This window comes from Streptomyces sp. CA2R106 (genome assembly GCF_037034245.1).
In the GTDB taxonomy this organism is placed as follows: Bacteria; Actinomycetota; Actinomycetes; order Streptomycetales; family Streptomycetaceae; genus Actinacidiphila.
Genome location: NZ_JBAGKC010000016.1, coordinates 112,130 through 157,299, shown reverse-complemented (window position 1 = coordinate 157,299; position 45,170 = coordinate 112,130). Strand labels below are relative to the sequence as shown.

Annotated in this window: 44 protein-coding genes and 2 pseudogenes (1 of these 46 cut by a window edge); 18 read left to right on the top strand and 28 right to left on the bottom strand. The window is 74.5% G+C overall.

What is annotated here, in order from left to right:
* Nucleotides 1-65 precede the first annotated feature (65 nt).
* From WA788_RS22605 to WA788_RS22590, 4 genes are all read right to left on the bottom strand, one after another.
* Complete coding sequence (locus tag WA788_RS22605; protein WP_335980145.1) at nt 66-851, bottom strand: (Fe-S)-binding protein; 786 nt, start codon at nt 849-851, stop codon at nt 66-68.
* A gap of 197 nt (nt 852-1,048) precedes the next feature.
* Nucleotides 1,049-2,188, bottom strand: a complete 1,140-nt coding sequence (locus WA788_RS22600) for an NAD(P)-binding domain-containing protein (protein WP_335980126.1) — start codon at nt 2,186-2,188, stop codon at nt 1,049-1,051.
* Nucleotides 2,189-2,348: 160 nt separating this feature from the next.
* Nucleotides 2,349-3,200: a patatin-like phospholipase family protein gene (locus WA788_RS22595; protein ID WP_335980123.1), complete on the bottom strand. Its 852-nt coding sequence runs from the start codon at nt 3,198-3,200 to the stop codon at nt 2,349-2,351.
* A 121-nt stretch (nt 3,201-3,321) separates the two neighbouring features.
* Entirely contained in the window at nt 3,322-4,095 is a 774-nt protein-coding gene (locus tag WA788_RS22590) for a glycoside hydrolase family 3 N-terminal domain-containing protein (protein WP_335980121.1), read from the bottom strand.
* Nucleotides 4,096-4,225: 130 nt separating this feature from the next.
* Between WA788_RS22590 and WA788_RS22585 the strand changes: the two genes are divergently transcribed.
* Nucleotides 4,226-4,648: a secondary thiamine-phosphate synthase enzyme YjbQ gene (locus tag WA788_RS22585; protein WP_335980119.1), complete on the top strand. Its 423-nt coding sequence runs from the start codon at nt 4,226-4,228 to the stop codon at nt 4,646-4,648.
* A 170-nt stretch (nt 4,649-4,818) separates the two neighbouring features.
* Here the strand turns inward: WA788_RS22585 and WA788_RS22580 are convergent, their stop codons facing one another.
* Nucleotides 4,819-5,889 carry an ATP-dependent DNA ligase gene (locus WA788_RS22580; RefSeq protein WP_335980117.1) on the bottom strand — a complete coding sequence of 357 codons (1,071 nt, stop codon included), beginning with the start codon at nt 5,887-5,889 and terminating at the stop codon, nt 4,819-4,821.
* Between the two features lie 74 nt (nt 5,890-5,963).
* Between WA788_RS22580 and ligD the strand changes: the two genes are divergently transcribed.
* A complete protein-coding gene (ligD, locus tag WA788_RS22575) occupies nt 5,964-6,977 on the top strand; it encodes a non-homologous end-joining DNA ligase (protein ID WP_335980115.1) in 1,014 nt (337 codons plus the stop codon).
* A 37-nt stretch (nt 6,978-7,014) separates the two neighbouring features.
* Here the strand turns inward: ligD and WA788_RS22570 are convergent, their stop codons facing one another.
* Entirely contained in the window at nt 7,015-8,925 is a 1,911-nt protein-coding gene (locus tag WA788_RS22570) for a glycoside hydrolase family 35 protein (RefSeq protein ID WP_335980114.1), read from the bottom strand.
* A gap of 255 nt (nt 8,926-9,180) precedes the next feature.
* On the opposite strand from WA788_RS22570, the gene WA788_RS22565 reads away from it, so the two are divergent.
* Complete coding sequence (locus tag WA788_RS22565; RefSeq protein WP_335980111.1) at nt 9,181-10,170, top strand: LacI family DNA-binding transcriptional regulator; 990 nt, start codon at nt 9,181-9,183, stop codon at nt 10,168-10,170.
* 116 nt (nt 10,171-10,286) lie between these two features.
* On the opposite strand, the gene WA788_RS22560 is transcribed toward WA788_RS22565, so the two are convergent.
* From WA788_RS22560 to WA788_RS22550, 3 genes are read right to left on the bottom strand one after another with little or no spacing between them, the layout of a single operon-like run.
* Complete coding sequence (locus WA788_RS22560) at nt 10,287-11,171, bottom strand: MauE/DoxX family redox-associated membrane protein (protein WP_335980109.1); 885 nt, start codon at nt 11,169-11,171, stop codon at nt 10,287-10,289.
* A gap of 11 nt (nt 11,172-11,182) precedes the next feature.
* Nucleotides 11,183-11,815, bottom strand: coding sequence for a cell wall protein (locus WA788_RS22555; protein ID WP_335980107.1), 633 nt, complete (start codon nt 11,813-11,815; stop codon nt 11,183-11,185).
* Between the two features lie 26 nt (nt 11,816-11,841).
* A complete protein-coding gene (locus WA788_RS22550; RefSeq protein ID WP_335980105.1) occupies nt 11,842-12,264 on the bottom strand; it encodes a hypothetical protein in 423 nt (140 codons plus the stop codon).
* Nucleotides 12,265-12,671: 407 nt separating this feature from the next.
* Here WA788_RS22550 and WA788_RS22545 point away from each other — a divergent pair, with 407 nt between their 5' ends.
* Both WA788_RS22545 and WA788_RS22540 read left to right on the top strand, forming a co-directional pair.
* The gene (locus WA788_RS22545) at nt 12,672-13,748 is read left to right on the top strand and encodes a GlxA family transcriptional regulator (RefSeq protein ID WP_335980103.1); all 1,077 of its coding nucleotides are present in this window, start codon (nt 12,672-12,674) and stop codon (nt 13,746-13,748) included.
* A 70-nt stretch (nt 13,749-13,818) separates the two neighbouring features.
* Nucleotides 13,819-14,439: a DJ-1/PfpI family protein gene (locus WA788_RS22540; protein ID WP_335980100.1), complete on the top strand. Its 621-nt coding sequence runs from the start codon at nt 13,819-13,821 to the stop codon at nt 14,437-14,439.
* Between the two features lie 173 nt (nt 14,440-14,612).
* On the opposite strand, the pseudogene WA788_RS22535 reads toward WA788_RS22540, so the two are convergent.
* Nucleotides 14,613-15,089 (bottom strand): annotated as a pseudogene (locus tag WA788_RS22535) (Lrp/AsnC family transcriptional regulator); the annotation flags it as partial.
* A gap of 254 nt (nt 15,090-15,343) precedes the next feature.
* Between WA788_RS22535 and WA788_RS22530 the strand changes: the two are divergent.
* Nucleotides 15,344-17,191, top strand: a complete 1,848-nt coding sequence (locus WA788_RS22530; RefSeq protein ID WP_335980098.1) for a hypothetical protein — start codon at nt 15,344-15,346, stop codon at nt 17,189-17,191.
* A gap of 154 nt (nt 17,192-17,345) precedes the next feature.
* A complete protein-coding gene (locus WA788_RS22525) occupies nt 17,346-18,386 on the top strand; it encodes a lactonase family protein (RefSeq protein WP_335980096.1) in 1,041 nt (346 codons plus the stop codon).
* A gap of 154 nt (nt 18,387-18,540) precedes the next feature.
* Here WA788_RS22525 and WA788_RS22520 read toward each other — a convergent pair whose 3' ends face one another.
* From WA788_RS22520 to WA788_RS22485, 8 genes are all read right to left on the bottom strand, one after another.
* On the bottom strand, nt 18,541-19,434 hold the full coding sequence (locus WA788_RS22520) for a sirohydrochlorin chelatase (RefSeq protein ID WP_335980094.1): 894 nt from the start codon (nt 19,432-19,434) through the stop codon (nt 18,541-18,543).
* A gap of 150 nt (nt 19,435-19,584) precedes the next feature.
* Nucleotides 19,585-20,631: an N-acetylglucosamine kinase gene (locus WA788_RS22515; protein WP_335980092.1), complete on the bottom strand. Its 1,047-nt coding sequence runs from the start codon at nt 20,629-20,631 to the stop codon at nt 19,585-19,587.
* A gap of 3 nt (nt 20,632-20,634) precedes the next feature.
* A complete protein-coding gene (locus WA788_RS22510; RefSeq protein ID WP_335980089.1) occupies nt 20,635-21,483 on the bottom strand; it encodes a phospholipid scramblase-related protein in 849 nt (282 codons plus the stop codon).
* 26 nt (nt 21,484-21,509) lie between these two features.
* Complete coding sequence (locus WA788_RS22505) at nt 21,510-22,187, bottom strand: uracil-DNA glycosylase (RefSeq protein WP_335980087.1); 678 nt, start codon at nt 22,185-22,187, stop codon at nt 21,510-21,512.
* Between the two features lie 134 nt (nt 22,188-22,321).
* Nucleotides 22,322-22,975: a TetR/AcrR family transcriptional regulator gene (locus WA788_RS22500; RefSeq protein WP_335980085.1), complete on the bottom strand. Its 654-nt coding sequence runs from the start codon at nt 22,973-22,975 to the stop codon at nt 22,322-22,324.
* Between the two features lie 140 nt (nt 22,976-23,115).
* On the bottom strand, nt 23,116-23,859 hold the full coding sequence (locus tag WA788_RS22495) for an HAD family hydrolase (RefSeq protein ID WP_335980082.1): 744 nt from the start codon (nt 23,857-23,859) through the stop codon (nt 23,116-23,118).
* Between the two features lie 144 nt (nt 23,860-24,003).
* Nucleotides 24,004-24,942, bottom strand: a complete 939-nt coding sequence (locus WA788_RS22490; protein WP_335980080.1) for a M56 family metallopeptidase — start codon at nt 24,940-24,942, stop codon at nt 24,004-24,006.
* Between the two features lie 128 nt (nt 24,943-25,070).
* Nucleotides 25,071-25,655, bottom strand: a complete 585-nt coding sequence (locus tag WA788_RS22485) for a DUF5134 domain-containing protein (protein WP_335980078.1) — start codon at nt 25,653-25,655, stop codon at nt 25,071-25,073.
* 248 nt (nt 25,656-25,903) lie between these two features.
* On the opposite strand from WA788_RS22485, the gene WA788_RS22480 reads away from it, so the two are divergent.
* On the top strand, nt 25,904-26,437 hold the full coding sequence (locus tag WA788_RS22480; RefSeq protein WP_335980075.1) for a GNAT family N-acetyltransferase: 534 nt from the start codon (nt 25,904-25,906) through the stop codon (nt 26,435-26,437).
* Nucleotides 26,438-26,554: 117 nt separating this feature from the next.
* On the opposite strand, the gene WA788_RS22475 is transcribed toward WA788_RS22480, so the two are convergent.
* The 4 genes from WA788_RS22475 to WA788_RS22460 all read right to left on the bottom strand — a co-directional run bounded on the left by WA788_RS22475 (nt 26,555) and on the right by WA788_RS22460 (nt 30,084).
* Nucleotides 26,555-27,373 (bottom strand): amino acid ABC transporter ATP-binding protein, encoded by an 819-nt coding sequence (locus tag WA788_RS22475; RefSeq protein WP_335980073.1) that lies wholly within the window; start codon nt 27,371-27,373, stop codon nt 26,555-26,557.
* Nucleotides 27,370-28,278 (bottom strand): amino acid ABC transporter permease, encoded by a 909-nt coding sequence (locus tag WA788_RS22470; protein WP_335980071.1) that lies wholly within the window; start codon nt 28,276-28,278, stop codon nt 27,370-27,372. The genes WA788_RS22475 and WA788_RS22470 overlap by 4 nt, the downstream gene beginning before the upstream one ends.
* Complete coding sequence (locus tag WA788_RS22465; RefSeq protein WP_335980069.1) at nt 28,275-29,183, bottom strand: ABC transporter substrate-binding protein; 909 nt, start codon at nt 29,181-29,183, stop codon at nt 28,275-28,277. The genes WA788_RS22470 and WA788_RS22465 overlap by 4 nt, the downstream gene beginning before the upstream one ends.
* Nucleotides 29,184-29,385: 202 nt before the next feature.
* Complete coding sequence (locus tag WA788_RS22460; protein WP_335980067.1) at nt 29,386-30,084, bottom strand: glycerophosphodiester phosphodiesterase; 699 nt, start codon at nt 30,082-30,084, stop codon at nt 29,386-29,388.
* A gap of 236 nt (nt 30,085-30,320) precedes the next feature.
* Between WA788_RS22460 and WA788_RS22455 the strand changes: the two genes are divergently transcribed.
* The 4 genes from WA788_RS22455 to WA788_RS22440 all read left to right on the top strand — a co-directional run bounded on the left by WA788_RS22455 (nt 30,321) and on the right by WA788_RS22440 (nt 34,297).
* On the top strand, nt 30,321-31,718 hold the full coding sequence (locus WA788_RS22455; protein WP_335980065.1) for a DUF6421 family protein: 1,398 nt from the start codon (nt 30,321-30,323) through the stop codon (nt 31,716-31,718).
* Between the two features lie 23 nt (nt 31,719-31,741).
* A complete protein-coding gene (locus tag WA788_RS22450) occupies nt 31,742-32,497 on the top strand; it encodes an SDR family oxidoreductase (protein ID WP_335980143.1) in 756 nt (251 codons plus the stop codon).
* Complete coding sequence (locus tag WA788_RS22445) at nt 32,476-33,582, top strand: threonine aldolase family protein (RefSeq protein WP_443034081.1); 1,107 nt, start codon at nt 32,476-32,478, stop codon at nt 33,580-33,582. Before WA788_RS22450 ends, WA788_RS22445 begins: the two co-directional genes overlap by 22 nt.
* Nucleotides 33,583-33,697: 115 nt before the next feature.
* A complete protein-coding gene (locus WA788_RS22440; protein WP_335980061.1) occupies nt 33,698-34,297 on the top strand; it encodes a transglutaminase-like domain-containing protein in 600 nt (199 codons plus the stop codon).
* Between the two features lie 14 nt (nt 34,298-34,311).
* Here the strand turns inward: WA788_RS22440 and WA788_RS22435 are convergent, their stop codons facing one another.
* Complete coding sequence (locus WA788_RS22435) at nt 34,312-34,722, bottom strand: DUF4395 domain-containing protein (RefSeq protein WP_335980059.1); 411 nt, start codon at nt 34,720-34,722, stop codon at nt 34,312-34,314.
* Nucleotides 34,723-34,892: 170 nt separating this feature from the next.
* Here WA788_RS22435 and WA788_RS22430 point away from each other — a divergent pair, with 170 nt between their 5' ends.
* From WA788_RS22430 to WA788_RS22415, 4 genes are all read left to right on the top strand, one after another.
* A complete protein-coding gene (locus tag WA788_RS22430) occupies nt 34,893-35,306 on the top strand; it encodes a thioredoxin family protein (RefSeq protein ID WP_335980056.1) in 414 nt (137 codons plus the stop codon).
* Between the two features lie 227 nt (nt 35,307-35,533).
* Nucleotides 35,534-36,319, top strand: coding sequence for an electron transfer flavoprotein subunit beta/FixA family protein (locus tag WA788_RS22425; RefSeq protein WP_335980054.1), 786 nt, complete (start codon nt 35,534-35,536; stop codon nt 36,317-36,319).
* A 71-nt stretch (nt 36,320-36,390) separates the two neighbouring features.
* Entirely contained in the window at nt 36,391-37,353 is a 963-nt protein-coding gene (locus WA788_RS22420; RefSeq protein ID WP_335980052.1) for an electron transfer flavoprotein subunit alpha/FixB family protein, read from the top strand.
* Nucleotides 37,354-37,496: 143 nt separating this feature from the next.
* Entirely contained in the window at nt 37,497-38,762 is a 1,266-nt protein-coding gene (locus WA788_RS22415) for a DUF6986 family protein (protein WP_335980050.1), read from the top strand.
* Between the two features lie 9 nt (nt 38,763-38,771).
* Here WA788_RS22415 and WA788_RS22410 read toward each other — a convergent pair.
* Nucleotides 38,772-39,493, bottom strand: a pseudogene (locus WA788_RS22410) (helix-turn-helix domain-containing protein).
* A 133-nt stretch (nt 39,494-39,626) separates the two neighbouring features.
* A complete protein-coding gene (locus tag WA788_RS22405; protein ID WP_335980049.1) occupies nt 39,627-40,838 on the bottom strand; it encodes a helix-turn-helix domain-containing protein in 1,212 nt (403 codons plus the stop codon).
* Between the two features lie 152 nt (nt 40,839-40,990).
* Between WA788_RS22405 and WA788_RS22400 the strand changes: the two genes are divergently transcribed.
* Nucleotides 40,991-41,806 carry a nucleotidyltransferase domain-containing protein gene (locus WA788_RS22400; protein ID WP_335980048.1) on the top strand — a complete coding sequence of 272 codons (816 nt, stop codon included), beginning with the start codon at nt 40,991-40,993 and terminating at the stop codon, nt 41,804-41,806.
* 41 nt (nt 41,807-41,847) lie between these two features.
* Here the strand turns inward: WA788_RS22400 and WA788_RS22395 are convergent, their stop codons facing one another.
* The gene (locus tag WA788_RS22395; protein ID WP_335980047.1) at nt 41,848-42,837 is read right to left on the bottom strand and encodes a LacI family DNA-binding transcriptional regulator; all 990 of its coding nucleotides are present in this window, start codon (nt 42,835-42,837) and stop codon (nt 41,848-41,850) included.
* A 449-nt stretch (nt 42,838-43,286) separates the two neighbouring features.
* On the opposite strand from WA788_RS22395, the gene WA788_RS22390 reads away from it, so the two are divergent.
* Entirely contained in the window at nt 43,287-44,252 is a 966-nt protein-coding gene (locus tag WA788_RS22390; RefSeq protein WP_335980045.1) for an ROK family protein, read from the top strand.
* A gap of 59 nt (nt 44,253-44,311) precedes the next feature.
* On the opposite strand, the gene WA788_RS22385 is transcribed toward WA788_RS22390, so the two are convergent.
* Nucleotides 44,312-44,725 (bottom strand): arsenate reductase ArsC, encoded by a 414-nt coding sequence (locus tag WA788_RS22385; protein WP_335980043.1) that lies wholly within the window; start codon nt 44,723-44,725, stop codon nt 44,312-44,314.
* On the bottom strand, nt 44,718-45,170 hold the end of the coding sequence (gene arsB, locus WA788_RS22380) for an ACR3 family arsenite efflux transporter (RefSeq protein WP_335980040.1). Its footprint extends 645 nt past the window's final position; only the last 453 of its 1,098 coding nucleotides appear in the window; the start codon falls outside the window, past its right edge — the gene reads right to left on this strand; its stop codon occupies nt 44,718-44,720. The genes WA788_RS22385 and arsB overlap by 8 nt, the downstream gene beginning before the upstream one ends.

Sequence of the window (45,170 nt, the reverse complement as noted above, 5' to 3'; positions counted from 1 at the left end):
CTGGGTGTCCTTCGTCGACACCCGCGCGGCGTCGGGGAAGGACGGGAGCCCCAGATAAGTGCCGTTCATCGGACGATTCCTGTCTCTGCGCGCCAGTAGGGGTGTTCCTCGGTGGACGCGAGGATCTCCGCGATGTGGACGGTCCGCAGCGGCGAGCGGTCCCGGCGGAGGATGCCGTCGAGGTGCATCAGGCAGGAGTTGTCCGCCCCGCACAGCACCCCGGCGCCGGTGTCGAGCGCGTGCCGGACCTTGTCCTGGCCCATCGCGACGGACACGTCCGGGTTCTTGACCGCGAAGGTGCCGCCGAAGCCGCAGCACTCCTCGGCGCCCTCCAACTCCCGCAGCTGGAGGCCCTTGACGGCCTGGAGCAGCCTGCGCGGGCGTTCGCCCAGCCCGAGCATGCGCAGGCCGTGGCAGGACGGGTGATAGGCGACGGTGTGCGGGAAGTACGCGCCCACGTCCGTCACCTGGAGCACGTCCACCAGGAACTCGGTCAGTTCGTACGTCTTGGGCACGGCATGGGCCGCCGCCGCGGCGAGGCTGCCGTCGCCGTCCCGCCCCTCGGCGGCCGCGCGCTCCGCGATCCGGGGGTAGTTGTCGCGCACCATGGCCGCGCACGAGCCGGACGGCGTGACCACGTAGTCGTAACCGTCGAAGACCTCGGCGTAGTGGCGGGCCAGCGGCTCGGTCTCGTGCCGGTAGCCGGTGTTGAACTGCGGCTGGCCGCAGCAGGTCTGGGCCTCGGGGAAGTCCACTTCCACGCCCAGCCGCTCCAGCAGTCGCACCACGGCCCGGCAGGTGTCCGGATACAGGAGGTCGTTGACACAGGTCACGAAGAGGGCGACCCGCAAGGTGCCTTCGTGCCGCACCTCGCCGCCGCTCGGCTGTCGATCAGGCATGCGCTCATACTGCCCCAAGCGCACACAGCGGGGGAAGCATACATCCGATGTTTCCTGCCCTGCGCGTCGGCGCCGGTGAGACGTCAGGTGTCCCGGTGAGACGTCAGGTGTCCCGGCGGGGCGTCAGGTGCCCCCGGCGGGCCGCGGGCTCACCCGGCGGGCACAGGCAGCGGCGCACCGTCCCCGGCCGCGAGCAGCGCGCGTATCTCGCGGACGGCGCTGCGTCCGGCCCGGTTGGCGCCGATGGTGCTCGCCGACGGTCCGTAGCCGAGCAGGTGCACCCGGGGGTCCTTCACCACGCGGGTGCCGTCGAGCCGGACGCCGCCGCCCGCCTCGCGCAGCCGCAGCGGGGCGAGGTGGTCCAGCGCCGCCCGGAAACCGGTGGCCCACAGGATGACGTCGGCGTCTAGCGTCCGGCCGTCGGCCCATGCCACGCCGTGCGGGGTGATCCGGTCGAAAACCGGCTCCCGGCGCAGCACCCCGCGGGCCCGGGCCTCGCGTACGGCCTCGGTCGCGGCCAGGCCGGTCACGCTCACCACGCTCTGCGGCGGCAGGCCCTGGCGCACCCGGTCGTCCACCCGGGCCACCACCGAGCGGCCCCACTCCTCGTCGAACGGGGTGTCGCGGAAGACCGGGGGCCGCCGGGTCACCCAGGTGGTGCGGGCCGCGCCGCCCGGTTCGTTCAGCTCCATCAGCAACTGCACCGCCGAGGTGCCGCCGCCCACCACCACGACGTGCAGCCCGGCGAACTCCGCCGCGCCCCGGTAGCCGGCGGTGTGCAGCTGCCGCCCGAGGAAGCTCTCCTGGCCCGGGTAGTACGGCAGGAACGGCCGGTCCCAGGTGCCCGTCGCGTTCAGCAGCGCCCGCACCGACCAGGTGCCGCGGTCGGTCTCCACCCGCAGCCGCCCGCCGGCCCCCTCCCGTACCGCCGCCACGTCCACCGGGCGTAGCACCCGCAGGTCGAACTCCTCCTCGTACCGCCGGAAGTAGGCGCCGACGACCTGCGAGGACGGCAGGTCCGGGTCGCCGCCGACCAGCTCCATCCCGGGCAGCGAGTGCACCCCGTGCGCCTTCGCGTACGTCAGCGACGGCCACCTGAACTGCCAGGCGCCGCCGGGCCGCGGGGCGTGGTCGAACACCACGAAGTCGCTGCCGGCCCGCAGGCCCGCCCGGTGCAGGAAGTACGCCGCCGACAGGCCCGCCTGGCCCGCGCCCACCACCGCGACGTCCGCGTCCGCGACCGCCGCCCCGTCCGCCCCCGGCATCCGGCCCGCCTGTACCTCGTCCATGCCGGTGCCAACCACGCCCGCCCCGCATTGCTTCCCCCCGGCCGCGCCAGGCGAGCCCTGGGCCGGCCCGGGCTTTCAGAAGCCGGTCCCGTTCCCCGCCCCACACCGTGACGACCCCGGTGCGGGGCGGGGGATCTTTCCGACGATCAGGGGTGCCCGCTCACCACAGCGTGGCGATCTTGTCGGCCAGGGCATCGGCCTGGGCCCGCCCGGCTTGTGCTGCGGCCTTCCGGCGCTGGGGATCGTACGGGTTGGGGCCGATGGCCTCGACGCTCTGTTCGTCCGGCACGATGAGACATACCTCGGCCTGCTCGGCCAAGGCTTCCGCATCCGCGGCCGCGCCGGGAATCTGCCCGTAGCCGTCAGGCATCGGCGCCAGGATGACGATCCTGTCGTGCCCGGCGGCCAGGCGTGCGTTGGCGGTGGAGACCATGCCGCCGTCCACCCAGGAACGGCCCTGGAAGTGTTCGAGAGGCCAGACGCCGGGGACCGCACCGCTCGCGGAGACAGCGTCGGTCAGCGACACGCCCGCGTGCTCGTCGAACAGATGCAGCTCGCCCGTGTCGGCGTCGATCGCGGTGACTTTCAAGCCGGCGGGCCAGTCCGCGGTGACCAGACGAGAGGTGACGACGTGCCGTCGGGTGGCTGCGGGCACGGGCTCGGGGTCTGCTTTGGAGATGCGTCCCATCGCCGCGCCGACCTTGCGCGGGTCGTCGCCGCCCTCGGCGAGGGCCGCCCACCAGGCGGCCATGGTGGCCTCGGACGCCTTGCCCGCCACCTCGTTGTCGTCCGGGCCGAGCTGGGAGGCGAAGAGCCGCTCCAGGTCGTAGCCGCTGGCGACGGCGGTTCCGACGAACGATCCCGCCGAGGTTCCGATCACGGAGGTGGCCTTGCTCCAGTCGACTCCCTGGGAGCTGAGCCCTGCCAGGACGCCGACTTCCCAAGCGATGCCTGTCACACCGCCTCCGCCGAGGACGAGAGCGCGCGAGAGGGGCTGGGTCGGACGTGCCATGGGACGACTCCTCGCTGTACGAACCACCCGGAACCCGACCATGATCCGCTCTTCAGGAGTTCACCGCACGATGAGGGCGGCGGCGCATTGCGCATGCGACGAGCTCCATCCGGGACACCGCCTAGACCAGGGGGCCGGAGGCCCAGCGGCGCAGGCGGGCGACGCGGTCGGCGGCCTCTTCGAGGCGGGCGATCGGGAGGTCGCCGTCGGAGACGGCGCGGGCGGCGGCCGCGTGGATCGCCTCGCGGACGCCCGGGCCGCTGCCGGGCCCGAGCCGGACCAGGTCCACCCCGGCGATCCAGGCGAGGACGGCGGCACCGGGCACGCCCCAGCCGTCGACCACGGACGGCGCGTCCAGCGCTTCGCTCACCACCACCCCGGTGTAGCCCAGTTCGCCGCGCAGCACTCCGGTGACCACGTGGGCGCTCAGGGCCGCGGGGGCGGCCGCCGAGATGGCCCGTACGCCCGCGGCGGCGCCCTCCGCGAACGGCCGGAGGCTGCCGGTGCCGGTGAAGGGCCCCAACGCCGCGGCCACGCCGTGCGCCTGAAGGTCCGTCACGAAGGTGCGGGTGGCGTCGGGGCGGTCGCTCGGTGGTACCGCCAGGTGCAGGTTGGCGCCCGCGGCGAGCAGTTCGGCGGCGGTCGCGGCGCCGGGCGGTCCGGCGGGGCCGGGCGGTCCCGCGGGGCCCAGGTGGCCGGTGAGGGCGTCCGGCAGGGCCGCCCGTACGGCGTCCGACGCGGCCCTGGCGGCGGGGCCGTACGCGTGTACGGCGGCGCCCGGCGTGCCCCGCTCCAGGCCGCGCAGTATCCACTCCGGCAGGTGGGGGCCGGTGCCGCGCACGGAGGGCAGCACGCAGGAGTCGACCAGCACGGCGAGCCGGTGCAGCGTCTTCACGGCGGGGTCCCCCTTCGGGGCGCGGCAGGCGGCGAACTCCCGAATGGTACAGACCAATCCTCGGCCGGGGCAACGCCCCCGCGACCTGGCGCCGAGGCGGCCGCCGGGCCGGTGCGCCACCATGGAGGGCATGACCGACAGCTTCGGAACCCGCGTCCTCGACATCCGTACCGGCGACCGTGAGACGGTCCACGACCTGACCGGCGCGTGCGCCGGCTTCCTGCGGGAGGTGGCGCAGGAGCGGGACGGGCTGCTCAACGTCTTCGTGCCGCACGCCACCGCGGGGATCGCCGTCATCGAGACCGGCGCGGGCAGCGACGACGACCTGCTCGCCCTGCTCGGCGACCTGCTGCCGGCCGACGACCGCTGGCAGCACCGGCACGGCCCGCGCGGCCACGGCCGCGACCACGTGCTGCCCGCGCTGGTGCCGCCGCACGCCACGCTCCCGGTGATCGGCGGCCGGCTGGACCTGGGCACCTGGCAGTCCGTCGTCCTGGTGGACACCAACGTCTCCAACACCGACCGCCAGGTACGCCTGAGCTTCCTCGGCTGAGCCGCCCGGCCCCCGCACCGAGCCCGCTCCCCGCACCGAGCCCGCTCCCCGCACCGAGCCCGCTCCCCGCACCGAGCCCGCTCCCCGCAGCGTGCGGCTGCCTGTCGGCGACCCGCAAGGAGACGCACCGGGGTGACGTACGCACCGGGCTTCCGCCGCGCGCGCCGGCCTCAGCCCGCGCCGCCGCCCAGCACCTGCGCCAGCTCGTACGACACCGGCTCCTCCAGCTGCGCGTACGTGCAGCTGTCCGGGCTGCGGTCCGGGCGCCAGCGGCGGAACTGCGCGGTGTGCCGGAAGCGGCCGCCCTGCATGTGGTCGTAGGCGACCTCCAGCACGCGCTCGGGGCGCAGCGGCACCCACGACAGGTTCTTGCCGCCGGTCCAGCGGCTCGGGCCGCCCGGCAACCGGCCGGCGGCCTGCGCCTCCTGACTGGCCCACTCCTGCCACGGGTGGCCCGCGACGGAATCCATCCGCAGCGGCGCCAGCTCCTCCATCAGGGCTCGGCGCCGCGCCATCGGGAAGGACGCGCAGACCCCGACGTGCTGGAGCTGCCCGCCGGCGTCGTACAGGCCCAGCAGCAGCGAGCCGACCACCGGGCCGCTCTTGTGCGGCCGCAGCCCGGCGACCACGCAGTCCGCGGTCCGCTCGTGCTTGACCTTGACCATCGCCCGCACCCCGGGCCGGTACGGCAGGTCGTACGGCTTGGCGACCACGCCGTCCAGGCCGGCGCCCTCGAACTGCTCGAACCACTCCTGCGCGCGGGCCAGCTCACCCGTGGCGGGCGTGACGTGCACGGGCGCGTCCGCCTTTCGCAGGGCGTCGAGCAGCGCCTCCCGCCGCTCCCGCTGGGGCGTGTCCATCAGCGACGTGCCGCCCAGCGCCAGCAGGTCGAAGGCGACGAAGCTCGCCGGTGTGGCCTCCGCCAGGTGGCGCACCCGGGAGTCGGCCGGGTGGATGCGCTCCAGCAGCGCGTCGAAGTCCAGCCGGCCGCCCGCGGCGACGACGATCTCCCCGTCCAGCACGCAGCGCGCCGGCAACCGGGTGCGCAGCGCCTGCACCAGCTCGGGGAAGTAGCGGGTCAGCGGCTTGCCGGAGCGGCTGCCGAGCTCCACCTCGTCGCCGTCGCGGAAGACGATCGCCCGGAAGCCGTCCCACTTCGGCTCGTACAGCATCCCCGGGGGCAGGGCCGCGGCCGTCTTCGCCAGCATCGGCCGCACCGGCGGCAGCACGGGAAGGTCCATGCCCGGATTGTCCGCCGCCCGGCCGCCGGGCGCCCGCCGAGCGGGCCGCGGGGATGCGGCTTAGCGTGAAGGGCATGGCAGAGGCGCTGGAGCTCACGGTCGGCGAGCGCACGGTGCGCGTGACCAACCCGGACAAGGTGTACTTCCCGGCGCGCGGGTTCACCAAGGCCGACGTCGTCCGCTACTACCTGAGCGTGGGCGACGGCATCCTGCGCGTGCTGCGGGACCGGCCCACCACGCTGGAGCGGTACCCCGACGGCGTCGAAGGCGAGTCCTTCTTCCAGAAGCGCGCCCCGAAGAACCTCCCCGAGTGGATTCCGACCGGCCGCATCTCCTTCCCCAGCGGCCGCCACGCCGACGAGATCTGCCCCACCGAGCCCGCCGCCGTGGCCTGGGCGGCGAACCTCGGCTGCCTCACCTTCCACCCCTGGCCGGTGCGCCGCACGGACACCGAGCACCCCGACGAGCTGCGCATCGACCTCGACCCGCAGCCCGGCACCGACTACGCCGACGCGGTGCGCGCCGCCCACCTGCTGCGCGAGGTGCTCGACGGCCTGGGCCTGACCGGCTGGCCGAAGACCTCCGGCGGCCGGGGCCTGCACGTGTTCGTGCCGATCGCCCCCGAGTGGACCTTCGTCCAGGTCCGCCGCTCCGCGATCGCGGTCGCCCGTGAGCTGGAGCGGCGCGACCCGCGGCACATCACCACCGCCTGGTGGAAGGAGGAGCGCGGCGCGAAGATCTTCGTCGACTACAACCAGACCGCCCGCGACCGCACCATCGCCAGCGCCTACTCGGTCCGCCCGCGCCCGCAGGCGCCCGTCTCCGCGCCGCTGCGCTGGGAGGAGCTGGACAGTGCGGTGCCCGACGACTTCGACCTCGCTACGATGCCCGGCCGGTACGCCGAGGTCGGCGACCTGCACGCGGACATGGACGAGCACGCCTTCCGGCTCGACGAGGCCCTGGAGCTGGCCGCGCGCGACGAGGCCGAACACGGCCTGGGCGACCTGCCCTACCCGCCGGACCACCCGAAGATGGCCGGGGAGCCGAAGCGGGTCCAGCCCAGCCGGGCGAAGAAGCAGGCCGGGTAGCACGCCCGGCGCCCGTGCGCAGGGCCGCGGCGGCGCCTCAGTCGAAGGTCTCGACGTACTCCTCCGGCGGGCCCAGCTCCGGGCGGTCGCGCAGCTCGATCCGCGGCCCGAAGCGCTCCAGTTCCAGCACGGTGACGGTGTTGCCGCCCGCGGCCAGCAGCGGCGCGGGGACGTACAGCGTCTGCTGCGGGCCGATCTCCCAGTAGCGGCCCAGCAGAGTGCCGTTGACCCAGGCGAAGCCCTTGCCGAACCCGGGGAGGGCCAGGAAGGTGTCGGCAGGCTCCGGCAGGTCGAACGACGCGTCGGCGAAGCCCGCGCCACCCCCGGGCGGCGCGGCGTCCGGCGCGCTGCGCACGTCCGACGCCGGCCACTCGTCCAGCGGGAGCGGGTACATCTCCCAGCCGTGCACGTACCGCCGCTCGATCCGCACCCCGCCGAGGATGCCCTTGCCCTGGCCCAGCAGCGGGCCGTAGTTGATCCGGCCCTGGTTCTCCACCAGCAGGTCCAGCCGCACCCGCCGGCCGGCGCCCTCGACCGCCAGCGAACCGGTCTCCTGGCCCAGCACGCCGCAGGGCGCGCCGTCGACGAAGACCTGCGCCCGGTCGTGCAGCCCGCTGACCGTCAACTCCTGGGTGCCGTGCGGCAGTCGCGGCCACGCCCGGTACAGCACCAGGCCGGAGGGCTGCGCCAGCTCCTCGAAGCTCATCGGGTACGGCGACCGGACGGCCGCCGACAGCGCGGTGAGCCCGTCGAGCAGGCCCGCGCCGCGCCGGACGGGCACGGTGCGCGGGGCGAGCAGCCGGGGCTCCGGCGGCAGCGGGCGCTCCTCCGCTCCGGCGCCGTCCGCCGCGGCATCGGTCCCGGATGCGCCGGCCACCCGGGCGAGTTGCTCGCGCAGGGCGAAGAACTTCGGGCCGAGCGCGCCGTGTTCGGCGATCGGCGCGTCGGAGTCGTAGCTGGTGGCGGTGGGCAGGAAGCGGGTGCCGTCGTGGTTGGCGCCCGCCCACAGGCCGAAGTTGGTGCCGCCGTGCGCCATGTAGAGGCTCACCGAGCCGCCCTCGTCGAGGATCTCGCCGAGCGTGGCGGCGGCGCCGGCGGCCGAGCGCACATGGTGCGGGTCGCCCCAGTGGTCGAACCAGCCGTTCCAGAACTCGGCGCACACGAACGGCTCGTCCGTACGGCGCTCGCGCAGCAGCCGCGCCGCCTGGCCGGGCCGCGAGCCGAGCGTCGCGGCGGCGAGCACGCCCGGCACGCAACCGCCGTCCTGCATCAGCTCGGTGGGCCCGTCCGCGGTGTACAGCAGTTCGCTGATGCCGCGCGCCACCAGCGCGTCGCGCATCCACTCCAGGTAGTCGGCGTCGTCGCCGTAGCTGCCGTACTCGTTCTCCACCTGCACCGCGACGACCGGCCCGTCGTACGCCGCCTGGGCCGCCGCGATCCTGGGCACCAGCACGTCGAACCAGCGCGCCACCTCCTCCAGGAACAGCCGCTGCGAGGTGCGCGGCCGTATCCCGGGCAGCCCGGTCAGCCAGGACGGCAGCCCGCCGTTGTCCCACTCGGCGCAGATGTACGGGCCTGGGCGGACCACCACGTCCAGGCCGGCGTCCTGCGCGAGGGCGAGGAAGCGCCCCAGGTCGCGCGGGCCGTCGAAGCGGGGGGCGGTGCGGCGCGGCTGGTGGAAGTTCCACGGCACGTAGGTGTCCACGGTGTTGAGGCCCAGCGCCGCCAACCGGGCCAGCCGGTCCGCCCATTGCGCCGGGTGCACCCGGAAGTAGTGCAGCGAGCCGGAGAGCATCCGGTGCGGCTCGCCGTCCCGCAGGAGCGTGCCCCGCCGGTGGGTGAGGATCGGCGCGGGCGGCCCGGCCGATCCGCCCGCGGCGGGTACGGCGCTCCCGTCCGCGGGCCACCGCGGGTCCACTGCCACGCCGGCTGCCACGCCCACCGCCATGCCGCGAAATGATACCGATACCGTCCGGTCCGGCGCCGGGTCCGTCATGCCTGCTCCCTGGTGACGTGCTCACGGATGGAGCAGTCTCGGGTGGAACTGTCGCACAGGATGTTATCGATGCCAAGACGGGTCCCGGGGTCGTACGGGCACGGTGGCGCGGCCCGCGCACCCGGGAGCGGGCCGTTATCATCGGGCCAGGAGCGGAAGGGGCCCATGGACAAGCGAAGCGGGCGCGGGACCGCACGGCCGCCGGGAATGACGGATGTCGCGCGGGTCGCCGGGGTGTCCGCGCAGACGGTCTCCCGCGCCCTGGCCGGGCATCCGAACGTGCAGGCGGCGACCCGCGCGAAGGTGCTCGCGGCGGTGGAGCAGCTGGGCTACCGGCGCAACAACGCCGCCCGGATGCTCTCCTCCGGCCGCAGCCGCACCATCGGCGTGGTCACCCTCCAGACGAGCTTCTACTCACGCACCGCGCTCACCTCGGGCATCGAGCACGCCGCCCAGACCGCCGGCTACGCGGTGAGCACCGCCACCACCGCCTCGCTGGACACCTCCGCGATCGAGGGCGCGCTCCAGCGGCTGGCCGACCAGCACGTGGAGGGCGTGATCCTCGCGGTGCCGCTGATCCATGTCTCGCGGCAGATCGAGCAGTTGACCGGCGCGGTGCCCACCATCACCATCGACGGCTCGCGCACCTCGGCCACCGAGGTGGTCGCCGTCGACCAGTCGCTGGCCGCCCGGCTGGCCACCCGCCACCTGCTCGACCTCGGCCACGAGACCGTCTGGCACGTCGCCGGGCCGCAGCAGTGGCTCGACGCGGCGAGCCGCGCGGCCGGCTGGCGGGCCGAACTGGAGGCCGCCGGCCGTACGGTGCCGCCGGAGCTGGCCGGCGACTGGTCGCCCGCCTCCGGCTACCGCAACGGCCTGGTCCTGGGGCGGATTCCGGACGTCACCGCGGTGTTCGTGGCGAGCGACGAGATGGCGTTCGGCGTGATCAGGGCGCTGCACGAACTCGGGCGCAGGGTGCCGGAGGACATCTCGGTGGTCGGGGTCGACGACATCGCGCTGGCCGAGTACTGCTCGCCGTCGCTGACCACGGTCGCGCAACCCTTTGCGCGGATGGGGGAGTTGGCGGTGGCGCACCTGGTGCGGGCGATCGCCGAGCCCGGCGCGGCGCCCGAACCCGCCTCTGTGGAACCGGCGCTGGTGGTGCGCGCGAGCACTGCTGCGGCCCGGCCGCGCTGACCTGCCGGGAAGCCCCGGGGCGACCCCGGGCACCCCGGGGTGATCGCTCCCCGCCGGAAGCGGCCACCCCGGGGGCCTTGGGTGTCTCGGGTGTCCCGGGGCGCCCCCGGGCCGGGTCAGACCATCCGCAGCGGCCTGTGCAGCCCGGACAGCGCCAGCAGGTCGACCGGTACGACCTCCTGGGTGCGGTCGTCGACCACCGAGACCCGCACCGCCGGGCTCGGGTTGGCGTCGGTGGTCGCCCGGTCGTCCAGCGCGAACAGCACGTTGACCGGGCGGGCGCCCCCGGCGGCGGCGTGTACCCCGGCGTACCGCAGCACCCGCCAGCCGCCCTCGTCCCAGGAGTCCAGCAGCCCGGACCGTACGATCGGCGAGGACGCCTGCCAGGCGAGCGAGCGCTCCAGCAACTCCACCGACGCCTCGACGGGCACCCGCCCGCCTGGGCCGGACGGCAGCGGGGTGCCGAACACCCGCACCCGCAGCCGCCGCAGCGGCATCCACACCCGGTCCAGGTCCCGGGACAGCGCCAGCAGCGCCGCCGCGGCCGCCGCGAGCACCAGCACCGACCAGCCCGGGTCCCGGGCCAGCCGCGACCACCAGGCGGTGCCCGCGAAGGCCGCGGCCAGCCCGGCGGCCAGCACCGCGCCCGCCCGCAGGAACGCGCGCGCCCCGATCGGGCCCTCGTCGCGGGCGCTGCACCCGCACGAGGACTGCGGCGCGGTCGCCTTCGCGTAGCCGAGATAGCCGGTGAAGCCCGCCCCGAGCAGCGCGGTCGCCGCGCCGGGCAGCACCGTGCCCGGGACGGCCAGCAGGCCCGCGGCGGCGGCGAGTTCGGCGGCGCCGACCGCGCGCAGCGCGAACGCCGCCCGGTGGCCGTTGCCGAGCACCCGCACCAGCACGGTGTTCGCCGCGACCTGCGCGGTGCGCCGGCCGAACAGCTTGGCCGCCCCGGTCGCCGCGAGCAGTACACCGCACACCAGGGGAGCGAGGTCGAGGATCATCGCGCCGCCCCTCAATGCCCGACCGTGACGCGGGCGATGTCCACCGAGTCGTCCGCGGGCCGCCACGCGCCGAGCACCTGCGCGGTCTGCCCGATCCGCACCCGGGTCAGGTCCGGCGTGAGCGAACCGCCGAGGTAGGACGCGGTGGTCGTCTCGGGCACGATCCGGCCCACCACGGCGTGGTTGCCGTCGCCGTGGGTGAGGTGCAGGCGGTCCTTGGCGATGCCGCGCACCGTGCAGAACAGGTTGACGATGTTCACCCACACCGCGTCAGCGGCGATGGTGCCGTCGGGCATGTCCACACCCCGCGCGTACAGCCCGTCGCCGACCTCGATCGCCTCGGCGGTGGTGGTGCGCAGCTTCCAGACGCTGGTGGCGTTGGTGAGCTGGATCAGGTGCCGCTCGCCGGTCGAGCCGGCCACTTCCAGCACGGAGCCGTTGATGGCGGTGATCCGGCCCTCGGCGAAGGTCGATCTGGTGATCGCCGGGTCGAGCGACGGGCCGGGTGCGGCGAACGCGGCGTCGGCGTCGAGCCCGCCGAGCGCCGAGGCGCCCACGATGGTGGCCCCGCCGAGCGCGGCGGTGGTCAGGAAGCGCCTGCGGTCGAAGCCGGAACGGCCCCTGGGGTCCTGGTGGTTGCTCATGTCGGTGCTCCTCCTTCCGGGCCGGGTCACTCGTAGATGTAGACCGGCAGCATGCCGGAGCTGAGGCTGCCGATCGCGGAGAAGGCCGCGGGGGTCAGGTCGATCACGCGGTTGGTGCGGCAGCTGCCGTTGCAGCAGGTGGCCTCGCCGCAGAAGCTCTGGGTGCGCGGGCCGCAGTCGGCGACGGTGACGCACACCTGCGCGCCGGAGCACTGGTGCTTGACGTTCATCACCGAGCCGCAGCCGCGCCGCGGGATGCCCTCGCCGCACACGTCGGGCCGGGTGATCGCGTAGCAGGCGGCGGTGGTGTTGGGCCAGGCGGCCATGTGGGAGCTGGACTGGCAGGTGCCGCAGGCGCCGGTGCCGGCGCTGCCGCAGGGGCCCCAGGAGCTGCCGCAGCAGAACCAGGTGCTCTCGCCTGCCCAGAGGCTGGTCGATCCGCAAGCCATGTCGGGTTCCTCTCGACTTCGGGTGGGTTGGGGAGGGGGAGAAAAAATGTCGCGTGCATGACAATTACCTGTACGGCGGTGTCCCGGCGTACGGCCGGAACCGGGTGCGGCGTGCTGGGTGCGGTGTGCCCTGTGCGACGTGCGGTCTGCGACGTGCCCGTGGTGCCTCGTGGAGCCGCGCGCGGCGCCGCGAACAGGCGGCGGCCCGGGAACGGGCGGGCGCCTGCGGCCGTGCCGGGTGGGGACAGTGGGGCGGCAGTGCGGTGGGGCACGGCCATGATGCGCGTTTCTACGCGCGTCCGCCAGAGGGCGGACGCGCGTAGATGACTCCACCGCCCGGTGCGGTGGCCGGAATCGTCATAGCCGTGTCCTTGCCGCCAATCCCCGCCCGCGCCCACCATGGCCGGGTGACCAGCAGCCGGACCGTCTTCGCCGTCTACCCGGACTTCCAGATCCTCGACCTGACCGGGCCGCACGAGGTGTTCACGAACGCCGGCCGGCTGGCGGCCGCCCGCGCCGACGGACCGCGGGCCCGCGCGCCCGGGCGGAGCGTGATCGAGGTGGTCGCGCCCGGGCCCGGCCCGGTCACGTCCAGCAGCGGGCTCGTGGTGACGCCGACCCGGGCCGCCGCCCAGGACGACCGCCCGGTGGACACGCTGGTCGCCGTCGGCGGCCCGGGCGTCCACCGGGTCTGCGGCGACCGGGAGTTCGTCGGATGGTTCGCGGCGACCGCGCGCCGCGCCCGCCGGGTCGCGTCGGTGTGCACCGGCGCGTTCCTGCTCGCCGAGACCGGGCTGCTCGACGGGCGGCGCGCCGTCACGCACTGGACGAAGTGCGCCGCCCTCGCTGAGCGCTACCCGGCCGTCACCGTGGACCCCGACCCGATCTTCGTCCGCGACGGCGAGGTGTGGACCTCCGCCGGGGTCACCGCGGGCATCGACCTCGCGCTGGCCATGGTCGAGGCGGACCACGGCCCCGAGACGGCCCGCACCATCGCGCGCCACCTGGTGATGTTCGTGCAGCGCCCCGGCGGCCAGGCCCAGTTCAGCACCCAGCTCGCCGCGCAGCGCCCGGAGCGCTCCACGCTGCGGGAGGTCCTCGACTGGATCGCCGACCACCTCGGCGAGGACCTCGCGGTGCCGGTGCTCGCCGCCCGCGCCGGGATGAGCGAGCGCCACTTCACCCGCGTCTTCCGCGCCGAGACCGGCCGTACCCCGGCGGCGTACGTCGAACAGGCCCGGATCGAGGCCGCGCGGCGGCTGCTGGAGTCGACCGGCACCACGATCGACGCGGTCGCCCGCAGCTGCGGGTTCGGCACGGTCGAGACGCTGCACCGCAGCTTCAAGCGCCGGGTCCAGGTCACCCCGGGCGAGTACCGACGGCACTTCGCGGCACCCGCGCCCATGTCCGCGGACCGGCCGGCCGACGGGACCGCGCCCGTATCCCGGGACCTGCCGGCGGACGCGGTCGTACCGCCGTTCTGACAGCGGGCGGCCCGGGCGGAGGACCGCACCGGACGCGCCCGAAAATGATCATTACCGAAAGGTATCGCCCGTGCGTATCGTCGTCCCCGTCTTCGACGGCTTCACCTCGCTCGACGCCGTCGGCCCCTACGAGGTGCTGCGGCTGCTGTCCGGCGCCGAGCTGGTCTTCGCCGCGCGGTCCGCCGCGCCGGTCACCGACGACGCCGGCTGGCTGACCGTCGTCCCCACCGCGACCTTCGACGACATCGTGTCCGCCGATGTGCTGCTGGTGCCGGGAGGGCCCGGCGCGCGGCGGAACCTGGACAACGCGGCGCTGCTGGACTGGATGCGCCGCGTGCACGCCACCACCACCTGGACCACGTCCGTGTGCACCGGCTCGCTGCTGCTGGGCGCCGCCGGGCTGCTGGACGGACTCGCCGCCACCACCCACTGGAGCGAGGTCGCGCGGCTGGAGTCCTTCGGCGCCGCCTACACCGAGCAGCGCGTGGTGGAGCAGCCCGGCGGCATCATCACCGCCGCGGGCGTCTCCGCCGGCATCGACATGGCGCTGCGGCTGGCCGAGCTCATCGAAGGCCCGGTGGCCGCCCAGGCGTTCCAACTCGCCATCGAGTACGACCCGCAGCCGCCGTTCGACGCCGGGTCCCCGGCCAAGGCGCCCCAGGAGGCGAAGGACTACCTGGCGGCGCGCTGAGCCGACGGCCCGTGGGAGGGCGCCTGGTGCCGCTGCGCCTGGGACGGCACCGCGGGGATGTCCGGGGCGGGTGAGGGCACCGGTGCGGTGGTGTCCTCACCCGCCCCGCCATTCCCTCCGCCGCTCTCCCCTCCGCCGCCCTCGGCGGCGGTGTCCGGCTCCCCGGTGCGCGGCGGCTGCTCCGCCGCCTGCTCCACCGACTCCACCAGCGGCAGCACCCGTTCGGCGACGCGCTCCCGCAGTGCGATCTCGGTGCGCGTCCTGACCACGCCCGGCAGCCGTATGAGCTGCTGGATGACGTCCTCCAGGTGCGCGTTGTCGCGGGCCACGACCCGGGCGAGCAGGTCGCCGCCGCCGGTGATCGAGAACGCCTCGATGACCTCGGGCACCGCCGCCAACTCCGCGCCGGCCCCGTCGAGCTGGCCCTGCGTCACCTCGATCCGCACGAACGCCAGCACCGGGTGGCCGAGCGCGGCGGGGGAGACCCGCGGGCCCGCGGTGGTGATCACACCGTCGCGCTCCATGCGGTCCAGCCGCGCCTGGAGGGTGCCGCGGGCGACGCCGAGGATGCGGGCGTACTCGCGGACGCTGGTGCGCGGCTGCTTCAGGAGCAGCCGCAGGATACGGGCGTCCAGGGCGTCGACGGGCATGGGCCGGTGGTCCCCTCACGGCTGTGTTCTTGGCATATTCACCGTACCGACGGGCGTGCGGCCGACGATCATTTCGAGCCACCGCCTGGCCGGACGGAAAAGTCCGTCCCGGCGGGAACCGGCGGTCTGTTGACGGAATCTTTATATTCACGGGCAGGAAGCGGCCGGTACGCATAGGCTCCGCCCACGTGCGGGCGTGATCACGCGTGCCCGCGGACGGCGACGACGGTGACCGAGGGTGGGGGGAGTTCGCGGTGTCTTGGGACGGGCAGAACGAGGCCGGGGGCGGCGGGACGCAGGACGCGCGGCCGCCCGGTGACGCGGGCGGTTCAGGGGGCGCGGCGACCCCGGGCGCCCCGCAGACAGGCGGCTACGGTGCCCCCGGCGGGGCCGGCTACGGCGCCCCGGGCGGCTACGGCACCCCCCCGCCGGTCCCGCCCGTGCCGCCGGCGCCCCCCGCGGCGCCCCCGGGACCGCCCACCGCGGGCGGCTACGGCGGCTACGGCGCGTACGGCGCCCCCGCCGGCGGCTTCGGCCCGCCCGGCAGCGGCGCCGGCTTCCCCCTGCCGCCGCCCGCCCCGCCCGCAGCGCCCCGCCCGCCCGCCGACGCGCTGCGGGCCGTCGCGGTCGGCCTGCTCAACCTCAGCGGCCTCGGCCTCGGTTACGCCGCCATGCGCCGCTGGCTGGGCCTCGCGGTCTGCCTGATCGCCACCGCCGTCCTGCTGGTGGTCGCGCTCCCCGCCAAACCGGACGGCGTCGCCGGCGGCGTCCGCTACGGATACCTGGCCTTCCTCCTGCTGGCCGCCGCGCACGGCGCGTGGCGCGGCCTGCGCACCCGCCTGTCCTGGCCGCCGCTGGCCCCGGTCGCCGCCGTCATCGGCCTGGTGCTGCTGGCCGTACCGGCCGGCGGCGTCGTCCTCTACGACCACGCGCGCGACAACGCCATGCAGAAGATGCTGCTGGACCGCCTCGCCGCCGCCGACAGCAAGGTGACCGCCGCCAAGGGCAAGGACTTCGCCACCGCCCAGCCCAACTACACCTCGGCCCTGGACTCCTACCGCGACCTGAAGAAGCACCACTCCGGCTCCAAGGCCGCGAAGCTCGTGCCGGACCGGATGCGGACCTTCTACCGGACCGTCGCCGCCCCCTACGACCAGCAGCAGTACTGCGACGCCATACCGCCGCTGAAGTACCTGCGCAGCGTGCCCGGCACGTTCGGCAAGGACGGCCTCGGCTCGCTCGCCACCTGGCCCGACGACCGCCTGGCGACGTCGCTGTACGAATGCGGCGTGCTCGACCTGGAGAACACCTCGAAGACCACCGCGTCCGGCGGCGACGAGGACGACCTCGCCGACCTGCTCACCACCTTCCCGCAGTCGGCGCAGGCCGCGAAGGTCGAGCCGGCCGTCAGCGGCACGATCGACAAGGCCGTCAAGGCGATCGGCGGCAGCGACCCCTGCGGCGCGACCAGCCGTGTCACCGGCCTCGGCTCCTTCGCCACCACCCTTGCCGACAAGGCGCAGGGCAGCTCCAAGGACGCCCTGACCAAGGACTCCTCGCGCGCCGACAGCCATGTGGAGTCCGGCACCTACGCCTGCGGCGTGCACCAGTACAAGTCCGGCGACTTCGACTCCGCGCTCACCACGATGAACGACTTCACCGACAAGTACCCGCACGACACGCACCACGCGCTGGCCAAGAAGTTCGCCATCGCCGCCGAGATCGCCAAGGAGGAGTCCGCCGCGGGCAAGCACGTGCCCACGATGGCCTCCGGCGGCAGCATCAAACTGATCGTCAGCAACGACAGCCCCGACCCGGTCGAGATCCTCTACACCGGCAAGGTCACCGGCAGCTTCACCCTGCCGGCGTGCAGCAGTTGCTCGGACTACTCCAGCGAGATCAGCGCGCAGGGCAGCGCCTGCCAGGCCAGCGGCAAGCACTACCCGCAGAAGACCATCTACCTGCCGACCGGCACCATCTACTTCCTGCACAAACCGTCGGGTGACTCCTCCGCGACCTCCCACGCGGACTCCGAGACGCTGCGTTCGGGCAGTTACTACACCGACTGCGCCTACACCGTGTCGTCCTACGGCGGTTTCTGACCGTCCGGCCGCGCAAACCGGACCCCCGGCCGCGACCGCGCGCGTCGCGCCGGGGGTCCGCCATGCCCCCACCGGGTGACCCGGGGGCGACGTGGACCGCCGCAGGTACTACTCTCAGCCGCCGTAAAGGCGTCAGTCGGAAGAGGTACGGCAAGTGGCCGGACATGCGTACATCGGGTCGTTCACGTCGGCGGGCGGGCGCGGGCTCACCGCCGCCGAGGTCGACCCGGGCACGGGCGCGCTGACCGCGCTCGGCCACACCGCGGAAGTGGCGAACCCGTCCTTCCTGGCCCTGTCCGCCGACGGCGGCACCCTCTACACGGTCGGCGAGAGCGAACCGGAGGGCACCGCGGCCGCCTTCTCGCTCGCCGACCCGGCCGCCCCCAAGCTGCTCGGCGCGCCCGTACCGGTGCGCGGGGGCTCCCCGACGCACCTGGCGCTGCACCGCGGCCACCTGGCCACCGCCAACTACGCGGCGCCCGGCAGCGTCAGCGTGCTCGCCGTCGAGGAGGGCGGCGCGCTCGGCGCGGTGCGCTGCGTCCTGGAGCACGAGGGCGACGGCCCGAACCGGCAGCGCCAGGAGGCCCCGCACGCCCACGCGGTGGTGCCCGACCCCAGCGGCCGCTGGCTGCTCACCGTCGACCTGGGCACCGACTCGGTCCGGGTCTGCGAACTGGAGCCGTCCGCCGGCGAGCTGGAGGTGGAACGCGAACTCGGCCTGCGCTCCGGCATCGGCCCGCGCCACCTGACCTTCCACCCCCGCGGCGGCCACGCCTACGTGCTGAACGAACTGGACTCCGTCGTCACCGTCTGCCGCTTCGACGCGGACAAGGGCAGCCTGCGGCCGCTCGCCGAGACGCGGGTGCTGCCCGAGGGCGCCACGGGCGACAACTACCCCTCGGAGCTGGTGGTCTCGCCCGACGGCCGCTTCGCCTGGGCCGCCAACCGCGGCCACGACAGCATCGCGGTGCTCCGCCTGGACGACAGCGGCGAGCAGCTCGAACTCCTCGACACCGTGGACTGCGGCGGCTCCTGGCCGCGCCACCTCACCCTCGACCCGTCCGGCACCCGCCTGTACGCCGCCAACGAGCGCTCCGGCGACGTGACCTGGTTCGACGTCGACGAGGCCACCGGGATGCCCGCGCGGTCCGGTGCGCTCCAGCTGCCCGCGGTGTCCTGCGTGCTGTTCGCCTGAGCCGCGCGGCCGTCCGCCCGTCGGCCGCCCGTCAGGCCGCCGGCTCGCCCCTCGGGCCGCGGCACCGTACGTCCTGCGCACGGCGCGGGCGCCCCCTCGGCAACCCGGGGAGGCGCCCGCGCCGTTCGCGTCCTGGCGGCCCTGTGACGGGCCGCTACTGCTGCTGCGCGCCGCCCGGCTGGGCGGGCTGGAGCGCGATGCCCAGCGCCGTGGCGTACTGCGTCACCACGAGCTTGCCGACGGCCGGGTACGGCCCCAGCGCGTCGGCGCCCGAGCAGCCCGCCTCCTCCGCCGCGGTGTGCAGCAGCTGCGGGGCGATCTCCGGGCCGATCAGGCACGGCGCCAGCGCCAGCGTGGAGGAGCCCGAGGCCCGCAGCTGCTCGGCGGTGGTCGCGATCGCGCCGTCCACGTCCAGCGCCGCGGCCAGCACCGGCACCGCGAGCCGCGCGGCCAGCAGCAGCCCGGTCACGCCGGCCGCCTGCGCCGCCTCCTCGCCGCCCACCGTGGCCAGGATGATGCCGTCGGCCGCCGTGGCGACCGTGAACAGCCGGGCGCGGTCGGCGCGCGCGAGCCCCGCCTCCGACAGCCGCACGTGCAGCGCCTCGGCGAGCAGCGGGTGCGGGCCGAGCACGTCGGTCAGCTCCACCTGGGCCTTGCTGTCGACCACGGCCTGCCTGATCCGGCGCAGCGCCGCCGCCTCGGGGCCGGCCAGCAGGGGCACCACGACCGCCGAGGTGTCCTCTCCGGGCCGTTCGACCGCCAGCTGGTCGAGAACGCCGCGCAGCGACGGGAAGTCGCCCAGTTCGCCGTCCTCGCCGTCCACGAAGGCGATCCGGGGGTCGAGCCCGGACAGCTCCGAGCGGGCGATGCTCACGACCTCCTCGGCCAGGCTGAGCGCCGCTGCGGTCGGGGTGCCCGGCACGGCGAGGACCAGCGCCGGGGAACCCTCGGGCGCGCTGAGCGCCTCCGGGCGGCGGTGTCGTCCCGGCTGGCGCGGACGCGGCATTCGAACGGGGAGGCCGGAGGCGGGCCCTGTGGCATTGCTCATGGCGACGCATGCTAACGCGTTGCGCCGCCTCCTTGTTCGCCCGGGTGCGAAGGAGGTCGGACCTGCCCGGAAGTGTCCGTTTCGACGGCGGGGTGTGACGGGCGGTACGCCTGGGGTGCCCCGAACGGCGGCTGCCCCGCGGCCGGGGCCCTACGGTTCCGGTCGTGCCCGCGGCGGCGTCCGCGGGCGCTCCGCCACCGTGACCGAGAGCAGGCCCGGGTCGGCGGGCAGCGGCAGCGGGCCCTGCCGCAGGGCGTCCGCGATCAGCAGCGCGCCGTCCAGCGGGTCGCCCGCGGCCGGCACCAGGGCGGCCCCGGGCAGCAGTCCGGCCGCCTGCTGCCGCAGCGGGCCGAGCAGCGGCTCGCCCATCCGGAACAGCCCGCCGGCCAGCGCCACGTCGACCGGGCCGGGGCCGGGCCGTACGGCGGCGGCCGCCTCGAGGATGTGCGCCGCGGCCTGCCGCAGGATGCCCTCGGCCACCGGGTCGCTGCCGCAGTGCCGGGCCACGTCGGGCGCGAAGGAGGCGAGCACGGCGGCGCGGTCGGGCCGCGGGTAGAGCTGCCCCGGCAGCGTGTCCAGCGGCCCGAAGCGCTCCCGGGCCGCGGCCAGCAGCGCCGTGGAGCCGCCGGCGCGCCCGTCGTGGGCGCGCATGGCCGCGTCCAGGCCCGCGCGGCCGATCCAGGCGCCGCCGCCGGCGTCGCCCAGCAGATGGCCCCAGCCGTCCGCGCGCCGCCAGCCGCCGCCGTCCGCGCCGGTGCCCAGCGCGATCATCCCGGTGCCCGCGGCCACCACCACGCCGGGGCGCAGCCCGAGCGCGCCCGCGTACGCCGTCACCGCGTCGCCGGCCAGCGCGAGGTGCCGTACCCCGAAGGCGTCGGCGAGCGCGGCCGGCAGGTGGGCGCGCAGGTCGTCGCCGAGCGTGGCCATCCCGGCCGCGCCGACACAGGCCGCCGCGATCCGCTCGGCCCCGGCGGACGCCATCAGCTCCGCGGCCAGCGGCCGTACCCGTGCCAGCAGGCTCGCCGCGTCGATGCCGTGCGGGCCGGTGACCGCGGGGCGGTCGGCCGCGGCCACGGCTGCGCCCGCCGGCGCACCGGCGGGCGCGAGTCCGACGCGTACGCCCGAGCCGCCGGAGTCGATCCCCAGCACCCACGGGCCGGCGCCGTCCGCGCCCGGCTGCCCGAAGGACTCCCGCACGTGTCAGCCGAGCCCGCGCGAGTCCTGCTTGAGCGCGGTGTCCACGGTGAGCGCGGACGCCACGACCATGCTCAGCAGCGGGTCGGCCAGCTGCCGGTGGATCTGGAGGACGTAGTTGTCGGCGGTGGTGAACATCGTCTTCGCCAGGCCCTCCCACGTCTTGGTGATCCGGCCGATCTCGGTGTCGGTGTGGTCCACGATGGCGAAGTTCCAGGCCCGCCAGTTCTCGGCCTTGATCGCGCCTATCTGCTGGCCGTTGTACATGAAGCCGAACTTGATCTTGCCGAAGGCGTTCTGCTGGACGATCTCGCCCAGCGGCTCGCCGTTCGCCCGGTGCACCTGCACCTTGGACTTGATCAGCTTCGCCGGGCGGGTGAGCACCAGCTGCGGCACGCCCTGCGCGTCGCGCACCTCCAGCTTGTGGGTGAGGAACTGGTCCACGCTGGAGACGAAGCGCAGCACCTTCTTCGCGGTGCTCTGGCCGACCTCCACCACCGAGCCGAGGGTCCGGCCGTTCTGATCGAAGACGGTGTACTCGTTGACCAGCTCGATCAGCTTCGCCTTCTGGTTCACCACCAGGACCGGCTCGGTGAACAGGGTGCCGCCGCCGTAGCCGGGCGAGGCGACGCCCGCCTGGCCCTGCACCTGGTGCTGGATGCGCGCGGGGTCGGGCGAGCGGCTGACGTCCAGCTCCCAGGCGCTGCCGCCCTCCTGCGAGGGCTTCTGCTGGCCCGGGACCTGGCCGGGGTTGGTGTGCTCGGTCCACTGGGCGCCGTCCCAGTACCGCAGCAGATTCGGAGTGCCCTGCGGGTCGGCGTACCAGCCGGCCGGGGTGTTGGAATGCGTCGTCACCCGGGCAGACTACCCCGCGGCCCGGCTCAGGGCAGTTGCCAGTCCACAGGCTGACTGCCCTGCTGCACGAGCAGGTCGTTGGCCCGGCTGAAGGGGCGCGAACCGAAGAAGCCGCGGTCCGCCGACATCGGCGAGGGGTGCGCGGACTCGATCGCGGGCAGCGGGCCGAGCAGGGGGCGCGCGTTGCGGGCGTCGCGGCCCCACAGGATCGACACCAGCGGGCGGCCGCGGGCGGCCAGCGCCCGGATCGCCTGCTCGGTCACCTGCTCCCAGCCCTTGTCGCGGTGGGCGGCCGGGCGGCGCGGGGCCGTGGTCAGCGCCCTGTTGAGCAGCAGTACGCCCTGCCGCGTCCAGGGGGTCAGGTCGCCGTTGGAGGGCCGGGGCGCGCCGAGGTCGCTGTGCAGCTCGCGGAAGATGTTCTCCAGGCTGCCCGGCAGCGGCCGCACGTCCGGCGCGACGGAGAAGCTCAGCCCGACCGCGTGCCCCGGCGTCGGGTACGGGTCCTGGCCGACGATGAGCACCTTCACCTCGTCGAAGGGCTGCTGGAAGGCGCGCAGCACGTTGGCCCCCGAGGGCAGGTACGTACGGCCCGCGGCGATCTCGGCGCGGAGGAAGTCCCCCATCGCCGCGATCCGGTCCGCCACGGGCTCGAGCGCCTTCGCCCAGCCCGCCTCGACAATCTCGTCCAACGGTCGCGCAGTCACAGTCCGTCACTCTACTGGCTCAACCCCCCTGCCCCGCACCCGAGTCCACGATCCACGCCCCGGGCGGCAGCGCGCGCGGGGCCCGAACTCCGTGGTCCGGGCGGCGCCGATCGGCAGCCGCGACCGCGGCCGGGTCAGGCGGGTTTGAGGGGGGTGGCGGCGTCGGGGAGGCCGGCCGGCTCGCGCGGGTCCTGCGCGCAGGGCGGCACCCCCAACTGCCAGTCCAGGCGGTAGCGCTGGAACAGCTCCGACCGCAGCCGCGCCACCGGCATCGGCGCGCCCGGCAGCAGCAGCGCCACGGTCGCGCCCATCAGCAGCGCGCGCAGCAGCCGGTACTCCTCCCGCGCGGTCTCCGAACCCCACCGCACCACGGCCTCCTCCAGCAGTGCCGCCAGCCGCTGCTGCTCCGGGCACTGGATGAAGCCCTCGTCGGCCAGGATCTGGGACATGTGGATGCGCATCAACTTGGTGTGCGTGACGGTCAGCCCGAGGATCGCGTCGATCGCGCGGGCCAGCACCTCGTCGCCGTCGGCCGGCTCGGGTTCGGCCGCCAGCGCCGCGGCCAGCTCCCGATTCATCAGCCGGTGCACCGCGGACTGCACCAGCGCCCGTTTCCCCGAGTAGTAGTACGACACCAGGCCGCGGGCGGAACCGGCGCGTTTGGTGATGTCGGCCAGCGTCGTGGCCTCGTAGCCGCGTTCCTCGACCAGCTCGACGGTCGCCTGCAACAGGCGTTCGCGCGAACGCTGTCGCATCGCTTCATTGACCGATGCGCTGCGAGGGGACATGATGAACTCCTGCGTTGACTGGCTCTGAGCCAATATACTCAACGCGGCTCGCCGGGCCAGATAGTGGCGGGTGTACGGGGATCGGGCGTCCGCTCCGACGACACGGGGGATCGTCGGAGCGGACGCCCGGTTGTGCCGTTCTACGGTCCGTTGCCGCCCGCTTCCTGGCGCCCGGCCCCGGCGTCCTGACGCGCGCCGGACGAGGCCGGCGGGTCCAGCAGGGCCAGCAGCGCGTCGGGCCGGTCCGCGACCGGCAGCGGGTCCACCAGCAGGAACCGGCACCCCAGCGCCGTCGCGCCGCCGTCGGCCTGCGCGCTGTCGCCGACCATCACCGTCTCGCGGGCCGCCTCGCCGCCGGCGCCGAGCGCGTCGAGCGCCACCTGGAACAGCCGCGGGTCGGGCTTCTGCACCTCGTGCTCGTAGCTGAGCACGAAGGCGTCGACGAGGTCCGCCACGCCGTGCACCCGGAAGACCGGCCGCAGGTCCCACCCGATGTTGCTCACCACCGCCACCGGCACCCCGCGCTCGCGCAGTGCGGCCAGTACCCGCGCGGTGTCCGGGTACGGCTGCCACGCCGCCGGACTGCGGTGCCGCTCGTACAGCGTGTCGTGGATGTCCCAGGGCAGGCCCGCCGACCGGGACAGGGCCGTGTACGCCGCCTGGTGCCGCTCCGCGGTGAGGTCCCGGGTCTGCCACAGCTCGGTCAGCTCCGCCGGCAGCGCCTCCGGTGGCGCCCCGCCGGGCTGCGCCCCCGCCCGCTCCAACTCCCGTGCGTACGTGGTGACTTCGTTGTCCGTCGCCTCGACGCCCTCGGCCGCGAGTGCGCCCCGGAGCCAGCGCTCGCAGGGCTCGATCCGGAACAGGGTGCCCGAGAAATCGAACATGACCGCCTTGATGGTGCCTCCCCGGTAGTGGTCGCTGGGTCCAGCATTCCAGACGCGTTCCGCGGCGGTTCGGATGCTCGGCGGGTGGGGCGGTGCGGGCCGGCCCGGGACGGCCGCGGACGGTCGCGGACGGTCCCGGCCGGTTCAGGTCAGGGCGTGCAGGCCCGGGCCGAAGGTGATGATCAGCGGCACCGCGGGGACCAGCAGGGCCAGCACCGTCAGGCGCAGCCGCTGCGCGACCGGCAGCCGCGGGGCCGGCGCCAGCAGGCGGTTGACCCGGCCCGGCAGTTCGGCCAGCGGCTGCGGGGAGGGGCCGAAGACACCGCGGGGTTCGTTGAGTTCCACCAGTGCCAGGGCCGTGGTGAGCCGGCCGAAACGGCGCGAGGCGGTGTCGTCGGCGGCCAGTTCGACCAGGTGGTGCACCTGGTCGCGGAAGGCGGCGAAGACCGGGACCTGGGGGAAGCCGCCCGCGAGCGCGCCCGCGCAGTGCAGCAGCAGGTCGTGGCGGGCGCGGGCGTGGCCCTGCTCGTGGGCGAGGACGGCGTCGAGCTGGCGGCCCTTGAGTCGGCCCAGCGCGGCGGTGGTGATCACCAGTTGCGGCCGCGCGCCCGACAGCCACCACGCGTCGCAGCGGTGGTCCTCCAGTACGACCAGCCGCTCGCCGGGCGGCACCGTCTCCCCGGGGAGCCGCGGCGAGCGCACCTGGAGTTCGGCCCGGCGGGAGCGGCGCCGGCCGCGTGCGGCACGCACCTCGCGGGTGAGCATCGCGGCGGTCCACACGCCGCCGAGGGCGAGCGTGACCGCGAGGGTGCCCGCCCAACGGCCGTACCCGGCCAGCCCGTAGGCGTCCTCGACGCCGTGCGGCGCGAACGCGAAGACATGGCCGCGCACCGCCGCCCAGGCGGCGGACGCGGTCAGCGCCATCGCGGACACGCAGCACAGCAGCACCGCGGCGACGACGCACTGCCACACCCACAGGGCGAGTACCGGCTCGCGCTCGGGCCATTCGGCACGGGCGAGCAGACGCGGCGCCATCGCCGCCGCAAGTGCGCCGAGAACCAGCAGCACACACGGGACCGTCATGCCGATCACCCTAGGAGCCGCCCCGCGCACTGTGACGCGGCAAGGACGCCGATGTGACGTACAACTCATTGCGCCCTGCCGCCTTTGGCCACGGCACCACGCCGCCGCCCCACTGCGGGACTGCCGCACTACAGCAGGAGCAGCATCACGAGCATGCCGAGGGCCATGGACACCCGGCAGGCGGCCGCGACTTCGGCGGAGTGCCGCAGCGGGGCGGGTCCGCTCGCGCCGCCGCCGCCGGGGCCGGGTGTGCCGGGTGCGCCGGGTATGAGGGCGCCGGTGGCCGGCAGGGGCGGGAAGGCGAGGCGGACACCGGCGCGCAGGACGTAGGCCGCGAAGTAGGCGAGGAGCAGGCCGGTCGCCGCCGGGGTGCCCGCGCCGCCCATCGCCATGGCGTGGCCGTCGCCCGGGGGTGCCTGGGCCATGGCCACGGCCATGTAGACCATCGCGGCCGAGCAGACCACGTGGTGCACCCGGTGGCCGGCGGCATGGGTGCCCGGGAGCAGGGCGCGCAGCGCGGCGGCCGCGTAGACGACCGCGAAGACCGGGGCGACCCAGCGGTGCGGGTCGAGGACGGAGGCGGGCACCGCCATCACCGCCATGCCGGCGCCCATCACGGCCTCGCCCCGGTCCTTCGCCCGCGCGAGGCAGGACGCGGCCGACGCGGCGCTCAGCGCGACGAGGAGCCATGCCACCAGCAGCGGTTCGCCCATCGGTGCTCAGCCCCCCGTTCTTCTCTTCGCCCTGCCGCCCCGTTCGTCCGTCCGTTCGGGTCCTACCCGGCCCCGCGGGCGCGCAGACGAGCGCGCGGGAGTGCCCGGGGGAGTGCGCGCCGCCCCACGCGCGCCCCCAGCCCCCAGACCCCGACCCTCGGCCCCCGGCCCCGCGCGGCCGGTGTGATGTCGTTCCGATGCCTGCGCGGGCCTCGGCCGCGGCGCCCGCCTTCGATAATCTGACCGGCATGGACACCGCATCCCTCAGCTTCCGTCCCGCGACCGCGGCCGACGTGCCCGCCCTCGTGGACCTGGTCGAGTCCGCCTACCGGGGCGACGCGAGCCGCGCCGGGTGGACCACCGAGGCGGACCTCCTCGAGGGGCAGCGCACCGACCCGCAGGGCGTGCTGGACGTGGTGGAGAAGCCCGACAGCATGATGCTGGCGGTGGAGCGCGACGGCGGGCTCGTGGCCTGCTGCCAGCTCGAACACCGCGGGCCGCACGCCTACTTCGGGATGTTCGCGGTCCGCCCGAAGCTCCAGGGCGCGGGCCTGGGCAAGCTGATCATCGCCGAGGCCGAACGGGTGGCCGCCCAGGAGTGGGGCGTGTCCGAGATGCACATGACCGTGATCAGCGCCCGCGAGGAGCTGATCGCCTGGTACGTGCGCCGCGGCTACGCCCGCACCGGCGAGATGTCGCCCTTCCCCTACGGCCAGGAGCGGTTCGGCCTGCCGACCCGCGACGACCTGGAGTTCGAGCTGCTGACCAAGCGGCTCGGCTGACGGGCAAGGGCGCGATCTCGGCCGCGCCGGCCGCCGCGGCCGGCACGGTCTCCGCGCCCGCCGGTTCGACCGCACCTCGCCCGGGCCGGCCGGTACGACCGGCACCGCGCCCGCGGCTCACAGCCGGCCGGACTCCGTGACGCGCCGCAGGAACTCCCGGGTGCGCTGCTCGCGCGGGGCACCGAACACCTCGGCCGCGGTGCCGCGCTCCAGGACCACCCCGCCGTCCAGGAAGCACACCTGGTCGGCGACCTCGCGGGCGAACGCCATCTCGTGGGTGGCGATCACCATCGTCATGCCCTGCTCTTTGAGGTCGCGGACCACCGACAGGACCTCGCCGACCAGTTCCGGGTCGAGCGCGGCGGTGATCTCGTCCAGGAGCAGCAGCCGCGGCCGGGTGGCGACCGCGCGCAGCAGCGCGACCCGCTGCTGCTGGCCGCCGCTGAGCCGGTCGGGGTACTCCCGGGCGCGGTCGGCCAGGCCCAGCCGCTCCAGCAGCTCCTTGGCGCGGGCCTCGGCCTGCGCCCGGGGCTCCTTGTGCACACGGCGCGGCGCGAGCGTGATGTTGTCCAGCACCGTCATGTGCGGGAAGAGGTTGTACGCCTGGAAGACGACGCCGATCCGGCGCCGTACGTCGTCCACGTCGGCGCGCGGGTCGGTGATCTCCTCGCCGTCGAGGAAGATCGCCCCGTCGTCCACCTCCTCCAGCAGGTTCGCGCACCGCAGCAGCGTGGACTTGCCGGAGCCGGAGGCGCCGATGAGCGCGGTGACGGTGTGCGCGGGCACCTCCAGGGCGATGTCGCGCAGCACCACGCTGCCGCCGTAGGTCTTGCGTACGGCCTCCAGCCGCAGCACGGGCGCGGCGTCCTCGGGGGCAGCGGACGGCTTCGCCGCCGCGGCGCCCTCCGCCGCGTCCAGCGGGTCCGTCGCGCTCATACCGCGCCTCCCTGCGACTGCCGCCGGTTCATCCGCGCGGCCACCCAGTCGGTGAAGCGCGTCATGGGGATGGTGATCACCACGAAGATCAGGCCCGCGATGACGTAGGGCGTGTAGTTGAAGTCGCGGCTGGCGATGATCTGCGCCGCGTAGACCGCGTCCACCGCGCCGCCGATCGAGACCAGGCCGGTGTCCTTCTGGAGGGAGACCAGGTCGTTGAGGAGCGGGGGCACCACCCGGCGCACCGCCTGCGGCAGCACGACGTGCCGCATCGCCTGCGCGTTGCTCAGGCCCAGCGAGCGGGCGGCGGCGCGCTGGCTGGGGTGCACGCTCTCTATGCCGGCGCGGAACACCTCGGCCACATAGGCGGTGTAGGTCAGGCAGAGCGCGAAGGCGCCCAGCAGCACCGGGTTGTTGGTCACCCCGGTCAGCCGCAGCGCCGGGATGCCGAAGACGCACAGCAGGATGCAGATGATCAGCGGCAGCCCGCGGAAGAAGTCGACATAGGCCGTCGCCAGGGCGCGGACGGGGAAGAACACCGGGCCGCGCAGGGTGCGCAGCAGGGCCATCAGCAGCCCGGCGACCAGGACGACCGCCCCGCACACCACCAGCAGCCGCAGGTTCAGCCACAGGCCGTGCAGCACCGGGTGCAGCGAGATCCGCGCGTAGTGGGCGTCGAAGAACGTCTGCCGGGTGCGGTCCCAGCCGGGCGAGTTGACGATCAGCGCGTACAGCACGGCCGCCGTCGCCGCCGTGCTGGCGGCGGCGACGGCGAAGGCGCGGCGGGTGCGGCGGCGACGGTAGCGCTCGCGGGCCAGCCGCCGCGCGGAGGGCCGGTACGGGTCCGCGCCCGCCTTGGCCGGGCCGCCCTCCCGATCGTCCGCCCGCTGGTCCTGGACGGTCACTTGAGCACCGGGGCGTCCACCGCGTCCGACAGCCACTTCTTCTCCAGAGCGGCCAGCGTGCCGTTCGAGCGGAGCGTGGTGACCGCCTGCGAGACGCAGGAGGTGAGCTTGCTGCCCTTGTCCAGCACCAGGCCGAACTGCTCGGCGGCGGCGCCCTTGGTGCCGGTGGTGGCGAACTGCCCGACGACGGTGGCCGTGGGGATCTCGGAGCCGGTGATGTAGAACGCGGTCGGCAGGTCGACCACGATGCCGTCGACCTGGCCGTTCTTCAGGGCGGCCACGGCGAGGTCGTTGCGCTGGAAGACGGCGGGCTGCTTGGTCGGCTTCACGACGTCGTCGATGACGTCGAGGCTGGTGGTGCCGACCTGGGCGCCCAGCTTCGCGTTCTTCAGGTCGGCCAGGGAGTGCGCCCCGGCGATCTTCGACCCCTTGGGTGCCACGACGGCCTGCCGCACGTCGTAGTAGCCGGGGGAGAAGTCCACCGTCTTGCGGCGCTCGTCGGTGATGGAGACCTGGTTGATGTCCACGTCGAAGGACTTGGCACCGGGGGAGAAGGCGCTGTTGAACGGAACCTTCTGCCACACCACCTGGTCGGCGCCGTAGCCGAGTTGCTTGGCCACCGCGTAGGCGACGGCCGACTCGTAGCCCTTGCCGTTGGACGGCTTGTCGTCCACGAACCAGGGGGCGTACGCCGGGTTGTCGGTGCCGACGGTGAACTTGCCGCCGGTGTGGGTGGCGAGCGAGGCGGGGCGGCACGCGGCGGCGCCCGAGGTGCTTGCCGAGGGTGCGGCGCTCGCCGAGGAGTTGTCGTCGTCCTGCGGGGCGCAGGCGGCCAGGGCCAGGGCGAGCAGGGCGGCCGCGGCGAGGGCCGCGCCGTGCCGGGACGGAGAGATCGCGGGGCGCATGGCGGGACCTTGGCACCCGGGCGGCCGGTCTGTCCACGCGATTGGGCACTCCGTCCGGATGCCGGACCATTGTGTCCGCGATGTTTCAACAGGCGGGCGCGTCCGGGCGCGGTCGGTGGCCGCACCGCGGCGCGCGGTGACCGCGGCCCGCGCCGGGCGTCGCGGGCCGGGCGCCGCGGGGTCTGCGCGCAGATCCGGGCGCTCAGATCCGGTCCGCTTCTTCTTCTTTCAGGTCGCGGCCGAGCGCGGGCGGCAGGTCGGTGGCGGCGCCGTCCAGCCGCAGCGCGCGCACCAGGGCCCAGTCCTGCGGGGTGTTGACGCTCCAGGCCATGACGGCGATCCCGGCGTCGTGGCAGCGGCCGACGACCTCCAGGGTGAGCCGGGTGAGGTCGAGGCTGACCAGGCGGGCGCCGACCGCCTGGGCGCGCGGCACGAGGTCCGGGCCGAGCTCACTGGCGACCAGTACGGTCGCGGCCCCGGGCAGCAGGGCGTGGATCTCTGCGAGCGCCTCGTCGTGGAAGGACAGCACGCTGACCCGGCCGGTCTCCTCGCGTTCGCGCAGCACCGAGGCGAGCACCCGTGCGGCGGCGACGTCCTTGATCTCGGCCTGGACCGGGCACCTCACCGCGTCGAGGACCTCCTCGAAAACGGGCACCTGCTCGCCGAGCCCCGCGTCCAGGCGGCGGATCTCGGCGAGGGTGAGGTCGCGGATCGGCCCGGCGCCGTCGGTGGTGCGGTCCACGGTCGCGTCGTGCATGACCACCAGGGCGCCGTCCTGGCTCAGGTGCAGGTCCAGTTCGATCTGGTCCACGCCTTCGCGCTCCGCGCGGCGGAAGGACCGCAGGGTGTTCTCCGGCTCGACGGCCATGACCCCGCGGTGGCCCACAGTCAGGAAGCTCATGACGGCACCCTAGTGCGCGGGTGCGGCCGGGCGGTGACCGTGCGGTGGCCGAGGGGTTCTTCGGCTGCACACCTGGGCGCGCGCCGCAACTTTTAGCGACCCATCCTGGCATCGAACCGTAAAATCAACGGCTTTCGGCGGCTTGGGCAGGACGTTTTCAAGGGGGTGGCCTTGAAGGCGGGGCCCGGGCGTGACTACGCTGTTCGCACGACAGTTTCTTTCGTGGAGGAGGGGTCATGGGCGAAGTTCTTTCGTCGAAGGTGGCAACCGGAGGCGGGATATCCGGCGACGGCGTGCTCGGGCACCCTCAGTGGCCGGTGCTGAAGCAGGCCGTCGAGGCGATCCGGCCGTGGCAGAAGAAGGACGGCTCGATCGACTTCGACGCCGAGGACGCGCCCTCCCGCGACGACGCCGCCCGGACCCTGGGCCGCGTCGTGGACGCCCTCGAACAGCTCGCCCCCCTGCTGCCGCACGACGCGGCCTACCACCGCGCGCTCGCCACCGACCTGCGCCGCTGGGCCGACGGCGGCTTCGCGGTACCGGACTTCCTGGACTCCCTGCTGGCCTTCCAGCCCGCCGCCGACCGGCGCGACGGCCTCCAGCACCTGGTCGTCTTCCCGATGTACACCCAGAACGGCAACCCGGACCGCAACCTGGAGGCCGTCGTCTTCCGCGTGGTGTGGCCGGAGTGGCTCGCCGAGCTGGAGCGCACCCGGTACGACAACCCGCTGTTCGTGCCGATCACCTTCGAGGACTTCACCCCCGGCTACGACACCAACTCCGCGGTGCTCTTCCCCGAGACCGTCGCGGTCCGCAGCGTCCCCGAGCGCTGGACCTGGGGCGCGATCTTCTGCGACCGCGAGGCCGCCCGCTTCCGCGCCGTGACCTCCGCCGCCGTGGACACCCTCGGCCTGGAGCTGCCCGAGGAGGCCGCCCGCCTGGTCGAGGACCAGCAGCTCGCCCAGCAGACCTACGTGCTGTGGGACATGATCCACGACCGCACCCACAGCCACGGCGACCTGCCGTTCGACCCGTTCATGATCAAGCAGCGCGCCCCGTTCTGGATGTACGGCCTGGAGGAACTGCGCTGCGACCTGACCTCCTTCAAGGAGGCGGTCAAGCTCCAGGCCGAGGGCCACCCGATGGGCCTGGGCGTGCAGTACGCGATCCTCTTCGACCGGCTCTTCCGCTTCCCGGTCACCGGCGAGCGGGTCCGCAACTACGACGGCCTCGGCGGCCAGCTCCTCTTCGCCTACCTGCACAAGCACGACGCCGTACGCTGGACGGACAACACCCTGCACATCGACTGGGAGCGCGCCCCCCAGGTCACCAACCAGCTGTGCGGCGAGATCGAGGCCCTCTACCGCGACGGCATCGACCGGCCCAAGCTCGTGCACTGGCTGGCCGCCTACGACCTGGTCGCGACCTACCTGTCCCCCCACCCCGGTTCCGTCTGGGCCAAGGGCGCCGGTGCCCTGGACCTGTCGCTCCCGCCGCGCAAGCTGGTGGACGACGTGCTGCCGGACGAGTTTCCGCTCAGCATGTTCTACGAGGCCCTTGCCAAGAAGCTCCGTGAGGTGATCGCCTCGACCAAGGGGATCACCGGCGACAGCGCGCTGCGAGGTGCCGCGTGACCGGTGCCAGCGAGGAGGCGGAGATGACGACCGAGACGTACGCGGGAGGGCTCGACGGCGCGGTGATCGCGGTCGCGGGCGCGGGCGGACCGGCCGGCCGGGCGGTGCTCCAGCGGCTGGCCCGGGCCGGCAGCCATGTGATCGCCGCCGACGCGGACCCCGAGCGGCTCGCGCAGGCGGTCGACGCCGCGCGCTACGACGCGGGCGGCGCGGACATCACCGGCGAGGTGGTGGACCTGCTGGACCTGGACGGCACGCGGGAGTGGGCCGGGCGGATCGAGAAGGCCCACGGCCGGGTCGACGGCCTGGTGCACCTGGTCGGCGGGTGGCGCGGCTCCGCGACCTTCACCGAGACCGACCTCGCCGACTGGGACCTGCTGCACGACCTGCTGGTGCGCACCGTGCAGCGCACCACGCTCGCCTTCCACGACGGCCTGCTGCGCAGCCCCGGCGGGCGCTACGTCCTGATCAGCGCCGCCGGCGCGAGCGCGCCCACCGCCGGCAACGCCGCCTACGCGGCGGCCAAGGCGGCGGCCGAGGCATGGACGCTGGCGATGGGCGACTCCTTCCGCAAGCTCGGCGGCGAGAATCCCACTGCGGCGGCCACTGTCCTGGTGATCAAGGCGCTGGTGCACGATGAGATGCGGGCCCAGCGCCCGAACGCCAAATTCGCCGGCTTCACCGACGTACGCGACCTCGCCGACGCGATCGCGGACGTCTGGCACGCAAGCCCCCAGCAAGTGAACGGGACCCGACAGTGGCTGACGCCCCGACCGTGACCGACCCTCTCGACCCCGCCGCCCCCGGCGGCCGCACCGACGCCGTACGGCGGCACGACCCGGACATCCGGGGCTTCGCCAGCGACAACTACGCCGGGGTGCACCCCGAGGTGCTGGCCGCCCTCGCCCTGGCCAACGGCGGGCATCAGGTGTCCTACGGCGCCGACGCGTACACCGACCACCTCCAGGAGCTCTTCCGCGGCCACTTCGGCCCCACCGCGGAGGTCTTCCCGGTCTTCAACGGCACCGGCGCCAATGTCACCGCCCTCCAGGCGGTCACCGAGCGCTGGGGCGCGGTGGTCTGCGCGGAGTCCGCACACATCAACGTGGACGAGTGCGGGGCGCCCGAGCGCGTCGGCGGGCTGAAGCTGCTCACCGTGCCGACGCAGGACGGCAAGCTCACCCCCGAGCTGATCGACCGGCAGGCGTACGGCTTCGAGGACGAGCACCGCGCGCAGCCGCAGGTGGTGTCGATCACCCAGAGCACCGAACTGGGCACCTGCTACACGCCCGAGGAGATCAGGGCGATCTGCGACCACGCCCACGCGCTGGGCATGGCCGTGCACATCGACGGCGCCCGGATCGCCAACGCCGCCGCGAGCCTGGACCGGCCGCTGGCCGCCTTCACCACCGAGGCGGGCGCGGACATCCTGTCCGTCGGCGGCACCAAGAACGGCCTGCTGCTCGGCGAGTGCGTGGTCGTGCTCAACCCCGAGCGGGTCCGCGCGCTCAAGCACCTGCGCAAGCTGTCCATGCAGCTCGCCTCCAAGATGCGCTTCGTGTCGGTGCAGTTCGAGGCGCTGTTCGCAGGCGACCTGTGGCTGCGCAGCGCCTCCCACGCCAACGCGATGGCCCGCCGGCTGGAGCGCGCGGTGAGCGGCATCGACGGCGTGACGGTCACCCAGCGGGTGCAGGCCAACGCGGTGTTCGCGCTGCTGCCCCGCGAGGTCAGCGAGCGGCTCCAGAAGCGCTACCGCTTCTACTTCTGGGACGAGGCGACCGGCGAGGTGCGCTGGATGTGCTCCTTCGACACCACCGAGGCGGACGTGGACGGCTTCGCCGCTGCCATCGCCGAGGAGATGTAGGCCGGCTGAGGCGGCCCGCGACCCCGCGACCACCGCGCGACGGCCGGCCGCATGGATATGCTGTCGCATGCAAACTCATTGACCGACGGGTCGGTGGCTCCGTAGGCTCCCCACCATGGAGCCCGTACCGGAGACCGCCGACCCGTCGGCGTATCTGCGCGCCGACGATGTCATCGACCACGGCCACCCGCAGGTCCTGCGCACCGCCGCACTGCTGCGCGCCGGCGCGCCCGGACCGTATGAATATGCGGAAGCGGCGTACACCTACGTACGCGACGAGGTGCCGCACACCTTCGACAGCGGCGACGACCGGGTGAGCCTGCGCGCCTCGGAGGTGCTGGCCACCCGCAACGGCATCTGCTACGCCAAGTCCCACGCCCTGGTGGCGCTGCTGCGCGTCGAGGGCATCCCCGCCGGGCTGTGCTACCAGCGGCTCGCGGACGGCGGCGGCGGCACCGTCCTGCACGGGCTGATCGCGCTGCTGCTGCCCGGCACCGGCCGCTGGGCGCGGCAGGACCCGCGCGGCAACAAGCCGGGGGTCGACGCTCGCTTCCGCCTCGACCGGGAGCAACTGGCCTTCCCCGTACGGCCTGCGTACGGCGAGCTGGACTACCCGGCGGTGTACGCCGTCCCGCCCGCGCCGGTGCTCGCCGCACTGCGCGGCGCCGGCAGCCGTACGGAACTGGCCGCGCGGCTGCCGGCCGGGCTGCCGTGACCCGGCGGCGGCACTCAGGCGGTCGTGGCCCGCTTCAGCAGCAGGTACATCTCGCAGCCCAGGCAGTAGGCGAAGGCCGCGTTGAGGAAGGCGGCGGCGAGCGCGCACCCGGTCGCCGCCAGCCCCAGCCACTGCGGTCCGACCAGGTAGCCGACCGTGCCCAGCGCCGCGAAGAACAGCCCGACGGCCTGCGCGAAGCGCGGCGGCGCCGCGTCCTCCGTCCCGGTCGGCGGCCCGAGCCGCGGCCGGACGAGGGTGCGGAACACCCAGCCGTACGGCGACCTGGCCACCCCGGCGGCCGCGCCGACCGCGAAGACCACCGCCTGCGCGGCCAGCAGCCAGCCGCTGCCGGTCACCAGCACCACCGCCAGCACCACCGTGGTCACCGCGGCGCCGAAGCGGGGCCCGCGCACATCGATCTCCATGGCTGGAATCATCACCCACCCGCGACACGCCGGAGCCGCGGGAATCATTGCGGTCCTGTGAACGCTTGCCGGGTAGGGCTTGCCGTGGGCGGCGGGCCCATAGGCACATGGAGCGGAGAGTGCCCGCGGCGCGCAGCGGACGGGCCGGTGGCGGAAGGGGAGTGGGCGGCATGGTCGGAGCGATCGTCTGCCTCGCCGTGCTCGTCGTCGCCGGCGGCTACGGACTGGTGCACCGGCGCAGGGACGGGAGGATCAGGGTGCGGGCCAAGGACGGCGGGCAGCGGCTGACGGCGGGCGACCTCGGGGAGCCGCTGGGCGAGCGGGCCACGCTGGTGCAGTTCTCCAGCGCCTTCTGCGCGCCCTGCCGCGCCACCCGCCGCATACTCGGCGAGGTCGCGGGCATGGTGGAAGGGGTGCGGCACGTGGAGATCGACGCCGAGGCGCACCTCGAACTCGTGCGGCGGCTGGACGTGTTGAAGACGCCGACGGTCCTCGTGCTCGACGCGGACGGCGCGGTGGTGCGCCGCGCCGCCGGGCAGCCGCGCCGGGCCGACGTGATCGCCGCGCTGGGCGCGGCGGTCTGAGCGGACGGCCGCCGGCGCTTTCCGGCCACCGGGTGTGGCGGGGCGCGGGTCGGGCACGTCACAGTTCGCGGGCCTTGCGGAGGGACCCGCACCTCTGTGTACTGACGAGTAATATATTCGCAGGGGCAGTTGCCGCGCCCTGGCAGAACGCGGCCACCGCGCGCGCCCAGGCCCTAATCTGGGCAGTTCACGAAGACGTGCAGGACGGAAGCAGTAGGAGAGCAGGCGTGAGCTTGAGGATCGTAGTCGCAGTGAAGTATGTGCCCGACGCCACGGGCGACCGTCACTTCGCCGAGGACCTGACCACCGACCGCGACGCGGTCGACGGCCTGCTGTCTGAGCTGGACGAGTACGCCGTGGAGCAGGCGCTCCAGATCGCCGAGGCCGCCGACGACGCGGAGGTCACCGCGGTCACCGTCGGCCCCGAGGACGCGCGCGGCGCGGTGCTCAAGGCCCTCCAGATGGGCGCGGCGAAGGGCGTGCACATCGAGGACGACGCGCTGCACGGCACCGACGTCATCGGCACCTCCCTGGTGCTGGCCAAGGCCATCGAGCACATCGGGTACGACCTGGTCGTCACCGGCATGGCCTCCACCGACGGCACCGCGGGCGTGGTGCCGGCGCTGCTGGCCGAGCGGCTGGGCATCCCGCAGGTGACGCTGCTGTCCGAGGTCGCGGTCGCCGACGGGAAGGTCACCGGCCGCCGCGACGGCGACGTGGCCAGCGAGGAGCTGGAGGCGGCGCTGCCGGCCCTGGTGTCGGTCACCGACCAGTCCGGCGAGGCCCGTTACCCGTCCTTCAAGGGCATCATGGGCGCGAAGAAGAAGCCGCTGGAGACGCTCGACCTGTCCGACCTGGGCGTGGACGAGGCCGAGGTGGGGCTCGGCGGCTCCTGGACCGCCGTGCAGGACGCCACCGCGCGCCCGGCGCGCACCGCCGGCACGATCGTCAAGGACGAGGGCGAGGGCGGCAAGCAGCTCGCCGAGTTCCTGGCCGCGCAGAAGTTCATCTGAGCCGCTGTCGTTGCCGGCCGCCCCGATCCGCCGGCCGCCGCCCCTTCCCGAACCGCAGGAGAACGATTCCCATGGCTGAAGTCCTCGTCTACGTCGACCACGTGGACGGTGCCGTCCGCAAGCCGACCCTCGAACTGCTCACCATCGCCCGCCGGCTGGGCGAGCCCGTCGCGGTCCACCTCGGCCCCGGCGCCGAGGCCGCCGCGGCCGTCCTCGGCGAGCACGGCGCCACCCGCGTCCTGACCGCCGACGCGCCGGAGTTCGCCGACTACCTCGTCGTCCCGAAGGTCGACGCGCTCCAGGCCGCGGCCGAGGCCGTCGGCCCGGCCGCGATCCTGGTGCCGTCCTCCGCGGAGGGCAAGGAGATCGCCGCCCGCCTGGCGCTGCGGCTCGGCTCGGGCCTGATCACCGACGCCGTCGACGTCGAGGCCGGCGCCGACGGCCCGGTCGCCACCCAGTCGGTGTTCGCCGCCGCCTTCACCACCAAGTCCGTGGTGAGCAAGGGCACCCCGGTCATCACCGTCAAGCCGAACGCCGCTCCGGTCGAGCCCGCGGCCGCCGCCGGCGCCGTGGAGCCGCTGACCGTCGCCTTCGGCGAGCTGGCCACCGGCACCAAGGTCGTCTCGCGCACCCCGCGCAAGTCCTCCGGCCGCCCGGAGCTGACCGAGGCCGCGATCGTGGTCTCCGGCGGCCGCGGGGTCAACGGGGCGGAGAACTTCGCCGTGATCGAGGCGCTCGCCGACTCGCTCGGTGCCGCGGTCGGCGCCTCGCGCGCCGCGGTGGACGCCGGCTGGTACCCGCACAGCAACCAGGTCGGCCAGACCGGCAAGTCGGTCTCCCCGCAGCTGTACATCGCCAACGGGATCTCCGGCGCGATCCAGCACCGCGCCGGCATGCAGACCTCGAAGACGATCGTCGCGGTCAACAAGGACGCCGAGGCGCCGATCTTCGACCTCGTCGACTACGGCGTGGTCGGCGACCTGTTCAACGTCGTCCCGCAGCTGACCGAAGAGGTCAAGGCCCGCAAGGGCTGAGCCGCACCAGCGCCGCCCCGGCCCCGGCCCCCGTACGCCTCACGCGTGCGGGGGCCGGCGGCGCTGTTGACCGCCCCGCCCGCCCCCGCTAGCTTGCGCTTCAACGGTTTGTTGAAGTTTCTTGAAATCCGGGGAGGGCGCAGATGCCGGCCGAAACGACACTCGCGGACGCCGTACGCACGCGGATCGGTGCCGCGCTGGCCGCCACCGACGCCGAACTCGCCCGCCGCTACCCCGGCGAGCGCGCCACCCGCCAGCCCGTGCACACCGTCTACGTGCCCGCCGACGCCTACGACGCCGGCACCGTACGCTCCTGGGGCGACCAGGCGCTCGCCGCGCTCGACACCCACGCGCCCGACGCCGCCGCGTTCGGCGCCGTACTCGGCCTGACCGGCGAACTCGCCGCCGACGTCCACGAACGGGTCCGCGCCAAGCTGCGCCGCGAGCCCGTGGAGGACCTGCGGATCGACTTCGAGGACGGCTACGGGGTGCGCCCGGACGCCGAGGAGGACGCCGCGGCCGTCACCGCCGCCCGCACCCTCGCCGCCGCGGCCGCCGACGGCACCGCCCCGCCCTACGCCGGCATCCGCATGAAGTGCATGGAGGCCGCCGTACGCGACCGCGGCATCCGCACCCTCGACCTGTTCCTCACCACCCTGCTCGACGCCGGCCCGCTCCCCGACGGGCTCGTCCTCACCCTGCCCAAGGTCACCTTCCCCGAGCAGGTCGCCGCGATGGCCGAGCTGTGCGGGGAGTTCGAGCGGGCGGCCGGACTGCCCGAGGGGCGGCTCGGCTTCGAGATCCAGATCGAGACCACCCAGGCCGTCCTGGGGCCCGACGGCACCGCCACCGTGCCCCGCCTCATCGACGCCGCCGCCGGCCGCGTGACGTCACTGCACTACGGCACCTTCGACTACAGCGCGGCCTGCGGGGTCAGCGCCGCCCACCAGGCCCCCGACCACCCCGCCGCCGACCACGCCAAGGCCGTCATGCAGGTCGCCGCCGCGGGCACCGGCGTACGCCTGTCCGACGGCTCCACCAATGTGCTCCCGGTCGGCTCCACCGCCGACGTGCACGCCGCCTGGCAGCTCCACTACGGCCTGGTGCGCCGCTCCCTGGCCCGCGCCTACTACCAGGGCTGGGACATGCACCCCGCCCACCTCCCGACCCGCTACGCGGCCGCCTACGCCTTCTACCGCGAGAGCCTGCCCGCCGTCGCCGCCCGCCTCGCCGCCTACGCCTCCCGCGCCGCCGCCCCCGCCCCGGCCGTCCTCGACGAGCCCGCCACCGCCCGCGCCCTGGCCGCCCACCTCCTGCGCGGCCTCCACGCCGGCGCCCTCACCCCGGCCGAACTCCCCCTCCCCGCCCCGACCTTGACCGCCCTGGCCACCCCGCGCGCGCCCGCCTGACCCGGCCCCTCACGGCCGACCCCCGCCGGCGCTGTGCCCGTCGAACAGGCGACGGAGGAAGGCCAGCGACTCCGCCGGGGCGAGCGCGGTGTCCCGCAGGACGTCATAGGCGAGTCGGAGCGGCTCCACGTCCTCGGGGTCTTCGAGCAGGCGGCTGCCGCAACTGCTCCGGGCGTAGGCGACGGTGCGCCCGTCTGCGGGTCACGGGCTTCGCGGCGTAGCACGGCTTCGTCGATCAACGCCCGGTAGTGCACAGGGTCCTGACCGGTCAGCCGCTCCTGGCGCTTCAGCCGCGCGGCGACCTGCGCGTCCAGCTTCTGCCCGCTGCCCGGACGGGAGGCGCGAAGCTGCTCCTCGGCGTAGGCGCGGACCTGGAGCAGCTCGGGTACCGCGCTGACGGCGTACTCCTGGATGCCGGCCGCGCTCGCCTCCAGCGACGCCAGACCCAGGAACGGCCTGTCCCTGCTCTCCCGCTTCGCCAGGCGCCACAGCTTTGCCAGCAGCTCCCCGGTCCCGTAGACGCGGTCCAGCGCGCTTGCCGTTTCCAGCGTGCCCAGGCGTGTTCCGCGCTCCAACCGGTGCAGGTACGACTGCTCGTAGTGGCACAGCTCTGCGAGCTGGACCAGCGTCATTCCCGACTGCTGCCGCCGGTGGGCCAGTTCGCTCGCGTACAGCTCCCTTGCCGACAGCCACTCCCAGTCGGTTCCCTCTGCTGCGCTGTCTGTGCTCATGGGCAGTCGCCGGTCCTTCCTCGCACCTGCGTGGACGTCGGCCCCGGCTCGTCGGTGAGTCCGGGGTGTGCGGGTCCAGGCTTTCTGTCCGGGGGAGGGGGCGACAGGGACGCTGCGTACTACTTTCGGGACGCTAAGCGACGATGCCCAGGAACTCGGCCAGGGAACGGAGGCCGGGCGGGTGGTTGGGGAGGGACCACAGGTCGCGGACGACGGCGACGGCGAGGGTGTGGTGCTGCATCCACGTCGGGGCGACGCGGCGCAGGGATTCGAGGGTCCGGACGGCACCGGGCGCGTCCCCGAGGTCGGTGTGGGCGCGCGCGACGTCGAGCAGCAGCCAGGTTCGCCACGACGCGGGGGTGTCCTTGGACAGCCGCATGCCCTCGGCCAGTTCCAGGGCCTCGGCGGAGTGGCCGTACTGGACGGCCAGCCGTACCCGCTCGATGCGGACGGACGACGGACTGAAGACGCTGACCATCCGGTGGTCGGTCCCGGCGGGCAGCTTGGACACGCGGGCCGCTTGCCTCTCGGCCGTCTCCATCATCCCTGCCGCGCGCTCGTAGTCGCCGCTGCGCGCGGCGGACGTGGCCGCGCTCATGGTCAGGCCGCCCCACACCTTGAGCCCGTCGGCGGTGCCGGTGTGCCCGGCCTCCTGCATCGCGCCGGCGGCGCGCTCGGCGACGTCGAGGGCATCGGCGAGCCGGCCTTGCCGCTGGTAGGTCCACGCGACGGAGTTCACGATCATGGGAACGAGCAGCGGGTCCGCCGAGCGCTCGGCTGCCTCGATCGCGCGCTCCAGGCCGGTCAGCGCCAGGTCGGTCTTCCCCATGCGCACCGCGACGTGCCCGCCGAGCTGAAGCGCCTTGCCCAGGGCGGCGAATCCGTCCGCCCGGCCTGCCTCGCTGCCGGCGGCGGCCGACCGTGCGTCGGCGATCAGGTCGGGAAGTACCTTCATGACGGTGTCGAACTCGGCCGCGTGGTAATGCGTCCAGGCGTCGGCGATCCGTTCCCGCAGCCGGTCCGGCGAGAAGTCAGCCGCGGGCGGGGGCGGCCCGGGGGCCCACAGCGGCGGCATGATCGCCCGGCGTACCGCGACAAAACGCGGGCCGTCGTGGTCGCCGCCGGCCGCGAGCCCCGGCGGGTCCCCGAGCAGCGTCGTCAGCTCCACCCCCAGACCGTTCGCCAGGGCGTGCAACGTGGGCAGCCGAGCGGAGTGCTTGCGCCGCTGCTCCAACTGCCGGATGACGTCGACCGAAACGCCGGAGCGTTCCGCCAGCTCCTCCTGCGTCAGACCCGCCAGTCTCCGCAGGCGCCGCAGGGTCCGCCCCAGATCCTCGTTTGCCACGCCCTCACGGTACGCCCGCGCGCCGTGACGCCCCGCGTCGTACGGTTGCCCCGCGGTCCGGACGATCCGCGGGGTGCGGCGATGCGCGGTCGGGGTGATCCGCGGTAGGAAAATGTGCGGCGGGCGGGGCGCGACGCTTGCAGACTGGGTCCATGGAGCGCTTGGTGGAGGTCGGGGAGCGGCTGGCGCGGGTGGGCGGGGTGGTCGGGGTGTGCCTGGGCGGGAGCCGGGCGGTTGGGGCGCATGGCCCCGGCTCCGATTACGACCTCGGGCTGTACTACCGGCAGCCGCTGGACACCGCGGAGCTGCGGTCGCTGGCGGCCGAACTGACCGGTGCGCCCGTGGAGGTGACCGAGCCGGGCGGGTGGGGGCCGTGGGTGGACGGCGGCGCCTGGCTGACCGTCGACGGGCACCGCGTCGACTGGATCTACCGCGACCTGGACCGGGTGCACCGGATCTGGCGGGAGTGCCAGCAGGGGCACTTCGAGATCGGCACCCAACCCGGCCACCCGCTGGGCGTGTACTCCCACGCCTACGTCGGCGAGGTGGCCGTCGGGCGCGTACTGGCCGACCCCGGCGGCGAGATCCGGGCCCTGAAGGAGCAGGTGCGCCACTACCCGCAGCCGCTGCGCGAGGCCCTCGTCGCCAACGCCCGCTGGGAGGCGCCGTTCATCCTCGCCGGCGCGCGCAAGGGGGCGGCCCGCGGCGACGCCTTCTACGTCGCCGGATGCCTCTTCCGCGCCGTCGGGCTCCTGGTGCACGCGCTCCACGCCCACGCCGGCAGCTGGGTGCTCAACGAGAAGGGCGCGGTGCGGGCAGCCGGTCAACTCGCCGGCGCCCCCGCGGACTTCGCGGCCCGCGCGCAGCGGCTGTTCGCCGCGCTCGGCACCGGCCCGGATGCACTTGCAGCCGCCCTCGACGACGCCGACCGGCTGACCGGCGACGTATGCGCCGCGCTCGCCCGGTGAGCCGGGCCCGAGCCAGGCAGCAGGGCCCGGCCGGGCCCCGCTTACCGCGGGGGCGGGAACTCGGCGGAGCCGCGGGCGATCAGCCGTACGGGCAGCTCGGTGCGGCTGGTGCCCTCGGAGATGATGCCGTCCAGCCGGCGGAAGAGCTGCTGCGCGGCCACCCGGCCGATGCCCGGGGCGTCCTGGGCGACCACGGTGATCGCCGGGTCGAGGACGTCGGCCAGTTCGAAGTCGTCGAAGCCGACCAGCGCGATCCGCTCCAGCCGCCCCGCCAGCACCCGCACCGCGGTGACCGTGACCCGGTTGTTCCCCGCGAACAGCGCCGTCACCGGCTCGGCACCGCCCAGCATCGCGTCGAGCGCCGCCTCGACCCGCTCGGGCGTCGTCGGGCCCATCGCGTACCACTCCGGGCGGATCGGCAGCCCGGCCGCCGCCATCGCCTCGCGGTACCCGCGCAGGCGCTCGCCCGCGGTGTGGATGCCCGGCTGGTCGCCGATGAAGCCGATCCTGCGGTGGCCGTGCGCGATCAGGTGCGCCACGCCCTCCCGGGTGCCGCCCGCGTTGTCGGTGAGCACCACGTCCGCGTCCAGCCGCCCGGCCGGCCGGTCGACGAAGACCGTCGCGACCCCGGCGGCGATCTCCGGCAGCAGGTAGCGGTGGTCGTCCCCGGCGGGCACCACGACCAGGCCGTCCACCCGGCGCGCGCAGAACGCGAGCACCAGCTCCTGCTCCCGGCGCGGGTCCTCCGCACTGGACCCGGTGAACAGCAGCGCGCCGTGCGACCGCGCCACGTCCTCCACGGCCCGGCTCAGCGCGGCGTAGAAGGGGTCCGCCAGGTCCTCCAGCACCAGTCCGACGCTCGCCGTACGCCGGGTCCGCAGCAGCCGCGCGCTGTCGTTGCGCCGGAAGCCGAGCGCGTCGATGGCGGCCTGCACCCGGGCGGCGGTGTCGGGCGTGACGCCGGGTTCCTCGTTCACCACCCGCGACACCGTCTTGAGGCCGACGCCCGCCCGCGCGGCGACATCCTTCATCGTGGGCCGGGGTGCACGTCCAGGTGTTTGGGTCACGGTCGTAGTATTCCCTGCGACAAGAGATGGACAACGTTGTCACGATCAGGCGAGACTACCCTCGTCCGCACCCTTGCCGACAGGGAGCCCGCAACCAGCACCGGATGAACACAACGCGATCGAACGCTCACGCTGCGTATCGGCTCCGCCGTGGCGGAACGCATACGCCGCGTACGGCGTCCGACTGACACGTACGACGTACGTACGCACGTCCCCGCACCACGCACGACGTACCCCGCGCGCACCACGCGCCACGCACGACGCACGCACCCGCACGACATGCACGACGCACGACACGCACGCCGCACACCCACGACGCGCCGCACACGCACGACGCGCACGACGCACGACACGCACGCACACCCCCACCGCGGGCACCACGCACGCACAACGCACAAGGAGACGCCGCAGCGATGCACCCTGACAGCGCGACCGGTCCGCTCGTGGCCGCACTGGACATCGGCGGCACCAAGATCGCCGGAGCCCTCATCGACGCCGAGGGGCGGTTGCTGGCGCGCGCACTGCGCCCCACGCCCGGCGGCCCGGACGGCGAACTGGTGATGAGCGCGGTCAGAGCGGTGCTCTCCGAACTCCGGACCGCCGCGCAGTGGGGCGGGGTCGTGGCCGTCGGCATCGGCAGCGCCGGGCCGGTGGACGCGGCACAGGGCACCGTCAGCCCGGTCAACGTGCCCGGCTGGCGCGAGTTCCCCCTCGTGCCGCGGGTCTCGGAGGCCGTCGGCGGCCTGCCCGTCGTCCTGACCGGCGACGGGGTCGCGATGACCGCGGCCGAGCACTGGCAGGGCGCCGCGCGCGGCTACGACAACGCGCTGTGCATGGTGGTGTCCACCGGCGTCGGCGGCGGGCTGGTGCTCGGCGGCGCGCTGCTGCCCGGGCCGACCGGCAACGCCGGGCACATCGGGCACATCAGCGTGGACCTCGACGGCGACCGCTGCCCGTGCGGGTCGCGCGGCTGCGTGGAGCGGATCGCCAGCGGGCCGAACATCGCGCGGCGCGCCCTGGACGAGGGCTGGCGGCCGCTGCCCGGCGCGGCGCCGACGGCCGCGTCCGTCGCGGAGTCCGCGCGCCGCGGGGACGCCGTCGCGCTGGCGTCGTTCGACCGGGCCGCCCAAGCGCTCGCCGCCGGGATCGCGGCGACCGCCACGCTCGTGGAGATCCACGTCGCCGTCATCGGCGGCGGCGTCTCCGCGGCCGGGCCGCTGCTCTTCGACCCGCTGCGCGAGCACCTGGCGCGGTACGCCACGCTCTCCTTCGCCGCGGGCGTCGAGGTGGTGCCCGCCAAGCTCGGTACGGACGCCGGGCTGGTCGGCGCGGCGGCCGCGGCCGCGCAGGCGCTGCGCCTCTTCCCGACCACGGCGTAGGGCTCCGCCGGGGCGCCCCGCCGGCCCGCGCGCATCGGCGCGGGTGCGGGGGCGCCCCGTCAGACCGCGATGCCGAGTTCCGCGAGCAGACGGCGTACGCGCCGCTCGATCTCGTCGCGGATCGGCCGTACCGCGGCCACGCCCTGCCCGGCGGGGTCCGGGAGCGCCCAGTCCAGGTAGCGCTTGCCGGGGAGGACCGGGCAGGCGTCCCCGCACCCCATCGTGACCACGACGTCGGACATCTCGACGGCCTGTGCGGTCAGGACCTTGGGCACCTCGGCGGAGAGGTCGGCGCCCACCTCGGCCATGGCGGCCACCACCGCGGGATCGACCTCGTCGGCGGGCAGCGAACCCGCCGACCGGACCCGCACCCGCTCTCCTGCCAGAAGCGTGAGGTAGGCGGCGGCCATCTGCGAGCGGCCCGCGTTGTGCACGCAGACGAAGAGGACCGAGGGCGGGGCGTGTTCAGGCATGGGCGGGTTCCTCCGGAGCAGCGGCCGCGGCGGGGACGGCGAAGTGGCGGCGGGCGTGGTGGGCGACGTGGACGAGGCCGATGAGCGCGGGGACCTCGACGAGCGGGCCGACCACTCCGGCCAGGGCCTGGCCCGAGGCGGCGCCGAAGGTGGCGACGGTGACCGCGATGGCGAGTTCGAAGTTGTTGCCCGCCGCGGTGAAGGCCAGCGTCGTGGCGCGGGCGTGGCCGAGTCCGACGGCGCGGCCCAGGGCCATGGAACCGGTCCACATGAGGGCGAAGTACGCCAGCAGGGGCAGGGCGACGCGGACGACGTCCCAGGGGTGCGAGGTGATCGCGCGGCCCTGGAGCGCGAACAGCACGACGACGGTGAACAGCAGCCCGTACAGGGCGAACGGGCCGATGCGGGGGACGACCGCGGCTTCGTACCAGGTGCGGCCGCGCGC

Bases quoted from the DNA above. Each gene is read 5' to 3' on its own strand.
- WA788_RS22600 (WP_335980126.1), bottom strand. From the start codon at position 2,188: ATGGACGAGGTACAGGCGGGCCGGATGCCGGGGGCGGACGGGGCGGCG.
- WA788_RS22595 (WP_335980123.1), bottom strand. From the start codon at position 3,200: ATGGCACGTCCGACCCAGCCCCTCTCGCGCGCTCTCGTCCTCGGCGGA.
- WA788_RS22585 (WP_335980119.1), top strand. From the start codon at position 4,226: ATGACCGACAGCTTCGGAACCCGCGTCCTCGACATCCGTACCGGCGAC.
- WA788_RS22580 (WP_335980117.1), bottom strand. From the start codon at position 5,889: ATGGACCTTCCCGTGCTGCCGCCGGTGCGGCCGATGCTGGCGAAGACG.
- ligD (WP_335980115.1), top strand. From the start codon at position 5,964: ATGGCAGAGGCGCTGGAGCTCACGGTCGGCGAGCGCACGGTGCGCGTG.
- WA788_RS22570 (WP_335980114.1), bottom strand. From the start codon at position 8,925: ATGGCGGTGGGCGTGGCAGCCGGCGTGGCAGTGGACCCGCGGTGGCCC.
- WA788_RS22565 (WP_335980111.1), top strand. From the start codon at position 9,181: ATGACGGATGTCGCGCGGGTCGCCGGGGTGTCCGCGCAGACGGTCTCC.
- WA788_RS22560 (WP_335980109.1), bottom strand. From the start codon at position 11,171: ATGATCCTCGACCTCGCTCCCCTGGTGTGCGGTGTACTGCTCGCGGCG.
- WA788_RS22555 (WP_335980107.1), bottom strand. From the start codon at position 11,815: ATGAGCAACCACCAGGACCCCAGGGGCCGTTCCGGCTTCGACCGCAGG.
- WA788_RS22550 (WP_335980105.1), bottom strand. From the start codon at position 12,264: ATGGCTTGCGGATCGACCAGCCTCTGGGCAGGCGAGAGCACCTGGTTC.
- WA788_RS22520 (WP_335980094.1), bottom strand. From the start codon at position 19,434: ATGAGCAATGCCACAGGGCCCGCCTCCGGCCTCCCCGTTCGAATGCCG.
- WA788_RS22500 (WP_335980085.1), bottom strand. From the start codon at position 22,975: ATGTCCCCTCGCAGCGCATCGGTCAATGAAGCGATGCGACAGCGTTCG.
- WA788_RS22495 (WP_335980082.1), bottom strand. From the start codon at position 23,859: ATGTTCGATTTCTCGGGCACCCTGTTCCGGATCGAGCCCTGCGAGCGC.
- WA788_RS22490 (WP_335980080.1), bottom strand. From the start codon at position 24,942: ATGACGGTCCCGTGTGTGCTGCTGGTTCTCGGCGCACTTGCGGCGGCG.
- WA788_RS22485 (WP_335980078.1), bottom strand. From the start codon at position 25,655: ATGGGCGAACCGCTGCTGGTGGCATGGCTCCTCGTCGCGCTGAGCGCC.
- WA788_RS22480 (WP_335980075.1), top strand. From the start codon at position 25,904: ATGGACACCGCATCCCTCAGCTTCCGTCCCGCGACCGCGGCCGACGTG.
- WA788_RS22475 (WP_335980073.1), bottom strand. From the start codon at position 27,373: ATGAGCGCGACGGACCCGCTGGACGCGGCGGAGGGCGCCGCGGCGGCG.
- WA788_RS22465 (WP_335980069.1), bottom strand. From the start codon at position 29,183: ATGCGCCCCGCGATCTCTCCGTCCCGGCACGGCGCGGCCCTCGCCGCG.
- WA788_RS22460 (WP_335980067.1), bottom strand. From the start codon at position 30,084: ATGAGCTTCCTGACTGTGGGCCACCGCGGGGTCATGGCCGTCGAGCCG.
- WA788_RS22455 (WP_335980065.1), top strand. From the start codon at position 30,321: ATGGGCGAAGTTCTTTCGTCGAAGGTGGCAACCGGAGGCGGGATATCC.
- WA788_RS22450 (WP_335980143.1), top strand. From the start codon at position 31,742: ATGACGACCGAGACGTACGCGGGAGGGCTCGACGGCGCGGTGATCGCG.
- WA788_RS22440 (WP_335980061.1), top strand. From the start codon at position 33,698: ATGGAGCCCGTACCGGAGACCGCCGACCCGTCGGCGTATCTGCGCGCC.
- WA788_RS22435 (WP_335980059.1), bottom strand. From the start codon at position 34,722: ATGGAGATCGATGTGCGCGGGCCCCGCTTCGGCGCCGCGGTGACCACG.
- WA788_RS22430 (WP_335980056.1), top strand. From the start codon at position 34,893: ATGGTCGGAGCGATCGTCTGCCTCGCCGTGCTCGTCGTCGCCGGCGGC.
- WA788_RS22420 (WP_335980052.1), top strand. From the start codon at position 36,391: ATGGCTGAAGTCCTCGTCTACGTCGACCACGTGGACGGTGCCGTCCGC.
- WA788_RS22415 (WP_335980050.1), top strand. From the start codon at position 37,497: ATGCCGGCCGAAACGACACTCGCGGACGCCGTACGCACGCGGATCGGT.
- WA788_RS22400 (WP_335980048.1), top strand. From the start codon at position 40,991: ATGGAGCGCTTGGTGGAGGTCGGGGAGCGGCTGGCGCGGGTGGGCGGG.
- WA788_RS22395 (WP_335980047.1), bottom strand. From the start codon at position 42,837: ATGAAGGATGTCGCCGCGCGGGCGGGCGTCGGCCTCAAGACGGTGTCG.
- WA788_RS22390 (WP_335980045.1), top strand. From the start codon at position 43,287: ATGCACCCTGACAGCGCGACCGGTCCGCTCGTGGCCGCACTGGACATC.
- WA788_RS22385 (WP_335980043.1), bottom strand. From the start codon at position 44,725: ATGCCTGAACACGCCCCGCCCTCGGTCCTCTTCGTCTGCGTGCACAAC.